The following is a 56,211-nucleotide window of genomic DNA, read 5'->3' on the forward strand; positions in this document are numbered from 1 at the left end:
AGCTTGCGTGCGATGTCCTTGTTGAACAACGCGCTGATTGCATTGGAAATGCGGGGCGATTTGTCCATCAACGCTTTGAGTTTTGCGCGATCCCAACGAACATATTCGGTTCCCTTTTGTGCGATCACGTCCGCCGTTGCGGGACCGTCGATCAGGAATGAGATCTCGCCAATGAAATTTCCAGGTCCGATCCACGCATCTGTCCCGTCCCGAAAAAGGTGCATTTGTCCTGCTGAGACGAGGTAAAGACTGTCGGGTCGCACACCTCGCGTACAAATCCGGGTCTCGGCTTCGGCCGTCACCCAATCTGCGTGCTTCATGATCCGCCGGAACTGTCCCGGATTGAGCGTCGGGAAGGAAGCGTAGAGTGCCAGCATCGTCGCATTCATGCCCAGGGTTGAACGCTCGTGAAGGATCACACCGATCATGAACAGGTTGGTGACGCCGATCACCGAGCTGGCCCAAATGGCATCCCAAAGCGGCGCCTCGGAGACATAGTAGTAGTAAACGATGTAGCAAAACGTACCTGCGAGAATGAGAAGTCGCAGCCATAGCTCATTGCGGGCAAGCAGACCCCATACGTAGAAGAACAACGCGACGTGTACGAAAAACTCTGCTGAGAAGAATTGAGAGGGGTCCACTGGCATCCTCGCGGTAAAGGCCTTGGATGTGCTAGCAAGGCAGGGTCACCTTGGCAAAGCATTCCTTCACGGCGAACCGTGATCGGATTTCTCAATCTGGGCGGCACCTTAGAGAGCACCGCATATACCTGACGACAGCCTCAGCCCTCATGCGGACCAGTGGGATTGGTCGCGTGTATCCTGACTGCGTGGGTGATGCCCGGCAGAACGATATCCCCGATGGGCTGCAGATCGCGTTGTGCCAATTCTGCCGCCTGCGGGCCGACAAGAACATCGACCGACCGCGTTTTTGCCACCTTCTCCAACCGGGACACGACGTTCATAGCGCCACCAACGGCCGTGTAGTCCATCCGCTGGTCGGTCCCGTGGTTGCCAACGCTGCATTCCCCGCTTTCGACAATAGCGACAGCTTCCATCGGTTCGGCCAACTGTCGTAGGCGTGTTTGAATCGCCAAGGCCGTGTCAATCGCCAGATCGGCATGATCTTCCTGCAGGAGTGGTGCGTTCCAGAAGGCCAGCACGGCGTCGCCCAGATATTTGTCGATTGTGCCGTTGCGGTTCATGATTTCTTCCGTAGCCACGGCAAGGAAACGGTTCACATGTGCTGATGCGGCATCCGACCCATGCACTTGCGCATAGGTCGTGAAACCGCGCAAATCGACCAGGAGGACGGAGATCGTGCGGGTCTGAACCGCCAGATCTCGTCCCTCCGACGCCATGAGGGTCTCCACCACCGAGGGCGAGAGAAACTTCGAGAACTGCTCTTCGACCTGTCGCACGCGCCGCACGCCATCATCGGTCAGCATGCGCATCACCTGAAGCCCATAATGCGCGAATAACAAAACCGCGACCGCAAGTGCCGACATCGCGGTTGTCAGTTGCAGCGTCCAAGAGACAGCCGAGGTTGCGTAGGTCTGTTCTGACAGGGTTTCGGCTTCTGCCATCAGGGTCAGCACGGTTCGCACAATGGCCAAAACGGCACTCAAAGCGAGGGCCCAGAGTATCGCGCGTTTCAAACCTGCCGGTGCGTGCGGCAGGACGCGGAACACGGCATAGAGCAAGATGGCCGATACGCCGAAGGTCATCACAACCGTCCGCATGATCAGGTCGGGTTGCACATGCCGAAACCAAAGAACGCCGAGAAACACCGCCAGCCCAGCACCGGTAATCGACCGCCACGGGACATCCCGGTCGTTGACCTGAAACAGCCCGGCCGCAAAGAACACGGCGGTCGACAGATACGGAATGTTCGTCAGGTATGTGGCCACCACTGGGTCAAAACTGACCCGCAACCAGTCGAGCGTTAGTGCACAGGCAAGGCTGGCATAGCTCGCGGCGAAGTAAATCGCCGACCGCAAATGCGGAAAGCGACGCTGCACCAAAAGGAAACTGATAGAAAACGTGGCCAGCAAAAACGGGCCGAGCAACTGAAAATAGGTCAAACGAAGCCGTCCATGAAACGATGGCTCCGTTATACGTGGTTTGGTCAGCGACGCCAGCCGTCGTGCGAGGCTGCACGCGGGTGGGTTTGGGACAGTCGCAGACATGATGCCAAGGCGCTAGGTTGAGGCGTCCTTCACGCGCCAGTGTTTTCCGGCCCGGAACCCGAATGGCGCGTCGGGGATCCTTCAAAATCACCCCACAGGGCTTCCGGTGAGGCTGTAAATGCGGGCCAGATACCCTACGTTCACCGGCATGATGCGACGACGTACTTTCAACCGATACCTCATGGCCTGCGGTCTTGCCGCGCCGTCCCTTGTGCGGGCGGAAAGATCGGACACGCTCAGAGCCGCGATTGCGGGTTTGCCTCAACTGCATTCGCTACAAGTGCAGCGCAATGCCGACCTGCTGTTCGCCGAGGCCCCGCGCGGGCCCGGTCTGAATGCACTGGCGAATATCAAGTCCTGTTCCAAGAGCATCGTTGCGTTGCTCCTTGGCGTGGCCATCGACCGGGGGGCCATACCATCCGTCGACGCCACCCTTACCGAAGTTGCGCCGCGGCTTTTGGGGAGTAGCGCCACGGAGGGGGCAGGCCGGATCACCATGGAGGACCTCGTTACACTGCGCGCTGGCTTGGAACGGATGTCGGGCCCGAATTATGGCGCTTGGGTGAGTTCAAGCAACTGGATCGCGCACGCACTCAGTCGGCCGATGGTGGCCGAGCCGGGCACGCAGATGCTCTATTCCACGGCAAGCACACATATCCTCGGCGCTGCGCTGACCGAGGCCACCGGAGACAGCCTCCTCGGGCTTGCGCGGACGCATCTGGGACGCCCGATGGAGATCGAAATCCCCGCCTGGACCCGGGATCCACAGGGATATTATCTCGGCGGCAACCAGATGGCGTTGCGTCCCACCGCGATGCTCAAGATCGCGGCAATGGTGCGCGACGGCGGCGTGTTCGATGGGCGGCAGATTGTGCCGGAAGCGTGGATCGACGCATCAGTCGAACCACGCACGCGCTCGCGATGGTCCGGCCTTTCCTATGGCTATGGCTGGTTCCTGTCACGCTCGGGCTATGTTCTGGCACGCGGGTATGGCGGGCAGATCATTGCAGCCCATCGCGCGCGTGGTCTGGCCGTTGCGATCACTTCAGACCCGACTCAACCTGCACGGTCCGGTGGGTACTTCGGCGACCTGATGCAACTTCTCGACGGCCCGGTACTTGAGATGGCCTAGGACGGACGCGCAATTGCGACCTTTTAGCCCTCCAACTCCACCAAAAGATCCTTCGCGTCGATCTGTGCAGCTACCTGAACGTGGACCGCTTTCACCACCGCGTCGCGTTCGGCGTGCAGGCCGGTTTCCATTTTCATCGCCTCGATGGTCAAAAGCAGATCGCCTTGTTTGACCTTTTGCCCCGCTGACACGGCTATGGAGGCGACAACGCCCGGCATCGGTGCGCCGATGTGGTTGTCATTGCCGACCTCCGCCTTCGGTCGGGCCGCGGTCACCGCCTTCGCCTTTCGGTCAGGCACGCGGATCGTGCGGGGTTGGCCGTTCAACTCAAAAAACACGCGCACTTCGCCGTCGTCCTGGGTCTCTCCGACCGCGATCAGCCGGATTTCGAGCGTCTTACCGGGGTCGATTTCGGGGCTGATTTCCTCGCCCTGTGTCATGCCGTAAAAGAACGTCTTCGTCGGCAGCACCCGCACGGGGCCATAGGTGCGGTGACGGCCCATGTAATCGAGGAACACCTTGGGATACATGAGGTACCCGTTCAGATCCTCGTCATCGACCAGCTTTCCCTCAAGTTCCGCGATCAGCTTGGCGCGGGTCTCTTCGATATCCACGGGTTCGGCGTGTTTGCCGGGACGGTCAGTGAAGGCTTTTTCGCCCTTGAGGATCTTCTTTTGCAGCTTCTTCGGCCAACCGCCCGTCGGCTGACCAAGGTTGCCTTTCATCATGTCGACGACGGAGTCGGGGAAACTGACATCGGTGTCCGCATCTTCAACATCCGCCCGGGTCAGGCCCTGGCTGACCATCATCAGCGCCATGTCACCCACGACTTTGGAGGACGGCGTGACCTTCACGATGTCGCCGAACATCTGGTTCACATCGGCATAGGTCTGCGCGACCTCGTGCCAGCGTTCCTCCAGCCCCAGCGACCGCGCCTGCGCCTTGAGGTTGGTGAACTGCCCGCCAGGCATTTCGTGCAGGTAAACCTCTGATGCCGGGGCCTGCTGGCCGGTCTCGAACGCCGCGTATTGGCCGCGCACCGCTTCCCAGTAGTTCGAGATCTCGCGAATGGCCGAGATGTCGAGATCGGTCGCGCGGTCGGTATGGCGCAGCGCCTCTACCACGGAACCCAGCGTCGGCTGCGAGGTGTTTCCCGAGAGTGCATCCATCGCTGCGTCGACCGCATCCACGCCCGCCTCTGCCGCCGCCATGATAGAGGCAATCGCGGCACCGGACGTGTCATGCGTGTGGTAGTGGACTGGAAGCCCAAGCTCTGCCTTGAGCGTCTTGACCAGTGCTGTCGCGGCGGCTGGTTTCATCAGCCCCGCCATGTCCTTCAACCCGAGCACATGCGCGCCAGCGGCCTTCAAATCCTTACCCATCTGCACGTAGTATTTCAGGTCATACTTGCTGCGGTCTGGATCGTTCAGATCGCCGGTGTAGCAGATCGTGCCTTCGAGAATACGGCCCGTATCCAGAACCGCATCCATGGCGACACGCATGTTTTCAACCCAGTTCAGGCTGTCGAAGACGCGGAAGACATCGACGCCTGTCTCGGCCGCCTGTTTCACAAAGAACTGCACCACGTTGTCGGGGTAGTTGGTGTAGCCGACCCCGTTCGCCCCGCGCAAAAGCATCTGCGTCATGATGTTGGGCATGCGCGCGCGCAGGTCGCGCAGGCGCTGCCACGGGCATTCCTGCAGGAACCGGTAGGCCACATCAAAGGTCGCACCGCCCCAGCACTCGACGCTGAACAGTTGCGGCAAGTTCGCGGCATAGGCGGGTGCCACCTTGATCATGTCGATGGATCGCATCCGCGTGGCAAGTAGCGACTGGTGCCCGTCGCGCATGGTGGTGTCGGTGATCAGCACACCCTTCTGCGCCAGCATCCAGTCCGCGACCGCTTGCGGACCTTTCTCTTCCAGCAGCGTCTTGGTGCCGGGCGGCGGTGTTTCGACCCGCAGCTTTGGCGCGCGGGCCGGTTTCAGATCCTCGGCGGGTTTCGGACGCCCTGCGACCTCGGGATGCCCGTTCACGGTGATATCCGCGATATAGGTCAGCACCTTCGTCCCTCGGTCCCGGCGCTTGGAGAACTGGAAGAGCTCGGGCGTCTCGTCGATGAATTTGGTCGTGTACTGGTTCGACAGGAAGGTCGGATGCTTGAGCAGGTTCTCCACAAACGCGATGTTGGTCGACACACCCCGCACCCGGAACTCGCGCAGGGCGCGATCCATCCGGGCAATCGCTTTTTCGGGTGTCGGTGCCCAGGCGGTGACCTTGGTGAGAAGCGAGTCGTAGTACCGCGTGATGACCCCGCCCGCGTAGGCCGTGCCGCCATCCAAACGGATGCCCATGCCCGTGGCCGACCGGTAGGCGGTGATGCGGCCATAGTCTGGGATAAAGTTGTTCTGCGGGTCCTCGGTGGTCACACGCGTCTGCAACGCATGGCCATTCAGACGGATATCGTATTGCGAGGCTTTGCCGGTGGCCTCCGCCAGTGATTTCCCCTCGGCGATCATGATTTGCGCCTGCACGATGTCGATGCCGGTGACCTCTTCCGTCACCGTGTGTTCGACCTGCACGCGTGGGTTCACTTCGATGAAGTAAAACTTGCCCGACTCCATATCCATCAGGAACTCGACCGTGCCCGCGCATTCGTAATTCACATGCGCGCAGATCTTGCGGCCCAGTTCGCAAAGCTCTTCGCGCTGGGCTTCTGACAGATACGGGGCAGGGGCGCGTTCCACCACCTTTTGGTTGCGGCGCTGGACCGAGCAATCGCGTTCGTAAAGGTGGTAGATGTTGCCGTGGCTGTCGCCAAGGATCTGCACCTCCACATGCCGCGCGCGGATGATCATCTTTTCGAGGTAGCCTTCGCCGTTGCCAAAGGCAGCTTCGGCCTCGCGGCGGCCTTCCAGCACCTTTTCCTTCAACTCGTCCGGCCCGTTGATCGGGCGCATGCCCCGACCACCGCCGCCCCAGGACGCCTTGAGCATCAGCGGATAGCCGATCTCGGCGGCCTCTTTCGCAATCGCCTTGAAATCGTCGCCCAGAACTTCGGTCGCGGGGATGACCGGTACGCCCGCCTCAATCGCGACCTTCCGCGCCGACGCCTTGTCACCAAGCGACCGCATGGTTTCCGCCCTGGGACCGATAAAGGTGATCCCATTGGCCGCGCAGGCATCCACGAGATCGGGGTTTTCCGACAGAAGCCCGTAGCCCGGATGCACCGCATCCGCGCCGCTTTGCTTGGCCACGCGGATGATCTCGTCAATCGACAGATACGCCGCAACCGGTCCCATCCCCTCACCGATCCGGTAGGCCTCGTCGGCCTTGAAGCGGTGCAGGCCCAGCTTGTCTTCCTCGGCATAGACGGCGACCGTCTTTTTGCCCATCTCGTTGGCGGCTCGCATGATGCGGATGGCGATCTCGCCGCGGTTGGCAATGAGGATTTTCTGGAAATCGGGCATGGCAGCGGTCCTGACCTTTGTGTCTTCGGTCTGCTTATTCAGTATTCAGTGCGTTCTCAACTCGTAGAACTGGGTATGCGCCGATTAAACCGGCGACACGAACGCCTTGCCGCGCAATTCAGCAGGCCGCGTGACGCCCAGCTGGCCCATATTGGCTTCCATGTCCTTGCGAAGGATATCCACCATATGGGGCGGGCCGTCCGTGTCGAGTGCGCCAAGCGCATAATGCCACGCACGACCCAGCATCACGAAATCCGCGCCAAGCGCAATGGCGCGCAGAATGTCCAGACCGCCCTCTACGCCGCTGTCCATGATCAGGGGCACCTTGGTCGCCTCGCGCATGGCGGGCAACGCCTCGATGGGGGCGGGGGAGGCGTCGAACTGGCGGCCCGCATGGTTCGACAACCAGATCGCATCGACGCCCATTGCCTCAAGCCGCGGCGCGTCCTCGGCGTTCAGCACGCCCTTGACGAAGAACGTGCCGTCCCAGGCATCGCGAAGCCATGTCACGTAATCCCAATCCGGAGAGGTCCGCAGCAGGTAGCCCGCGTGTTGTGTCGAACTCAGTCCCGTCACCTTGCCCGCGTAATCGTCAATCAGCTTCATGCGCGGCATCGCACCCATGGCGGAGGTCTTCATCGCCCAAGTCGGACACATCGCGATCTGCGCCAACAAGCGCGGCGTCAGCTTCGGCGGCGTCGTCAGGCCTGACCGAACCTGCCGTTCCCGCCGGGACGGAACCGGCACATCGACGGTCAGGATGAGGGTCGAAAAGCCTGCATCCTTCGCCCGCTTCAGCATGTCCGACCGAATGCCCTCATCACGCGGCGGGTACATCTGGAACCAGCCATTTCCGTCCAGACGCGGCGCGACCTCTTCAGGTGTCCGTGTCGCAACGGTCGAGATGCTGTAGGGGATCTTGGCATTGGTCGCCGCCCGCGCCAGTTTGCGCTCCGCATCGGGCCAGATCAGGCCCGACATGCCCACGGGGCTGATCCCGAACGGCGCACTATAGGTCTGACCGCACAGCGTGGTGCTCAGATCGTACGAGATTTCACCATGCAAAACGGACGGCGTGAACAGCACCCGATCCAAAGCGTCCCTGTTGCGCTGCAGCGTCGCTTCCTTGCCCGTCGCGCTGTCGAGATACTCCCAGACGAATTTCGGGATCCGCCGTCTGGCACGGGCCTTGAGATCGCTGATCGCGGGATAACGGGCATGCAAATCCATAGCGGGCATTTGGAGCAAAGCCGCGGTATTTGTCCAGCGGCGGATTTTTCCGGGAGTCCGCGCGTTTCCGGGTACGAAAAAGTGCCTGTGGATATGTGAACATTATCAGAACATCTTTATCTCTTGTTGCGGCGGCGCTATCTTCGCGCGCATGAGCAGTTTCGATGAAATGGAGGCGTTCGAAAGCGCCTCTCTGTCCGCCCGCGCCATGGCCGCGCGCCCGCAGCCCTATCTGGACGATCTCAACCCCGCGCAGCGCGAGGCAGTCGAGTTGCTGGATGGCCCGATTCTGATGCTCGCTGGCGCAGGCACCGGCAAGACCAAGGCGCTGACCACGCGGATCGTGCATCTTCTGAACACCGGCCGCGCCCGTCAGAACGAAATTCTGGCGGTCACCTTTACCAACAAGGCCGCGCGCGAGATGAAAGAGCGGGTCGGGCGGCTTCTGGGCCAAACGGTTGAAGGCATGCCGTGGCTTGGCACGTTTCACTCGATCTGCGTCAAACTCCTGCGCCGTCACGCCGAACTGGCGGGGTTGAAGTCGAACTTCACGATCCTCGACACCGACGACCAGCTTCGGCTTTTGAAGCAACTGGTGCAGGCGGCTGGAATCGACGATAAACGCTGGCCCGCGCGACAGCTTTCCGGGATCATCGACAACTGGAAAAACCGCGCGATCACGCCTGACAAGGTGCCGGCCGCCGATGCGGGCGCGTTCAACCACGAAGGGCCGAAGCTCTACGCGCAATATCAGGCGCGATTGAAAGAGCTGAATGCCGTCGATTTCGGTGACCTGCTCTTGCACATGGTCACGATCTTTCAGGCGCATCCGGATGTGCTCGACCAATACCAGCGCTGGTTCAAATACATCCTCGTTGACGAGTATCAGGACACCAACGTCGCGCAGTATCTCTGGCTGCGACTGTTGGCCGGTGGTCACAAGAACATCTGCTGCGTCGGCGACGATGACCAGTCCATTTATGGCTGGCGCGGGGCCGAGGTGGGCAACATCCTGCGGTTCGAAAAGGATTTCGAGGGCGCGCATGTGGTGCGGCTGGAACAGAATTACCGCTCCACCCCGCATATCCTTGCCGCGGCAAGCTCGGTCATTCGCGGCAACGCCGCGCGTCTGGGTAAAGAGCTTTGGACTGACAAGAACGAGGGCGAGAAGGTGCGCCTGATCGGTCACTGGGACGGCGAGGAAGAGGCCCGCTGGATCGGTGAAGAGATCGAAGCGATGCAGGGTGGGACGCGGGGCATGCGCGGCATGTCCCTTGACGAAATGGCCATTCTCGTCCGCGCCAGCCACCAGATGCGCGCCTTTGAAGATCGGTTCCTAACGATCGGTCTGCCCTATCGCGTGATCGGCGGCCCGCGCTTCTACGAGCGGATGGAGATCCGCGATGCGATGGCCTACTTCCGGCTGGTTGTGTCGCCTGACGACGATCTGGCGTTTGAGCGGATCGTCAACACGCCCAAGCGCGGTCTTGGCGACAAGGCCCAGCAAACCATTCAGACCGTTGCGCGCGCCAATGGCGTATCGCTGGTCGACGGCGCGGCGCTGGCGGTGGAGCAGGGTCTGATCAAAGGCAAAGGTGCAACCGAGCTGAAACTGCTTGTCGAGAACCTCGCGCGTTGGTCGAGCATGACAAAAGGCCAAGCAATCATTGAAGACAGTGACGAGTTGCTTGACGATGGATCACAGGTTCTGAACACTGTCCGTTTTGGAGAGCCAGAAGTATCGCATGTGGAGCTTGCGCAAATTGTCCTCGACGAATCCGGTTACACCGCGATGTGGCAGAACGACAAGACACCCGAAGCGCCGGGGCGGTTGGAAAACCTCAAAGAACTGGTCAAGGCACTGGAAGAATTCGACAATCTCCAGGGTTTCTTAGAACATGTCAGCCTGATCATGGACAACGACAAGGGCGGTGACGGCGAGAAAGTCTCGATCATGACGCTACACGCCGCAAAGGGACTCGAATTCCCCGCCGTGTTCCTTCCGGGATGGGAGGACGGACTGTTCCCATCGCAGCGGTCAATGGACGAGTCGGGTCTCAAGGGCCTCGAAGAGGAACGCCGTCTGGCCTATGTCGGCATCACCCGCGCGGAAGAAATTTGCACCATCTCTTTCGCAGCCAATCGGCGCGTGTTCGGCCAGTGGCAGTCGTCCTTGCCGTCACGGTTCATCGACGAATTGGACGAGGCGCATGTGGATGTTCTGACGCCGCCTGGCCTATACGGTGGCGGCTACGGCGCGGCCGGAATGGCTTCACCGGTCACGCAGGCGATGGCCGGGTCGGACCTTCACGAAAAGGCGGCGGAAGCGAATGTCTACAACTCTCCCGGCTGGCGGCGTTTGCAGGCGCGTTCGGCCGAACGCCCGCTCAGCCAACCGCGCGAGACCCGCAACACGGTGATCGACGCCTCCGCAATCTCGGCCTACACGCTGGGTGAACGAGTGTTTCACCAGAAATTCGGCTACGGCGCGGTAGTCGGGATCGAGGGCGACAAGCTCGAGATCGAGTTCGAAAAAGCGGGCGTGAAGAAGGTTGTGGCCAAATTCATCTGCAGCGCGGATGACGTCCCGTTCTGACAAACTGCTGAAGGTCGGCGAAACCCGTCGTTGTGGACGAGTTGCTTCGCGGTTCGCCGTCGCACACGGCCAATCCACCGTTTGGTCAGGTGCACTCCATGGTGCTGACGACCTTGTCGAACCGCGCATGGGCCAAATCGTCTTCGGTGATCCACATCTGCAGAACCCCGTCGACCATCTCCACCCCGCAGGCACAGGCAAGCTGGAACAGCATCACCTTGTCCTCGTGCAGAATGGCGGCATGCTGCATCAGGTACCCGGCCCCGAACATTTGAACCTGACGCGCGGCTACATCGGCGTCGCCGAAATCGTGCTTCGGTTCCGCTGACCGATCGGGGTGAAGATGCTTGAGATCCCGCGCTGCGGCGTGAAACCCGTTCCTGACCATAAATTGGAGGAAGGACCGCCGCGCCTCATGGTGCTTGAAGATGCCCATGATCTTGAGGTCGGCGGGTTCCTCATCCTGTGCCATTGAGTCCACAAAGCGCAGAAGCGCAACGAAGGCTTCCTTATCTGCCTCTGTCATCTCGCGCTTTTGACTGACCCGGGCATACCCCATCCATCGGCGCAGTTGCACATCGAAGCGAATGTTGACGGACGGCGCGTGATCGCAGGAAAAGGGTTCCCACCAGCCCGGGCGGTCTTCCATCCTTTCGGCCATGATCGCGTTCTGTTTGGCGCGAAACTTGGCGATCATCTTGTGGTATCGTGGATGATCATTTCAATTGTCGATCTCGTAGGCCAACTCCTCGATCGGGAAGTCGTGGCAGCCGGCAAGGGCTTCCTTGGCAACCGCAAAGACGTAGCGCCAGTCCCACTGGAAGACGCCGCGCTTGAAATAGGATTGGAAGTATTCCGGAATGGTTTCAAAAAGTGGCTCACGCGCCGCTTGCGGGGTGGGCAAAGGCACCTCGTAGTCGAACCCTAGCGCATTCAACTGATCGGCGAAGGCCTTGTCGCGGCGATAGATTTCGTCCTCCGACACGCTGTTCCGGTCGAGGTTGCGCCAGAGAGAATTCTCGGCGCGCGCCGACAGAAACGCCGATGCCGCCATATGGCCCGGTTTGAGCGTCACCTGATTAGCGGCAAGAGCGTCGGGCTGAAACGCGTAAGCATCTTCGGGATCAAGACGGGGCAGCGGTTTTGGCGGCTGGCGCATTGGGGTTTCGGCCGTGGCCTCAGGGGCGTAAAGGACGACCGGATCGACCTCGTAGACCATGTCGCCGTCGAGACGCAGAAAGATGTAGATGAAGCCCGTCTCGGGGAATTGCGGCATCTTGTAGTGATGCCCGGCCTGATCCATCTCGCGCGGGAGTGCGGCCAGGTCGATCTCTGCCACGAAATGAAACGGCTCGCCATCGCTGTGGAGGGGCCAGTCAAGTGATACGGGCAAGCGCGGATACCCGCCATAGCGCAACGCGCCGGTTTCGTTGTCGACCAGCGAAATCGCGGGCAGGGCAATGGGCGGAGCGTCTCTTGGCACTGTGCAATCCTCGTTTTTCGACAGTTTGCAGTGGAAATAGGCCCATTTGCGACGTCATGTCGGCCATACGGTGTCTTGCGCGTGATTCACCCGATAGGCTGCTGCGCGCTACCGGAGCGATTTGCGTGACCCTTACGCGGGTCGAACCAGGCATGTTCTTGACGCAGGGGCCCTGCGCGGTCTATTGCGACGACGTGGCGATTTGTTACCGGATTGCGGGCCACGTTAAACATGCCGCTAAAAGGCCCGACGAAAGCCCCTTTCGCCTTGGCCGAACGGGGCTTTTTTGTTGGGCTGGAGGCCCGGAGAGACGGTGATGAAAGACAAAAAACCGCGCACCCGGCTGGTGCATGGTGGGACAAAGCGGTCCCAATGGAACGAGGTGAGCGAGGCGATCTTCCTCACCCAAGGATTCGTCTACGACAGCGCGGAACAGGCGGAACAGCGCTTTATCAAGGCAGGCCCGGACGAATACATCTACGCGCGTTACGGGAACCCCACGGTCGCGATGTTCGAAGAACGCATCGCGCTTCTGGAAGGGGCCGAGGACGCCTTTGCCACGGCAAGCGGCATGGCCGCCGTGAACGGTGCGCTGATGTCGATGCTCAAGGCGGGCGACCACCTTGTGTCTGCGCGCGCCTTGTTCGGGTCCTGCCTCTACATCGTCGAGGATATCCTGCCGCGCTTCGGCGTCGAGGTGACGCTCGTGGATGGCGCGGATCTCGACCAGTGGCGCGACGCTGTGCGGCCTGACACCAAGGCGGTCTTCTTCGAGTCCATGTCGAATCCCACGCTGGAACTGGTTGATATCGAAGCGGTTTCCAGGATCGCACATGCGCAAGGTGCGACGGTGATCGTGGACAACGTGTTCTCCACACCGATCTTTTCGGACGCCTTTGGTCAGGGCGCTGATGTGATCATCTATTCCTCGACCAAGCACATCGACGGGCAGGGCCGGACGCTGGGCGGCGTGATCCTCGGCACGCAGGAGTTCATCCGCAAGACGGTCGAGCCGTACATGAAGCACACTGGCGGCTCCATGTCCCCCTTTACCGCCTGGGTGCAGGTGAAGGGGCTGGAAACGCTCGATCTGCGCGTCCGGGCACAGGCCCATTCGGCGCAGGCCATCGCCGAGGCGCTGGAAGGGCACGCGGCCTTGACCAAGGTGATCTACCCCGGTCTCGCCTCGCACCCGCAGGCAGAGCTTGCCGAGCGGCAAATGGGGTCGGGCGGTACGATGCTGTCGATCGAACTTGCGGGCGGGAAAGAGGCGGCGTTCCGGTTCCTGAACGCGCTTGAGGTCGTGGTCATCTCGAACAACCTTGGCGACGCCAAAAGCATCGCCACCCATCCTGCCACCACGACCCATCAGCGGTTAAGCGAAGATCAGCGCAAGATGCTGGGGATCAGCGATGGATTGGTGCGGTTGTCGGTCGGCATCGAAGATTCCGGCGATTTGATCGAAGACCTGCAAAACGCCTTAAATGCAGCGTAATCCCTGATTTTCCCCTTATAATTGATCCGTACTCCCGGATAAATCGTACTCAGACTGAGTGGACATCACCGGTCTGGTACCTATCTGTTGGGTCCGACCCACAGGCGAGGGGGCCTGATTATGAATATCCATACACCTGAGTTCGACCGCAAACCGAGTCTCGATGAGGCCGAACAGGCGCTGGCCGTCTTGCGCCAGTGGGCGAACAAGGCCCATGACGCCGAAATCGACCTTGTCGATCCGGTCCTGCGGAAGCTCGTCGACGGCGTGAAAGATGACGGCTACCCGGTGCTGTCGCGCGATTACCCCGATGGCTTTGCCGTGGACGCGGCCTACAAGGCGACGCTGCCGGACCTGCAAAACGGTCCATCTGCGCTCATCCGTGGGGCAAATCGCGGCATTCAGCATGTGGGCATCTCGAATTTCCGCCTGCCGATCAGCTATCACACGCGGGATAACGGAGACCTGACGCTGGAAACCAGTGTGACCGGTACGGTGAGCCTTGATGCCGACAAGAAGGGCATCAACATGAGCCGTATCATGCGGTCGTTCTACGTCCATGCTGAGAAGACGTTCAGCTTCAACGTGATCGAGGCGGCTTTGGACGATTACAAGTCCGATCTGGAATCCTTCGACGCCCGCATCAACATGCGTCTGTCCTTCCCGATGAAGATGGACAGCCTGCGGTCGGGATTGTCAGGGTATCAGTATTACGACATCGCGCTGGAACTGGTCGAGATTGACGGCGTGCGCCGTCAGATCATGCATCTTGACTACGTCTACAGCTCGACTTGCCCTTGTTCGCTGGAATTGAGCGAACACGCGCGCCGCGAGCGTGGACAGCTTGCCACGCCGCACTCGCAACGCTCAGTCGCGAGGATTTCGGTCGAGGTGAAGGACGGAAAGTGCCTCTGGTTCGAAGACCTGATCGACATGTGCCGCAAAGCGGTGCCGACAGAGACGCAGGTCATGGTGAAGCGCGAGGATGAACAGGCGTTTGCGGAGCTGAACGCGGCGAACCCGATCTTCGTCGAAGACGCGGCACGCCTCTTTGCGGAGCAGTTGCAGAAAGACCCGCGCGTTGGTGATTACCGCGTTCTGGCCAGCCATCAGGAAAGCCTGCACAGCCACGATGCGGTGTCGGTCCTGACCGAAGGCACGCTATTCGCAGCGGAGAGCCTTGATCCAAAGCTCTTTTCGACACTCTTCCACGTCGGCTGATTTGAAATTGCAGCCACGCCCATCCCAGGGTGTGGCTGTTTTCCGTTTGAAGACCGACATCAGGTCACATCGGGCCCCTGAGAAATCGCTGCAAGTTCGTGGCACTTCCAATTCTTCGGCAGACACGCCCAAGAATGCGTCACCCCGGCGGAGTATCGCGGCAAGGATGCCACGGTGACGGTATTCCTTCGCCGCATCGGGGCGTTCACTCAAAGAATTAACCAGTCCGCCACGTTCAAAGTGTAATCTCAAAGGTGGGAGGAAACCGAACCGTACAGTCACGAGGTTTCCAATGTCGTATCACCACCCCCAGATTTCGTTCATCCGGCCCGGTCTGCGCAGCCGAATTGATCTGTTCTTCGCTGAACTCGGACAGGGCTTCAATTCCGCCATTCTAGTCAAACAGCGTTTACCGGACATTCTGATGCTCGAAGCCATGAGTGATGCCGATCTATTGGCCTGCGGGCTCGCACGCGACGATATCCTGTCCTTTGTCTTTGCGGATTGCCTGGCCGATACGTCAGAAACCGGCCGCTGATCCGGCGCTTGACACTCTGATCGTCCGGGTTCAACGCTTGGCCCCATGTTCGACCTGCGCCCCGTTGCCTACGTGATCGGCCTCCTTGTGACCGTGCTTGGCGCAACGATGCTGTTCCCCTTTCTCGTGGATTTGGCCGAAGGCCGTGGCGAGTGGCCGGTCTTCCTGCAAAGCGCTGTTCTGACGATGTTTTCCGGCGGCCTGATCGCGCTCGCCTGTTCCAACGGGGTGAAAGAGGGTCTGTCGATCCAGCAGACCTTTCTTCTGACCACGGGCGTCTGGGTGGCGCTACCGATTTTCGGGGCAATTCCCTTTTTGCTGGGCGCGACCGATGCGCGTTTCGTCGATGCGTTTTTCGAAGCGATGTCCGGTCTCACGACCACGGGGTCCACCGTGTTCTCCGGTCTGGAAGAGCTGCCCAAGGGTCTGCTCTTGTGGCGCGGGTTGCTGCAATGGCTGGGCGGCATCGGCATCATCGTGGTCGCCATGGTGTTCCTGCCGGAACTGCGTGTCGGCGGGATGCAGATCTTCCGCTCCGAAGGGTTCGATACGATGGGCAAGATCCTGCCACGCGCGACCGAGATCTCGGCGTCGATCTCGACCATCTATGTCAGCCTCACGCTGGCGTGTGCGTTTTCCTATGTGCTTGCCGGCATGTCGGTCTTCGATGCCACCGTGCATTCCATGACCACGGTCGCGACGGGCGGCTTTGCGAATTACGACGCCTCATTCGAGGCGTTCGGCGCGCCGGTCGAATACGTGGCAACGGTCTTCATGCTGCTCGCCGCGCTGCCGTTTGTGCGCTACGTGCAACTGACCACCAGCCGCAGCGTCAGACCGCTGCTCTTTGACAGCCAGATCCGGGTGTTTTTCGTCACCGTTACCATCCTTGTTCTGCTGCTTTTGGCGTGGCGCATGGTGGTTACCGAAGCGCAGGGCGAAGAGGCGGTGCGCAAGACGCTCTTTAACGTGGTGTCGATCATCACCGGCACCGGTTATGCGTCACAGGATTACGGGCTCTGGGGGCCGATGGCCGTCGCGGTGTTCTTTTTCATTGGCCTCATCGGCGGGTGCGCGGGCTCGACCGCCTGTTCGATCAAGGTCTTCCGCTACCAGCTTTTGTTTGCGTCGGTCTGGGTGCAACTGCGCAAGGTCCGATCGCCCCACGGGGTCTTCATGCCCCGCTACGAGGGCCGCCCGGTCAGCGACGAGGTGCTGAACTCCGTCATCTCGTTCTTCGTGTTCTTCATTGTGACGCTCGGTGTACTGTCGGTGGCTCTGGGCATGACCGGGCTTGACCTGACCACATCCGTCTCCGGCGCGGCTGCAGCACTGGCCAATATCGGACCGGGGCTGGGTCCGGAAATCGGACCGTCCGGCAACTTCGCCGGTCTCAACGACACGGCCAAATGGATGCTGTCATTGGGCATGCTGCTCGGGCGGCTCGAGCTGCTTGCCGTCTACGCGATCTTCACCGTGGCCTTTTGGAGAGCGTGATGACACAGCAGCCGCTTGGCGTGCAGATCTCTAAGATGCTGAAGGATCGGGGCGTCGGCACGGTTTTCGGCATCCCCGGTGTGCACAATGTGGAACTCTACCGCGGCATCGAACAGGCGGGCATCACCCATATTCTGGCGCGGCACGAGCAGGGTGCGGGCTTCATGGCCGACGGCTATGCGCGGGCGACCGGGAAACCGGGCGTGGCATACGTGATCTCGGGGCCAGGGCTCACCAATATCCTGACACCGATGGGACAGGCCTATTCGGATTCCGTGCCAATGCTGGTGGTGTCGTCCTGCCTTGACGAAACCGCGGCAACGCGCGGTCAGCTGCACCAGATGCGCGACCAGCGCGCGGCAGCAGAGACGGTCTGTGCATGGTCCGAAGAAGCGCGGAGTGCAAGCGCCGCATACGCGCTGATTGACCGCGCATTGGATCAATTCGCCAGCGCCCGCAATCGCCCGTGCCATGTGCAGGTTCCGATCGATCTTTTGGGCACGCAGGCCGATCCGGCACCGGCGGCACCCGAAGACAGGCCGACCCGGCCCGCCGCGCGGCACGATGACGTCTACACGGTCGCGGATCGGGTGCTCGCCGCACGAAAGCCCATTTTCGTTTTCGGGGGAGGCGCTGTTGCAGGCGCGGACGCTGTCCCGGCTGTTCTGCGCCAAACCGGGGCGGCATCTTTCGTCACCTATGCGGCGCGCGGGCTGGTTCCACCGGACACGCAACTCTACTTCGGCAGCTACCTCGCCCGCCCCGACAGCGCGCGTGTCCTGGCCGAAGCCGATCTGGTCGTCGCTGTCGGAACAACCCTGTCCGAGGTCGATCTGTGGCGGTCGGAGCTGGGCCACATGGCCCCGATGATCCGCGTCGATATCGATCCCGAATGCTTTGCGGGCCTGGGTCCAGAAGACCACGCGATATTGGCCGATGCGGGCGAGCTGTTGCGCGCCATGTCCATCGCCATCCCCGCCCGAACCGACGATCGGCCCGCAAAATGGGACACTGCGACGGTGGTCCGGCAGCGTAATGTGTGGCGGGCCGAGGTGAATGCAGAGCGCCCCGGCATTGTGCTTGTCTGCGACGCGCTGCGCGCGGTCCTGCCCGATGACACGATGATCTATTCAGACATGACCCAGTTCGCCTATGCCGCGAAAGAGGTCTGGGATATGCCGCGCCCTTGTCACTGGCACCATCCGTACGGGTTCGGCACGCTGGGCTACGCTTTGCCAGCGGCAATTGGCGGTGCGGTCGCGCGGCCGGGTCTTCCGACGCTTGCCGTCGCCGGAGACTACGGTCTGCAATACACCATTCAGGAATTGGGCACCGCGGTCGAGCTGGGTCTGCCACTGCCGATCCTTGTCTGGGACAATGGCAAGCTGGGCGAGATCGAGGACAGCATGGTGCGAAGCCAGATCGCCCCGAATGCGGTCGTCGCGCGCAATCCGGATTTCCTGGCGCTGGCGCGCGCCTACGGAGCCGACGCGACACAGCCCGACACGCTGGAGGACGTGCAATCCGCGGTTCTTGCGGCGTTCGAGGCGAACCGTCCGACCCTGATCCGATTGAAGCCTGACCTTACCGCCTGAGGGTGAAAAGCCCGTCCGTGCGCCCTATTTCAAAATCTTTAATGGGGACCCGGCAAAACCTCTCGCACGATGCGCATCGAGCGGAGAGGGTCACTCCCACACCGCGACACCAGCTGACGATTGCTTTCACGCCCCATCAGGGGACACCCGTGAAAGACCGGTCAAAGGGCCTCTCAGATGGCCACAGGGTTCGGGCAGATACGCCCGAGAGCAAAAAGCAGATGTCAGACCTTCGGGGCGGCGCCGCTTCTTCATAAAGCCATAGGGTTTCAGCCTGATCGGGATATCCCGGACGGGCCATACCCACATGCGCAAAAACCTGCGCGCAATACGATCAAAGTTCATTAGGCGGATTCGAAAACCCGTTTTAACCTTCCTTTGCGTCACGCACACAACGTGCGGGCGTCGCAAGGGAGGATTTCACATGAACAACCGTATGCGTTTTGGCATATTTCTGGCCCCGTTCCACAAGCCGGGCATCAACCCGACGCTCGCTTTGGAGCAGGACCTTGAACTGGTGCAATGGCTTGATCGCTGTGATTACGACGAGGTCTGGTTCGGCGAGCATCATTCCGCCGGATCCGAGATCTCGGCCAGCCCGGAAATCATGATCGCCACCGCAGCGGAGCGCACGAAGCACATCAAACTGGGCACAGGCGTGGTGTCCGTCAGCTATCACAACCCGCTTTGGGTCGCCGAACGCATGGTGCAGCTCGATCACCTGACACGCGGACGTGTCATGCTGGGGCTCGGGCCGGGATCGCTGCCGACGGACGCGACGATGATTGGTTTGTCGCAGAAGGACACGCGCGGGCTCTTGGCAGACGGGCTTGACGTCATCACGCGGCTGTTGCGCTCGGATGAGCCGGTGAATTTCGAAAACGACCGTTGGACGCTCAAGGATGCGCGTCTGCACCTGCGCCCCTATTCCAACTTCGATCTGGCCACCGCCGCCGTTGCCTCGCCCACCGGGCCGAAACTGGCGGGCAAGTACGGGACCGGGCTCATCTCCATCGGTGCGACCACTGCCGCGGGCTTTGACGCGCTCGCGCTGCATTGGGACGTGATCGAGGAAGAGGCCAAGCACCACAACCAGCAGGTCGACCGCTCCAAGTGGCGGCTTGTGGGCCTCTGTCACATCGCCGAGACCGCCGAACAGGCGCGCCGTGACGTGGAATACGGGATCGAACACTGGTTCAACTATTTCCAGGAAATCGCCGCCTTCCCGCAAATGTCGATGCCGGGGCAGAACGCGAAAGAGATGATCGACTTCATCAATGACAGTGGCTTCGGCGCCATCGGCACGCCCGAGATGTGCCGGGCGCAGATCGACCGGCTCTGGAAGCAGTCAAACGGTGGCTTTGGCGCGTATCTCATGCTCGCGCACAATTGGGCGAATTTCGACGCGACTAAGCGCAGCTATGACCTGATCGCGCGCGAAGTGTTCCCGCACTTCCAGGGTCAGCACATGTCGACAATGAACGCGGCCGTCCGCGCGCAGAAGATGCGACCGGAGCTGGCGGAAATTCACGCCAAGGCTGTCGAGACGGCGCAGCAGACCTATGCGGCCGAGAAGGAGGGCCGGGGGAGCGTCACTGAACCTGCAGAGTGACCGTTTGAAATCGAAAGACCGTGCCCGGCGGCAACGCCGGGCTGCGCCGACCCGCCCCCAAGGGGCGGCGCATTTGCGCCACCCTGCGGGTCTTCACAGCCCTTCGTGAATTGAAACGGGTTCTGCGCGCATCCCAAGGTCACATATCAATGGACGCTTTGGGTGTGCTGTGTCACCCGATTTCCGCCAACCGCGCCATCGCCTCTTCCAGCTTCGCCGCTTCGCCTTCGCGCTCGGCCAGATTGGCGCGGGTTTCCTCAACCACGTCTTCCGGCGCGCTTTCAACGAATTTCGGGTTGCTCAGACGCCCCTTCATCCCGCCGATTTCCTTGGCGAGCTTCTGGAGCGACTTCTCCAGCCGCGCCTTTTCTTCACCCACGTCGATGATGTCGGCCAGCGGCAGGCCAAAGGTCGCCCCCTGCGCTGGGACCGTGGCGCAGCCTTTCGGGAAGCTGTCCACCTCGGTCAACGCCTCGATCCGCGCGAGCCGCTTGATCAGCGTCTCGTTGCGCCTCCACGCGCCGCGCGCGGCCTCGCCCATGTCCTTGACCACCAGCGGCAGGTAAAGGCCCACCGGCACGTGCATCTGCTGGCGGGCGGAGCGGATGCCCTCGATCAGTGCGATGACCCAGTTCATCTCTGTATCCGCCTCGGCGTCGATGAGGTCGTTTCCATAGGTTGGCCAGTCGGCATGGACGATCATTGTCTCGCGCTGACCGGTCACAGACCACAGTTCCTCGGTGATGAACGGCATGATCGGGTGCAAAAGGATCAGGCACTGGTCGATGACCCAGCCCATAACCGCCTGCGTCTCCGCGCGTTCGGGCGCGTCTTCGGCCAACAGCGGTTTGGCGAATTCCACGTACCAGTCGCAGACCTTGCCCCAGACAAACCGGTAGAGCGCCGCCGCCGCGTCGTCGAAGCGGTAGGCGGCCAGCGCGGCATCCACTTCAGAGCGCACGCGGGCGGTTTCGCCGATGATCCAGCGGTTCACCGTGGCGGTCGTCTGCGGCACGTCGGCGGAAGGCACGCGGTTCTCGAACACGCCGTTCATCTCGGCAAAGCGCGTCGCGTTCCAGAGCTTCGTGCCAAAGTTCCGATACCCCGCAATCCGCTGCATATCGAGCTTCAGCACCCCACCGAGCGAGGCCATCGCCGCATTCGTGAAGCGCAGCGCGTCGGCGCCGTATTCGTCAATGATCTCAAGCGGGTCAACCACGTTGCCCAGCGACTTGGACATCTTCTTGCCCTTGGCGTCGCGTACGAGGCCGTGCAGGTAGACGTCCTTGAACGGGATCTGGTCGACCACCGCCAGTTGCATCATCATCATTCGGGCAACCCAGAAGAAAAGGATGTCCTGCCCGGTTACCAGCACGCTGGTCGGGAAGTAGCGCTTCAGCTCGTCAGTGTCCTCGGGCCAGCCGAGCGTGCCGATCGGCCAAAGTCCGGACGAGAACCATGTGTCAAGCACATCGGGGTCGCGCCAGACCGGGTAGACCAGTTTCGTCGGGTCCTGGTCGTGCATTTCGTATTGCGCAAGGCTTTCAGCCAAGGCATGCGCCGCTGCCGCGCGGTCTTCGACCTCAACCACCCGCGCGTGGTTGAGCGGGGTCGGCAGGCCTGACATTACATCTGCGAATTGCGCCTGCACCGCATCGTACTCCGCCGCCGCGTGGTGGCGTTCGTTGCCTTTCAACAGGCTCTGTGCGTCCAGCAGACGCCCCATCTCGACCAGATCGAGCGCACCGTCGCCTTCGTCATCGCGGAACCCCTCGCGGGCAAGGTCGAACCCGTACCACACAGGGATCTGATGCCCCCACCACAACTGGCGCGAGATGCACCAAGGCTCGATGTTTTCGAGCCAATGGTAATAGGTTTTCTCGCCCGATTCCGGGACAATGGTCACATCGCCATTGCGCACGGCATCCAGCGCCGGGCCGACGATCTTTTCGGCGTCCACGAACCACTGGTCCGTCAGCATCGGCTCGATCACGACCTTGGAGCGGTCGCCGAAGGGCTGCATGATCGCCTTGGCTTCGACCAGTGGCACCAGCTCTGACGGGTCGTCATTTTCGCCCAGCTTGCGCCCCAGCACCGGGTTGTCGGCACGGGTCATCACCGCAAGGCCGTCTGCCGTGATCTCTTCGACCACGCGCTTGCGCGCCTCGAACCGGTCCAGCCCCCGCAGATGATCGGGAACGAGGTTCAAGGTATCCGTTTCGGCCTCGTTCAAGTCACGTTCGCCCCGCGCAACGGCGCCGGCGATCTCGGCCGCTTCGGCGTAAGGCACACCGTCGTCACGCATGTGACCCTTGGTGTCCATCAGGCGGTACATCGGGATGTTGCCGCGCTTGGCGACGAGGTAATCGTTGAAATCATGCGCGCCGGTGATCTTCACAGCACCCGAACCGAAATCGGGATCGGGATAGTCATCTGTGATGATCGGGATCAGGCGGCGGTGTTCCTTCGGCCCAACCGGGATCTCGCAGAGTTTCCCGACGATTGGCGCGTAACGCTCATCCGACGGATGAACCGCAACCGCACCATCGCCCAGCATGGTTTCAGGGCGCGTCGTGGCAATGGAAATGTAGTCGCGCTCTTCTTCAAGAACGACATTCCCGTCCTCGTCGCGCTCCACATAAGTATAGGTCGCGCCGCCCGCGAGGGGGTATTTGAAGTGCCACATATGGCCCGCAACTTCGACATTCTCGACCTCAAGATCGGAAATCGCCGTTTCGAAATGCGGGTCCCAGTTCACCAATCGCTTGCCGCGATAGATCAGGCCCTTGTTGTACATGTCCACAAAGACCTTGATCACGGCATCGTGGAAATTCGGCCCGTTGCCACGGTCCGGGTCGCCCGCCGCGCCGCCCATGGTAAAGGCCTCGCGCGACCAGTCACAGGAGGCCCCGAGCCGCTTCAACTGCCCGATGATCGTGCCGCGCGATTTGACCTTCTGCTGCCAGACACGATCCAGAAACGCCTCGCGCCCCATCTCTCGGCGGGACGGCTCGCCATTCGCAGCCATCTCGCGTTCGGTCACCATCTGCGTGGCGATCCCCGCATGGTCGGTGCCCGGCTGCCAGAGCGTGTCGAAACCGCGCATCCGGTGCCAGCGCACGAGGATGTCCTGCAGGGTATTGTTGAAGGCGTGGCCCATGTGCAGCGATCCGGTCACGTTCGGCGGCGGGATCATGATGCAGAACGTTTCATTGCGCTTGGCGTTGGCTCCGGCTTCAAAACAGCCAGTCTCTTCCCACGCCTTATAGATTCGGTCCTCGGCCTCGGCCGCGTTGAACGTCTTTTCCATCGCCATGGGTCAAATCCCGATCTTCGAGGGACTGGCATCCAGCCCCGTGTGTCTGTCGCGCTTCATCTAGCGAATGGGCGGGGAAAGGAAAACCCAAGCGGGCCGGGAAAATGCGGTGGAGGTCGGTCCTGTCAGTGGAGCGCTCTCAAAGCGGATATGATCTCATCAGCCAGAAGATCGATGTCCGTCCAATCAGTGGCGTGATTGATGATGGATGCCCGGATGATCTTGCGCCCCTGCCAGACCCCGTGGCTGGGATACACTTTTCCCCGCGCTTGCACTGTTTCGAGCACCGCTTCGGTTGTGGCGTCATCCTTGCACGCGATGGCAACCTGGTTCGATACGACCTCGTTCAAGATATCGATCCCGGGTTCTTGCGAAAGCCGGTCGGCGAGATGCGCCGCCAAAGCGCAGTGCCGGGCGATCATGTCGCGCACGCCCGCAGCCCCGAGATGGCGCAGGATGGCATAGCTCGGCACGCCACGCGCCCGGCGGCTGAGTTCAAGCGTGGTGTCTCCCGGCTCCCACGTATTTCCGGTCGCCGGCAAATAGGCCCCCCGCGCCGACATGGCGCGGACCAGCGCCTCTCTGTCCCGCACAATGCACAGCCCCGCGTCATAGGGTGCATTGAGCCATTTGTGCAGATCGACCGCCCAACTGTCCGCCAAATCGACACCGGCAAGGCGCTGTTTCAGCTCCGGAACCGCGTGCAGCCAGAGCCCGAACGCACCATCCACGTGCACCCATCCACCCATGTCGTGGACAAGCGGAATGATCTTGGCAAAGGCATCGCTCGCCCCGGTGTTGATCTGCCCGGCCTGGAGGATGACCAGAGGCGGTTGAGCGCAGTGCGCAAGGGCGTCTTTCACGGCGTCAACGCGCATACGGCCCTGGTTGTCCGTGTCGACACGGATGGCCCGACCTGCACCCAGGCCAGCATAGCTTAACCCTGCAAGCGGTGCGGAATGTGCATCGGCGCCGACAAAAACCGGGATCTCGGGCGCGCCAAAAAGGCCCTGTTTCGCAACGCTCCAGCCTTGCCGCGCGAGTAACGCATCGCGGGCGGCCATGATCGCTTGCGTGTTTGCAACGGTGGCCCCGGTGACAATGCCTACGCCGGACGTGCCGGGAAGCCCCAGCAGATCAAGGCACCAGTGACAGACCGTCTGTTCGATTTGGGCGACGGATGGGCTTTCCCACGAGGACGCGGAGTTTTGGCCCCAAGCGGTGACAAGAAAATCCGCTGCCGCGCCGACAGGCATGGACCCGCCGCAGACATAACCGAAAAACCGAGGGGAGGTGTGCGCGTGAAGCCCGTCTGACGCGTCGGCAACAAGCTGTTCGATCACGTCCTCTGCAGAGGCACCCGCCTCGGGCAACCCGATCGAAAACCGCGCCTCCACCCCCTCGGGGCGCAGATGTGGACGCGCCGGCGCATCGGCGAGGTCCGCGCGGTAAGCGACGGCGTGTTGAGCCGCGCTTTCCATGGCGCGCCGGTCGTCGTCGGACAACGGCGTGCGGCGCTCAACTGCGCCCTCGTTTGAATGTGACATGGGGTCTCCCGATGATCGAGCCGGTCTGCGCGCAATCCCTGACCGATATCAGCCCGGAACGCAAAAGCTCGGACTCCGCCGGGGATAGGTTTGGACAAGAAAAAACGGTGATCCCAAGGGAGGAGAGGGATCACCGTTCCAGTTCACGACACCCAGGGAGGAGGAGAGGGTGCCGATCTCGATCGGGCCGGGTGGCCCGGAATTTTCAGCTCCGGCACGAGGGAGGAGGAGTGTGCCGTCGCTGTGTTCGGAACGCCTAAAGGGAGGAGACGGCGTCCGATCTGATGTGCGGGGGCGCGATGTCGCGCCATACCCGCGAAAACTTACGTCTCGTACGCGGCCTGGTAGGCAATGCGCTTGAGCATGGATGGGTTCAGACCAAGGTCTGCCAATTCGCGCGCATCCAACGTCCGGAGTTCGCGCAAGGTTTCACGATAGACCTTCCGCCGCGCCAGTTTCGCCCGCAAGTCAGCAACAAAACCGGCAATCCGGTCGGACAGTCCGCGGTACGATGCGGTATGTGTCAGGTTGAGATGTGTCATTGGTCTGCTCGGTTCAAGGCCGTGTGGTTGCTGTGTTGGCTGTAAGATAAGTGAATGCTGCAATTGCACAATGCCTCGCGTGCTCAATGCTGCTATGCAGCAACTGCATAGGCTAAATGGTGCATTTTTGAGCAATCTTTTCGCGCGAGGCCGCTTATTCGGGCGCGCGGTTGCAGGTCCTTCACGCGATTGCCACTTAATGGCAACACCAAACGGGAGGCGACATGACGGTAAAACCCGATGAGATTCGCGCGGCGCTGGCGCGCGTGGCGTTGCCGGACGGGAAAAACCTGATCTCTGCGGATATGGTCCGGGCGATTCAGGTGGCGGATGGCGCGGTGCGCTTCGTGATCGAAGCTCCGTCCCCCGAGATTGCGAAACTGATGGAGCCCGTGCGCAAGGCGGCAGAGGCCGTGGTGGCGGAGCTGCCGGGGGTCACAACCGTTTCTGTCGCGCTGACGGCGCATGGTCCGGCGGCGGACCCACCCAAAGGATTGAAGATCGGCGGTCATCCCAAGGCGCAGGCGGGGTCACTCAAACCCGCGAGTGTGCAGCGCATTCTGGCCATCGGGTCGGGGAAGGGCGGGGTTGGCAAATCCACGGTGTCGTCGAACCTCGCCGTGGCGCTGGCGCGCGCGGGGCGGCGGGTCGGATTGCTCGACGCCGATATCTACGGTCCAAGCCAGCCGCGCATGATGGGGGTGTCGCAGAAGCCAAAAAGCCCGGATGGCAAAATCATCGAGCCGCTCATCGCGCATGGCGTGACGATGATGTCCATTGGCCTGATGCTGCCCGAGGAAAAGGCGGTTGTCTGGCGCGGGCCGATGCTCATGGGGGCGTTGCAACAGATGCTGAGCCAGGTGGCGTGGGGTGCGCTTGACGTTCTGCTGGTCGATCTGCCGCCCGGCACCGGAGATGTTGCGATGACGCTTTGTCAAAAGGCGCAGGTGTCAGGCGCGATTGTCGTGTCCACGCCGCAGGATGTGGCGCTGCTCGATGCGCGCAAGGCGCTCGACATGTTCGAAACGCTGAAGACGCCGGTGCTGGGCCTGATCGAAAACATGGCCGTCTTCACCTGTCCGCATTGTGGCGGCGAAAGCCACGTCTTCGGGTCGGGCGGCGTTGCAGAGGAAGCGGCGGCGCGGGGCATTCCGCTTTTGGCGCAATTGCCGCTTGATCTCGACACCCGATTGGCCGGGGATGGCGGCACACCGGTGGCGACGGCGGACGGACCGATGAGCACGGCCTACGCGCGGTTGGCAGACCGATTGATCCAGGGCGGCATGGCGTGACTCAGCGCCGTGGGGCCAAGGCAAGTGTGACGGCGAACTGGTAGCTGCCTTGCGTCAGCACCGATGGGGCACGCGGCAGCCTTGCGCGTTTGACCGCCGTAAGCGCCGCCTGATCCAGTTTGCGATCCCCCGATGACCGCAGCAGTGACACGCCGGACAGACGCCCGGACGGGCTGACGGCAAGTTGCAACTTCACCTCTCCTACCGCGCGTGTCCCGCTTGGATAGCGCGCGGCGCGGGTGACCGCGGTGCGAATACGCGCGCCCCATTGCTGCTGGGCCTTGGTGATCTGTGCCTTCGAGGGTCCGCTGGCTACCGGCGCAGGGGCTGCTTGGGCGGCGCTGGCGGCAGGGCGCGTGCCGGATCCTCGCGCCGTTTGTGCCGGGCGCTGCGCGGTTTGCGTCCTTTGAGGTGACGGTGCCGCCGCTGGTCGGGCAGGGCGCTCGACCGGGCGGGCCGAGACTGTCGGGGCGTGCCGTTCTGGGGCGGGTTCCGTGTCCACGGTCGGCGGTGCCATCGCCGTCGGAGTGTCCGGGCGCGAGAGGGACGGCGTGCGGGTCGGCGGCGTGGCGCGTGATGGCGTGGGCAAGGCGGTCCTTTGCGGTTCCGCGGGCGGGAGTAGAGCGTTTGGGGCCTGATCTGTCAGGGGCATCTGCGGGGCGGGAAGCCGCGTCTCAACTGTTGGAGGCGTTGGTAGATCGTTTGGTGCCGACAGCGCGTCGGGCTGTACCGTCGATGCGACCGGGGTGTCGCCAGTCGGGCGGGTCGGCGCGGGGTGCGCGACCGGTTGGGCCAATTCCGACACGGTCCCGATCTCGGGCGGGCGCGACCAGTCCGCGACCATGGCGGCAAGCGTGGGTGTCGCCGCCTGAAGCGTGACGTCGGCGTCTCCTCTCTGACCACTGCCCGCGCCACCGCCGGTCAGGGGGGCGAGCGTCAGGGCGGCCACGTGAAGTGCGCCCGACAGGCTGAGGAACGCCGCGACCTCCAGTACACGCACCTAACGGCCCTCCGTCACGATCTCGACCCCGGTTGCGCCGAGGGCAGCGAGCTGTGCCAGCACCTGCGCAAGCGTCGCTGCGGTCTGGGATGCATCCACGTTAAGGCGCACCACATCCGTGCCCGCGACACGGACGCTTTCCGCCAGAGCGGCCTCGCCGCGCAGGGTGTCGAAGGCGATCAGGCCTTCGGCGCTGATGAAGAGGTTGGATGTGCCCGTCTCTTCCTCGCCTTCAGCGCTGGGCAGCGACACGTCGAATGGGACGGGGGGCGCGATCTGCGCGGTCATCAGGAAGAAGATGAGCAACAGGAAGACGATGTTGATCATCGGCACGACGGGTTCCCGCGTGCTGCGCCGGGCCTGTGGCGCGAGGCGCAACCGGCGTCTCATTCGAGTACCACGAGGTTGGACCAACCTGCGGCACGCAGGGTCGTCATTGCGTCCAGAAGGTGCTGAACGGATGCGTCTTCGCTTGGGCGCAGAATGATGATGTCGCTGTCTTGGGTCATCAGCGGAGACAGCGCGTTCACCGGGTTCGAGACCTCGATGCCGTTCACTCTTATGCTATCGGTCAACACGGTCACGAGTCGGGGTGGGCCTTGGTAGTCTGCCGTGCCGCCCGCTGTCAGGGTGACCGGAATGGCATCGGTCGTGCCGAAACGTGCGGCCAGCATGAAGAAGACAAGCAGCAGAAACACGACGTCGATCATCGGGGTCAACCCGATGCGGCGTCGGCGTGTCTCGGGCGCGAGGTCAAGCATGCGGGTCTTTTGTTGTCAGAACACGGATGGCGAGATCTTCGAAATCATGCGCGAGGCGCGCATTGACGCTGTCGAACCAGCTCAGCGCCATGGAGGCCGGGATCGCGACGGCCATGCCAGCGGCGGTGGTCAGGAGCGCTTCCCAGATGCCACCGGCCAGCGCTGCCGGGTCCGCCCGTGCGCCGCTTTCCTGCAATGTCTGAAACGCCTCGATCATGCCAAGCACCGTGCCCAGCAAGCCGACCAGAGGCGCAATGGTGGCAATCAGATCAAGCGCGCGCAGACCGCTGCCCGCGTCCATCAGCGCGCCGCGCGCGACGCGGGCGGTTTCCTCGCGTGCGTCGTCCTGCGGTAAGCTGTGCGCCGCCTGCATCGCGGACCGGGCGACGCGCGCTCGTAAACCAGTGCGGGTCTGCAACGCCGAGGTTGCCGCGTCATGCTGACCCTGCCGCCACAACTCCACCGCGTTTTCCGTCGGATCGCGGCGCCATGCCCCCATCCGGGAGAGGCGCCAGAGTTTCCAAAGAATGAGGCCCAGTGTGATGACGCTCAGGGCGGCGATGACCCACAAAGCGGGGCCGCCGCGATTGAGAAAGGCGATGATGTCGGTCATCCGTGGGCTCCGGTCTGGGGGGCGGTTGATGCATGCAGCACACCGAGCGGTTGCACAATCGGACCTTCGGCGGTGTCAAGAACTTCGGCCCTGAGGTCGAAGACGTCGGCCAGCATCTCTTTCGTCAGGATGTCGTCCCGCGGGCCATCGGCGACGACACGGCCTTGATGCATGACGATCAGGCGAGTGCAGTAGCGGGCGGCAAGGCTGAGGTCGTGCAGGGACGTAAGCACCGCGCGGCCTTCCCCGGCGAGGGACCGGAACACGTCAAGCGTCGCGATCTGCGCGGCGGGATCGAGGCCGGCGATGGGTTCGTCGGCAAGTAGAAGCGGCGTGTCCTGCGCCAGCGTTCGGGCGATCAGGACACGGGCCTGTTCACCGCCCGAGAGCTGCGTCGCGATCCGCTGCCGGAAACCGTCAAGCCCCATGCGGTGCAAGGCGGCGTCGACGGCAGATTGATCCTGCGCCGAGAGTGTCGCACCACGGGCAAGGTAGGGCAGGCGGCCAAGCGCCACGACCCGTTCAACGCTCATCGGCCAGGCAATTTCGCGCTTTTGTGGGAGCCAGGCCGCTTGCGCGGCGCGGTGCCGGGGGGGCAGGTCGGCCAGAGAGCTTTGGCCTTCGATCGGCAAAAGCCCCAGCGCGCCGCGCAGGAGGGACGTCTTGCCCGCACCGTTCGGGCCGATGAGGCCGACGCATTCCCCCTCGGCAATCGTCAGGCTGGCCTGATCCACCACGGGGCACGCGCCACGGCGCACAGTAAGGCTGTCCAGCGTAAGGAAGGTCACGCGATTTCCCTCCGTGTCTTGTAGATCAGGTGCAGAAAAAGCGGCGCGCCGATCAAGGCCATGACCACGCCAAGCTTGAGGTCACGGTCGGGCAGGATCACTCGCACCGCCAGATCTGCTGCAAGCACCATCGCAGCCCCGCCAAGGGCGGAGGCCCAAAGAAGTGTTGACGGGCGACCTTCGGCAAAGCGCCGCAGGATGTGCGGCACCACGAGGCCGACAAAACCCACGGCTCCGGCGACGGCGGTCGCGGCCCCAACAGCGGCGGCGGTGCCCAGCAGCAATTGCAACCGCAGGGACGAGAGCGACACGCCCAGGGCCTCTGCCGCGTCTTCGCCAAGCGTCAGGGCGTCAAGCCCGTGGCCCAGCGTGATCAACGCCAGCCATCCAAGGGCCATGACCGGTAGAGCCAGCCAGACATGTGTCATGGCCCGGTCCGCGACAGAGCCCATCAGCCAGAACACGATCTCGGACGCGGCATAGGGGTTGGGCGACAGGTTCAGCGCCAGAGAGGTTAGAGCGGCGGCAAAGGCCGAGACCGCGATGCCCGTCAGGATCAGGGTCAGCGACGATCCACGTGGTCCGGCAAGCAGGAGGATCAGCCCCACAGCTCCGGCGGCGAAGACCAGCGCGGACACCGGCAACGCCAGCAGGAAGGCCGACGCAAAGCCCGTCTGCAGCGCGATCACAGCACCGAGCGCGGCTGAACCGGAGACGCCGATCAGGCCGGGTTCGGCGAGGGGATTGCGCAAGAAGCCTTGCATCGCGGCACCGGCAAGGCCAAGCGACAGCCCGACCATCGCGGCCAGAAGCGTCCGGGGCAGGCGGATCTCCTGCATGACCGTCACGATCAGCGGATCGCCCGAGCCGAAGAGCGCGGCCAACCCATCGGGCAGGGAGATCGCTGCATAGCCCACGAAAAGCGATGCGGTGAACATCGCCACAGTCAGGACCATCAGCGCACCAAAGAGCTTCACTGCTCCATCCCCCGCGCGTGTCTTCAACATGTCTTTGTGCCGAAGCGCAAAAACGGTGAACGCCACCACGCCGGAGAACCGTTACACATCGCGCACCCCGCGCGGGTGTAGGGTGAACCGTCACGGCAGGTCTCCTGACTTGCGGGTCTTCACGTGGCTCGGGCCTTCCCGGTTTCCCAGTGGCATGTGCCGAACACGCTCGCCGTTAACAGTTGCGGGGGCAGTCGCGGATTTGCACCGCGTTCCCTTTTCACCGGGGGTTGCCCGGACCGTGACAGGATTGGCGTAACCGGGTGCGGGCAGCGTTGCAAGCTTTGTGCGCGCGGCTCAGGTGGAACGGGTGGCCTTGAGTGTGAAAAGACCGGCAACGCACAGGCAACTTGCCCCGATCCGGTTCAACAGGCGCATCGCATGAGGTTTCGTGAATTGTCTGCGCAGGCTGCTTGCGAAGATCAGCCAGAACAGGCTGTTGAGGGTCGCCACGACTAGGAAGGTCGCGATGAGGATTGCAAATTGCTGGAACACCGGGCCGCCGGGCGTCACGAATTGTGGGACGAAGGCCACGTAGAAGGCCGGGCCCTTGGGGTTGAGAACGCTGATCAGCATTGACTGCCAAAAGAGCTGCGACAATGGCTTGGCGGGTGTGTCGTTGTTCAGGGACACAGTCGCGACGGGTGCGGTCCAGAGCGTGTAGGCCAACCATAGTAAGTAAAACGCGCCTGCGAGTTTCAGGAGTGTGAATAGAAAGACAGACGTGGCCAGCACCGCACCCGCGCCCAGAAGCGATAGCGACATTGCAATGAATGCGCCTGTGACGACGCCGGGGATGGTTGCAAGACCCGAGCGTTTGCCGTCGCGGATGGCGTAGTTCACCGTCAGAACAATGTTCGGGCCGGGGATGAGAACGACAATCGCGCTTGCGAGAGTGAAGGCCAGCCAGGTCTCGTAGGTCATGCGTCCGTCTTTCCTGCTTTGCTGATCGCAGAAGACCGGAAAGTCGCGCCGTTTGAAAGGCACTTTCGACGGCCAGCTTTTGCGGTGCCGCTTATCTCATGGGAAATGATGGGATCGAGTTGGGAATGTGTGGTGCCTGAGTCGAATCAAATGCAAAAAGCACCGAGATATTGTGGTTATTGCGATGAATTTTGCGACTGACATGATTGCTCCAAGCCAATGTTCCACTTTTGTACCAAGGTCTTTCGGGAAATTATGGGCATATACGGAAAGACGCGTGGGCCACAACATATAGTGTTTGAGATTGTCATTTGTGGCCGATGTTCCGATTTTTGGCTGAGATTGCATGCTAGATGCTGTGTTTTGAGGGTTTGAAAACCAAATCTTGTATAGATTTCCCATAAAAAACTGTTGCGACCCACGTTTTCCCATGTCATCCCTTTCATCACGAGATGAGAGCAGGAACGGCAAACGAGGCACCAAGACCTCACAGCGGTATCCGAACAATAATAAACGCAGGTTTCATACAGGCACCCGCTTTCATCAAACACAGAGATCCGGCGCGCGGGCGAGCAGACATCCCCCCAGGTGGCGCGCGCAGTCGGACTTCCCGGAGACGGGACTCGGACGGCGGGTTGATCAGTGGCAGCAGATCGACTCGCCGTTTCCGTTTCCAGGGACTTGAGGACAGAAAGGACCAGTCGGGACGTGGCCCGGAAGCTGAGGTTCAGAGGTGAAAGCCATCACAAGGTTGATGGCAAGGGTCGGGTGTCCATCCCGGCCTCGTTTCGCCGTGTGCTGGAGGCGGGAGACCCGAACTATACCGAGGGTCTGAACCCCGAGCTGGTCATTGTCTACGGCGACAAGCGCCGGAAATACCTTGAATGCTATACGGTCGAGGCCATCGAAGAGGTGGACGAGAAGATCGAGGCGCTCCCGCGTGGGTCGGTTGAGCGCAAGATGCTGCAACGCCTGTTCAATGGTCAGTCCCTGTCCACCAGCGTGGACGAGACGGGGCGGTTGGTGCTGCCCGCGAAGTTACGGCAGAAGATCGGGTTGTCTTCCGAGGCGTTTTTCATCGGCGCCGGCGACACCTTCCAGATCTGGGAGCCCGACACCTACGAGGCCGAGGAAATGGCGGCCACCGAAGAGTGGCTGGACGAGTTGCCCGACGATGTGGATCCGCTCATCTTCCTCGATGGGCCGGCGGGGGGCTGAACCAAGATGTCCGCTGCCGCTGCCACGACAGTCCCTGACCCGCATATTCCCGTCCTGCTTGGCCCGCTCTTGCGGGCCGTCGCGCCGGTGTCCGGTGTCTGGATCGATGGGACCTTTGGCGCGGGCGGCTATGCGCGCGGATTGATCGCGGCGGGCGCGGAGAAGGTCATTGGCATCGACCGCGATCCGCTGGCGCATGAGATGGCGGCGGATTGGCTTGGCGACTACGCGGGTCGGATCGAACTGCATCAGGCGAATTTTGCCGAGATGGACGAAATCGCGTCCGACGTGGATGGTGTGGTTCTTGATCTGGGCGTGTCGTCAATGCAGCTGGATCGGGCGGAGCGCGGGTTTTCCTTTATGAAAGACGGCCCGCTCGACATGCGGATGGGGCAGGACGGGCCGTCTGCGGCGGATATCGTCAATGAAGCCGCTGAGGTGGATTTGGCCGATATCCTTTACACTTACGGCGAAGAGCGGGCCTCGCGACGGATCGCGAAGGCGATTGTCGCGGCGCGCAAGATCACGCCGATCACGCGGACTTTGGAACTGGCTGGCATCATCGAGACCTGCCTACCGCGTCCGAAGCCGAACCAGTCACATCCTGCGACGCGCAGCTTTCAGGCGCTCCGCATTGCGGTGAACGATGAATACGGCGCACTGATGCGCGGGCTGATGGCGGCGGAGCGGGTGCTCAAGGCCGGTGGATTGCTGGCTGTCGTGAGTTTCCATTCGGTCGAGGACCGGATGGTCAAGCGCTTCATGCAGTCGCGCGCCGGGCAGACCGGGCGCGCGAATCGCTACGCGCCCGAGGTCGAAGCTGTTGCACCCGCGTTCGAGATCGTCACCCGGAAGGCAGTGGGTCCCGATCCCGAAGAGGTCGCCGCGAATCCGCGCGCGCGATCGGCCAAACTGCGCGTGGCGCGGCGCACGGACGCGCCTGCCGGAGATATCGACGCAGGACAAATCGCTCTGCCGCAACTGAAGGAGGCACGCTGATGCGGTCGCTCATGTATGTTCTGACCTTTCTCACGGTGATTGGCGCCGCGTTCTGGGCCTATCACGAGAACTACAAGACTCAGGCGGCGCTGGGCGAGGCGCAGGCGGTGCGGGCAGAGATTCGCGACGCACGGGCGCGGCTGGCCGTGCTCAAGGCGGAATGGGCCTATCTGAACCGTCCCGACCGGCTGCGCGATCTGGCCGAGGTGAATTTCGACCGGTTGCGTCTGATGCCGTTGCAGCCGGATCAGTTCGGGCGGGTCGACCAAGTCGCCTATCCCAAGCCGCCCGAAGTGCCGATCACTGATCCGATTGAGGTTTCCAGCGCCGGAGCGAACGAATGATCCGCACGCCGCTTCGTCCCCTGGCCCGCATCCTTGACGCCCGCCGCAAGGGCGAGAACCCGGATGCCATTGAGCGTGAAAATCTGCGGATTCGGCACGAGCAGATGCGCGACAAGGCGCGGTTGCGCGCCGAGGGTCGCCTTTTGGTCATGGCGGTGATGTTCTTCTGCGCGTTCGGTGTCGTCGGAGCACGCATGGGAACGCTGGCGGCGTCAGAGCCGATGGAGCCGCGCGCGCAGGCCACGGGAGCCTCGATCATCGCGAATCGCGCCGATATCGTCGACCGCAAGGGTCGCATCATGGCGACCAATATGGAGACGTTTTCGCTCTACGCGCACCCCCAGCAGATGATCGATCCGGAACGCGCTGCAACCGAACTTGTGAAGATTTTTCCAGAGCTTGATCACGACCGTTTGCGCAAAGATTTCACTGGCAATCGCAAGTTTATGTGGGTGCGCAAGAAATTGAGCCCAGAGCAGAAGCAAAGCGTGCATGATATCGGGGAGCCCGGACTCTTGTTCGGCCCGCGCGAGATGCGGCTTTATCCCAACGGCGCCCTGGCAGCGCATATCCTGGGCGGCGCGAGCTTTGGCCGCGAAGGTGTTCATTCTGCCGAAGTTATCGGCACCGCCGGGATCGAGAAGTTCTTTGACAAGGAATTGCGCGATCCCGCGCGCGAGGGTGCGCCGCTGCAATTGTCGATTGATCTGACGATCCAGTCGGCGGCAGAACGGGTCCTTCTGGGCGGGATGAAACTTTTGAACGCGAAGGGCGCGGCGAGTGTGCTGATGGATGTGCACACCGGTGAAGTGATCTCTATCGCGTCGCTGCCCGATTTCGACCCGAACGACCGTCCGCGACCTTTGACCGAGGGCGATGCCTCGGACAGCCCCTTGTTCAACCGGGCTGTGCAGGGGGTTTATGAGCTTGGTTCGACCTTCAAGATTTTTGCTTCGGCGCAGGCGCTTGAGCTTGGGCTGGTGAACCCTGGGACTGTGATCGACACCTCCGGCCCGATGAAAGTGGGCGGGTTCAAGATCGGTGAATTCAACAACAAGAATTACGGGCCGTTGTCAGTGTCCGACATCATCGTCAAAAGCTCGAACCGGGGTACCGGTCGAATGGCGCTGTCGATCGGGTCAAAGCGTCAGAAAGAGTTCCTCGAGGACCTCGGGTTCTTCGAGCCCACACCGCTTGAGATCGTGGAAGCGAAAGGCGGTCAGCCGCTTTTGCCACAGAAGTGGACGGAACTGTCGAGCGTGACGATTTCTTACGGTCACGGTCTGAGTTCCAGCCCGCTGCACCTCGCAGCTGGGTACGCGGCGATTGCGAATGGCGGGCACTATGTGGCGCCCACCCTGTTGCGGCAGGATGGGCCGCGGCTTGGTCCGCGGGTCATGTCAGAGCGCACCGCCGCGCAATCCCTTGAAATGCTGCGAAAAGTTGTGACCGAGGGCACGGCCAGCTTTGGCGAGGTGCCGGGCTACCATGTCGGCGGCAAGACCGGCACGGCGGACAAGCCGAAGCGGCGCGGTGGCGGGTACTACAAGGACAAGGTAATCAACACCTTTGCCTCGGTCTTTCCGACGACCGACCCGAAATACGTGCTTATCGTGACCCTGGACGAGCCGGTTGAGACCAGCGGAACTAAGCCGCGTCGCACCGCCGGGTGGACGGCTGTACCCGTTGCAGCGGAGATGATCCGCCGGGTTGCGCCGCTTCTGGGCTTGCGGCCCGATGTCGAAACAAGGCATTTGACGGGCATCATCAACACCTCGAACTGAGGGCACGCCCTTGGTCGAGCAACGACAAGAGGGGCGCGTCATGGGGGCAGACGCCAAAAGCCTGAGCGAACTGGGCCTGACCGCGCGCGGCGGGGCAGATGCGTTTGTCACCGGTCTGGCGGTGGACAGCCGGGACGTGAAGGACGGCTATCTTTTTGCCGCCTTGCCGGGCACACGCATGCATGGCGGAGAATTCATCCAGTATGCCTTGCGCATGGGCGCGGCCGCGGTTCTGACGGATACCGAAGGAGCCGAGATCGCGCGCGACGTTTTGGATGGGTCCACAGCGGCCGTGATCATCGCCGCCGATCCGCGCCAGACGCTGGCCTTCACCGCAGCGCTTTGGTTCGGTGCGCAGCCGGACACCGTCGTCGCGGTGACCGGCACCAACGGCAAGACCAGCGTGGCGAGCTTTGTGCGGCGCATCTGGCAGTTGCTGGGCCATCAGGCGGTCAATCTGGGCACGACTGGTGTTGAGGGCGATTGGGAAGCGCCCTTGGCGCACACAACGCCCGAGCCGATCACGCTGCACCGGGCCTTGGCGGGCGCGACCGAGGCCGGGATCACTCACGCGGCGATGGAGGCGTCTTCGCACGGATTGGCGCAGCGGCGGCTTGACGGGGTGAACCTGCGCGCGGCGGGGTTCACCAATTTCACGCAGGACCATCTGGATTACCACGAGAGCTTTGAGGCGTATTTCGACGCCAAGGCGGGATTGTTTGCACGGGTGCTGCCCGAGGACGGGATCGCTGTCATCAATATCGACGACGCGCGCGGCGTGGATATGGTGGCCATCGCCCGGGCGCGCGGGCAGGAAGTCATGACCGTGGGCCGGGATGGCGGGGCAGATATGACCCTGCTGGGCCAGCGGTTTGATGGCACCGGGCAGGACGTGCGCATCCGGTTCGGCGGCGAGACGTTCCAGACACGACTGAACCTCGTCGGCGGGTTTCAGGCTGAAAACGTCATGATCGCGGCGGGGCTGGTGATCGCCAGCGGCGCAGAGCCGGATCGCGTGTTCGCGGTTCTGCCCGAGTTGGAGACCGTGCGCGGACGTATGCAGCTTGCCGCGACACGAACCAATGGCGCGGCGGTTTACGTCGATTACGCGCACACGCCTGACGCTGTGGCGACCGCCTGTCAGGCGCTGCGGCCTCATGTGATGGGTCGGCTGGTGGCCATCGTCGGTGCCGGGGGGGACCGGGATGCGGGCAAGCGGCCGTTAATGGGCGCGGCTGCGGCAGAACATGCAGATCAGGTGATCGTGACGGATGACAATCCGCGCTCGGAGGACCCGGCGTCCATCCGCGCGGCGGTGCTGGACGGTGCGCCGGAGGCGACCGAGGTTGGCGACCGGGCAGAGGCGATCCTGCGCGGCGTCGATGCGCTCGGCCCCGGTGATGCGCTGCTCATCTGCGGGAAGGGTCATGAGACCGGGCAGATCGTGGGTGACACCGTCTATCCGTTTGACGATGTGGAACAGGCCAGCGTCGCTGTGGCCGCGCTGGACGGGAAACTCGCATGACCCTTTGGACCAGCGCAGAAGCGGCGGAGGCCACAGGCGGACAGGTGACAACCGACTGGACCGCGACCGGGGTATCGATTGACACACGCACGTTGCAGCCGGGCGACCTGTTCATTGCGCTGAAAGCCGCGCGGGACGGGCATGATTTCGTGGCGCAGGCGCTCGATAAGGGTGCTGCGGCGGCCTTGGTGTCGCGCGTGCCGGAAGGCGTGGCCGACGATGCGCCGCTGCTGATCGTGGACGATGTGCAGACCGGGTTGGAGGCTCTGGGCCGCGCGGGTCGGGCGCGGACGGAAGCGCGGGTCGTCGGCGTGACGGGGTCGGTCGGCAAGACCTCGACGAAAGAGATGTTGCGCACGGTTCTGGGCGCACACGGGCGCGTCCATGCGGCGGAAGCGAGCTACAACAACCATTGGGGCGTGCCTCTGACGCTGGCCCGGATGCCGAAAGACACCGAGTTCGCGGTGATCGAGATCGGTATGAACCACCCCGGTGAGATCGCACCGCTCAGCCGGTTGGCACGGCCGCATGTTGCGATGGTCACGATTGTCGCGCCCGCGCATCTGGAAGCCTTCGAGAGCATCGACGGGATCGCGCATGAGAAGGCGTCGATCTATGAGGGGCTGGAACCGGGCGGCGTGGCGATCTGGAACGGTGATCTGCCGACGTCGGGCATCCTGTCCGAGTGGGCAAAGCGGTGTGGTGGCGTCAGCGTGTCGTTCGGGGAAAGCCAGGGGTGCGACATGCAGGTGACCGATCTGCGTGTGAGTGACACCGGTAGCGTCGTGCAGGCGCGGACGAACGGCGCAGAATTGCTGTACAAGATCGACGCGCCGGGACGGCATTTCGCGGTCAACGGTGCCGCGGTTCTCGCGGTGTGCGAAGCCTTGGGTCTGGACCGGGCGCTGTCACTCGCCGCCATCGGGCGGTGGCAGCCGGGGGCAGGACGCGGGCAGACGGTGACCGTTGCGCTTGACCCGGCGGATCGCAACACGACGCTGTCCCTGATCGACGATGCCTATAACGCCAACCCGGCCTCGGTCGGGGCATCGCTGGCGGTGTTGGCATCGGCCCCGGTCCAGCATGACATCGGCCGTGTGAGCCGGGGACGGCGCATTGCGGTGCTGGGTGACATGAAGGAGTTGGGCCCCACCGGCCCCGATCTTCACGCCGGTCTGGCGCAGCTTCCGGCGACGCAAGACCTTGACCGGGTGCATTGTGTCGGGCCGCTGATGCGGCATCTCTACGACGCGCTGCCGGATCGCCAGCGCGGTCTGTGGCGCGAGACATCGGCCGAGATGGCGGCAGACCTGCCCAGACTGTTGGATGCAGGCGATGTGATCCTTGTGAAGGGATCGCTCTCCATGGCGCTGGCCCGCGTGGTTGACGCGATCCGGGATATGGGCGAAAGCGAGCCGCGATCTGAGGGCAGAGGATAAGAGTTCATGCTGTATTGGTTGACCCTGCTGTCCGATGGAGGCGATTTCTTCAACCTCTTCCGCTACATCACCTTCCGAGCGGGTGGGGCGTTTTTGACTGCGTTGCTGTTCGGGTTTCTGTTCGGCAAACCGCTCATCAACGTGTTGCGCAAACGTCAGGGCAAGGGGCAACCGATCCGCGAGGATGGGCCGGAAGGGCATTTCTCGAAGGCAGGGACGCCGACGATGGGCGGGCTTCTCATCGTTGGGGCGCTTCTGACGTCGACCTTGCTCTGGGCGCGATGGGACAACCCGTTTGTCTGGATGGTTCTCTTTGTCACGATGAGTTTCGCGCTGATCGGGTTTGCCGATGACTATGCCAAGGTGAAGAAACAAAATACTGCAGGTGTGTCCGGTAAGCTGCGATTGCTGCTGGGTTTTCTGATCGCCGCGGTGGCTGCGTACTGGGCTGCGCAGTACCATCCGGATGATCTGACCTACAAACTGGCCTTCCCGGTGTTCAAGGACACGCTGTTGAACCTGGGTCTGCTCTTCATCCCGTTTTCGGTGATCGTCATCGTCGGTGCGGCGAATGCGGTGAACCTGACGGATGGGCTGGACGGTCTGGCCATCATGCCCGTGATGATCGCCGCCGGAACGCTGGGCGTGATCGCCTACGCGGTGGGACGGGTCGACTTCACCGAGTATCTCGACGTGCATTACGTGCCGGGGACAGGGGAGATCCTGATCTTTACCGCTGGCATCTTCGGCGGGGGCCTTGGCTTTCTGTGGTACAACGCGCCGCCTGCGGCGGTCTTCATGGGCGATACCGGATCGCTTGCCCTGGGAGGCGCCTTGGGGGCGATTGCGGTGGCGACGAAGCACGAGATCGTTCTGGCCATCGTCGGCGGCTTGTTCGTGGTCGAGGCGCTCTCGGTGATCATTCAGGTGCTCTACTTCAAGCGGACCGGGAAGCGCGTCTTCCTGATGGCGCCGATCCACCACCACTACGAGAAGAAGGGCTGGGCCGAGCCGCAGATCGTCATCCGGTTCTGGATCATTTCGCTGATCCTCGCGCTCATCGGTCTGGCGACGCTGAAGGTGCGCTGACGCGCTCTGGTTTCTGGCGCTTTTGGATACGCAACGCATTTGAGGAGCAAGTGTGCGTGTCGGTGTCTCGTTTGCATATTTGGAAAAAGAAGAAGGGACTGGCGCTGCGCGAAAGTGTCAACTAGGGTTGACACATTGCTGTGAGCGGAGTCGGACATGGACGGTGGTCGCATCGGGTTGAGCGTGCCGGAAATCGGGGGCGCGCCGCGTGCGGGGCTGTGTACCGACTGCGGTGTGTCACGCATGGGCGATGGCCGTGCCTGCGGGCGGGCCTGCCAGTTCATCCAGCCGGATTACGAGGGTTTTGAGCGCGCGGTGCACGGACGGACCGCTGGCGGTGGTGACGAAGCGTTCTTCGGCGTGACGCAGGCCATGCATCGCGCCCGGCTGGAGCCCGCCGCGGAGGGGGCGCAATGGACGGGTTTGACAACGGCGCTGGCGGCGGAGTTGTTGCGTGCAGGGGCGGTCGATGCGGTTCTGGCAACCGCGCCCGATCCGGAGGACCGTTGGAAACCCTTGCCGGTGATCGTGACCGACCCCGGCGACATGGCGCAATGCCGGGGCATGCGCATGGGCTACGGGCCTTTGCTGGCGCTTCTGGAACCGGCGCGGGCGGCGGGGTATCGGCGCCTGGCCCTGGTTGGCGTGCCGTGTCAGGTCTACGCGCTGCGCGCGCTGGAGGCCGAGCTTGGGTTTGACGAGATCACGGTGATCGGAACGCCCTGTTCGGACAACACGACGACCGCGAATTTCCACGCGTTTCTGAAGCTACTGGACGACAAGCCCGACACGGTCTCTTATCTGGAGTTTCGCGCCGACTATCGGGTCGAGTTGCGGTTTGACGATGGCCGCAAGCCGCGTTTCGTTCCGTTTCTGAAGCTGCCGCTGTCGAACCTGCCGTCCGATTTCTTTCCCATGACCTGCAAGACCTGCGTTGATTACACCAATCGTCTCGCGGACATCACGGTCGGCTATATGGGCGGCGATGGCGATCAGTGGCTGATTGTGCGCAATGCTCGTGGAGCGGAGGTGCTGGCGCGCCTGGGCGATAAGGTTGTGACCGCGCCGCTGACCGACAAGGGCAAGCGGGATGCGGCGGTCAAAGGTTTCATGGCCAATACCGAGCGCGCGGCGGGCGGATTGCCATTGCGGCGGATGCCGGATTGGGTGCGGCCCATCGTTGCGTGGTTGCAGCCGCGCACCGGGCCAAGGGGCCTCGAATTTGCGCGGGCGCGGGTCGAGATGAAGGCGATTGAGACAATTTTGCACCTGCGCCGTGCGCATCCGGCGAAAATCAAGAACATGGTACCGCGTCATGTTTGGGATGTCGCCGCAAGATATGGTTTACTGCCCGGTGAGGACGAAACGCGGCGTTAGACGAACGGCGCGTTGCGAGACCAGACACCGCGCGTTAGGGAGGTGCGCAGATTAAGGAACACCGCCCATGACCCGCATTGCCCATATCGAGCTCGACGACGCCAACCTGCCGCCGCCGACCCCCGAGATCGAACAGGAACGCCGCGTGGCAATGTTCGATTTGATGGAGCACAACACGTTCGAACTGCCCGACCGCGACGGACGGCCCGTACCGCCGGGGCCCTATCATGTGGGTCTGTCGATCCGCGACAAGCGGCTGGTGTTCGATGTCACCACGGAAGCGCATGAAAAAGCGGCGGAGTTTCATCTGTCGCTGACGCCGTTCCGGCAGGTGGTGAAGGACTATTTCCAGATCTGCAAAAGCTACTTCGACGCGGTGAAGACACTGCCGCCCAGCCAGATCGAGACCATCGACATGGCGCGGCGCGGCATCCACAACGAAGGCGCGCGCATCTTGCAGGAGAGGCTGGAGGGCAAGGTCACGGTTGATGATGACACTGCCCGGCGGCTGTTCACGCTGGTCTGCGTTCTGCACTTCGGGGGTTAAGCGTGGGGGCGCTGCCGCAGTCGATCCTGTTTTGCTGTGACCACAACGCCGTCAGGTCCCCCATGGCCGAAGGCATCATGAAAAAGCTCTACGGCTTTGAAACCTACGTGCAATCCGTGGGCGTGATGAATGATCTTGAGATCGACGGGTTTGCCATTTCCGTCTGCGAAGAGATCGGGGTCGAGTTGCAGCGTCACCGGTCCCGGAGTTTCGATGAGCTTGAGGAAAACGGCGAGGCCCTGTCCGGCTTCGACCTGATCGTTGCCCTGTCGCCCGCGTCGCAGCGCAGGGCGCTCGATCTGACACGATTCTATCACCTGACGGTGGAATACTGGCCGATCATGGACCCGACCGGTCTGGGGGAAACGCGCGAGCAGAAATTGAACGCGTATCGGCAGACACGCGATCAGTTGGTTGATCAGCTCAGCCGGAAATGGGGAGGCCACATATGAGCAGACTGACGTTGGAACGGTATTTCGATGCCTTCAACCGCAAGGATATCGTGGGCATGGTGGACTGTCTGTCGGATGACGTCGCGCACCATGTCAACGAAGGTGATGTGCGGATTGGCAAGGACAGTTTCGAGGCCTTCTGCCATCATATGGCGCGGTGCTATGATGAGACTCTGACCGAACTTGTGATCTTTACGGCCGAAGACGGAATGCGCGGCGCTGCCGAATACATGGTCAACGGCACCTATCTTGAGACCGACACGGGGCTACCGGAGGCGCAGGGGCAGGGATACCGTCTTCCTGCCGGATCGTTCTTCTCGATGGCGGACGGCAAGATCACGCGGGTGGTGACATATTACAATCTCAGTGACTGGATCCGTCAGGTGTCGTGATGCGCGTTCAGGCTCTGACAGGCGCTGCGCTGGACGCGGCGCTGGAGGATGTGGCCGCGTTGCGGATCGCGGTGTTTCGCGAGTGGCCGTATCTTTACGACGGCGATCTGGACTACGAGCGGCGCTACCTTGAGACCTACCGAAAGAGCGAAGCGGCGATCCTCGTGGGCGCGTTCGATGGCGATCGCCTCGTCGGTGCGGCGACGGGAACGCCGATGGCTGATCATGCCGATGATTTCGCGGCGGCCTTTGACGGAACCGGCATCGCGTTGGAGGATGTGTTCTACTGCGCCGAGTCGGTGCTTTTGCCGGAGTATCGCGGGCAAGGCGTCGGGCATCGGTTTTTCGATCTTCGGGAGACACATGCGCGTTCGCTGGGCGCGTCGATTTCGGCTTTCTGCGCCGTGATGCGCCCGGAAGACCACCCGATGCGGCCGAGCGACTATCGATCGCTAGAGCCGTTCTGGCGCAAACGCGGGTATCGGCCGCTGGAGGGAGCGGTGGCGCAGTTCAGATGGAAGGACGTGGATCAGGTTGCAGAGACGATGAAGCCATTGCAGGTCTGGATGCGTACCTTCAGGGGAGATGAGCAGTGAAAGTGGCAACCGCAGCGTATTCAATGGATTTCCTTTCAGGCTTAGATGCTTACGCTGACAAGCTGAAGCGATGGGTGAGTGACGCGGCGGCGCGCGGCGCTGACCTGCTGGTGTTCCCGGAATATGGAGCGATGGAGCTGGCCACGCTTGCGGGGCGCGAGGCGGCGTTGGATCTGGAGGCGTCTCTGCGCGCTGTCTCAGATCGTGTTCCCGAGGCGGACGCGATACATCGCGCGCTGGCACAGGAGTTCGGCGTGTACATCCTTGCGGCCTCTGCACCGGTCTTCGATTGCGCCCTCGGGGATCGCCCGGTGAACCGGGCGCGGTTCTTCGCGCCGGACGGGAGCGTGGGCCATCAGGACAAGCAGATTATGACCCGCTTCGAGCGCGAGGAATGGGGCGTGGTCCCGGGCGGACCATTGCAGCTTTTCGAGACGACACTGGGCAGGATCGGCATCCTGATCTGTTATGACGCCGAATTCCCGCTACTGGGTCGCGCGATGGCCGAGGCGGACCTTATCCTCGTGCCCTCCTGCACCGAAGCCTTGACCGGGTATTCGCGGGTCAGGATCGGCGCCATGGCGCGGGCTCTGGAAAATCAGTGTGTGACCGTCATGGCCTCGACCGTCGGATCTTGCGACTGGTCGCAATCGGTGGATGAAAACACCGGGATGGGCGGTGTTTTCGGGCCTCCGGACACCGGTTTTCCTGCCACGGGTGTCCTTGCGGAGGGTGTTCTAAACACGCCCGGCTGGACCTATGCAGAGGTCGATCTGGACAAGATCGCGCATGTGCGGGCGGATGGCGTGGTGCTCAATCGGCGGCACTGGGACGAACAGACGGGGCGTGATTTCATTGCCGCAACGCGGAAACTCGGCTGAATTGCCCTTGATAATCTGGCGATTTGGCCCCATTTAGTAGCGCGCCCTGCACTATGGCGGGGCTCTTACGAAGGAGAAACCATGGCCAAGGAAGATACGCTCGAATTTCCCGGTGTCGTGAAGGAACTCCTGCCTAACGCGACGTTTCGGGTCGAGCTGGAAAACGGCCATGAGATCATCGCACATACGGCAGGCAAGATGCGGAAAAACCGCATCCGCGTTCTGGCTGGCGACAAGGTTCAAGTCGAGATGACGCCGTATGATCTGACCAAGGGTCGGATCAACTACCGCTTCAAATAACGCATGTTCGCATCCCGAAGACCGGGTTCCGAGGTTCGGACGGGGTGCGGAGTTTCATGACTAAACCCAGATTGATCCTCGGCTCCGGCAGTCCGCGGCGCAGAGAGCTTTTGGCGCAGATCGGGGTCGAGGCGGATGACATCCGTCCCCCGGACATCAATGAAGACCCGTTGCCCGGTGAGTTGCCACGTCCCTACTGCGTGCGGCTTGCGCGCGAAAAGGCGTTGGCGATCCCGGCTGACGCAAACGAGATCGTGCTTTCGGCAGATACGACGGTTGCCCTCGGTCGGCGCATCTTGGGCAAGCCCGCCGATGCGGCGGAAGCGGCGGAGTTTCTTTACATGTTGTCCGGTCGTCGCCATCGCGTCGTCACGGCCATTGCAGTTCGCCGCGGTGACAACCTTTGGGAGCGCGATGTGGTCACCCAAGTGAAGCTCAAATCCCTCAATGACGCAGAGATAAACGCCTACCTCGCCAGCGACGATTGGCGCGGAAAGGCGGGCGGCTATGCGATCCAGGGACCTGCTGGCGCGTTCGTCCCGTGGATCAACGGCAGTTTCAGCGCAGTTGTGGGCTTGCCACTGGCAGAGACAGCGAACCTTCTGGTTGCCGCGGGCTATCCGCTCTACGAGGCCGGCGCATGAAGGGACAGTTGATTGCGTTGGACCATGTGAACGGGGTTGAGGCCGCTGCCCTGATGGTGGACGGACGGGTCGAGGACCTGTTTGTCGCCAGCGACCTGCCCGCGCCGGGCACGATCTACCGCGCGATTGTCGAGCGCCCGATGAAGGGTCAGGGCGGCATGTTTCTGCGGACGCCGGATGGGTCGGCCTTTGTGCGGCAGGTCAAAGGGTTGTCCCCTGGCCAACCGCTTTTGGTACAGGTCACCGGCTACGCGGAACCGGGCAAGGCGATTCCGGTGACAGCGAAGGTCCTGTTCAAGAGCCGCTACGCAATTGTCACGCCGGACGCGCCGGGCATCAACGTGTCGCGCCGGATCAAGGACGACGATGCCCGGGAAACTTTGCTTGAGATTGCGCATGAGGCCATGCACGACGGCGGCTTCGGTCTGATCCTGCGCTCGTCTTGCGATGGCGCGGATGCGGACGAGATCGCTGGCGATGTTACTGCCATGGCGAATCTGGCGGCGCAGGTCACGGCGGACGCGCAGGGCGACGCCGAGACGCTTGTCGAAGGCGACGGTCCGCACCTGCTGGCCTGGCGCGAATGGACCGACAAGGCAGAGATCGATACGGCGGAGGGCAGTTTCGAACGCCACGGGGTTCTGGACGTGTTGGATGCGCTGCGGACGCGGGACGTGCCGTTGGGCGCGCGGGCCTCCATGGCAGTTGAGCCGACACGCGCACTGGTGGCGGTAGATGTGAATACGGGTGGCGACACCAGCCCCGCGGCGGGTCTCAAGGCCAATCTGGCGGCGGTGAAGGACTTGCCGCGCCAGTTGCGGCTGCGCGGGCTGGGCGGCCAGGTGGTCATCGACCCCGCCCCAACCGCGAAGAAAGATCGCCGCAAGATCGAATCCGCCCTGCGCGCCGCATTGAAGCGCGACAGTGTCGAGACGACATTTGTTGGCTGGACGCCGCTGGGCCATATAGAGCTGCAACGCAAACGCGATCGCCTGCCACTAGATGAGGTGCTGAGATGAGCTGCCCGATTTGCGGGAAAGAGACATCGCAACAGCTGCGCCCGTTTTGTTCGAAACGCTGCGCTGACTTGGACCTGGGCCGATGGCTCAACGGGCAATATGCCGTTCCGTCCGAAGATCCGGAAGACATCGAGGCCGCGCTTGAAGCGGCCGAGGCCGAGCGACCGAGAGAGGACAAGTTGCACTAGCGACTTGCCTCATCGGCTTTGCGTGGTACGCCTGAGGCATGAACGACCAAGCCACCGCTCCATTTGTACCGACAATTCGGCCCGCCGGTCTGTGCGGGATGCTTGTGACGTTCGGCGACAGCCTGACAGAGCCGGCAAACCGTGCCGCGCTGGCGTTCTCTGCGGCGGTCGAACGCGCCGGTCTGGACGGCGTCGAGGAGTGCGCGCCATCGCTTGTGTCCGCATTCGTGCGGTTCGATCCACTACACCAGAGCCACGCGGACCTGACCGCAAAACTCACCGCGTTGCTGGAAGATCAGGACTGGCACGCAGCACCGATGCCCACCGGGCGCAGGTTCATCCGGGTTCCGACCGTTTATGGTGGCACCCATGCGCCACAGCTTGAGGAAGCGGCGCAGGCGGCGGGTGTCTCGGTCGACGTGGCCAAGGCAGACCTGGCCGAAGCACGTGTTCGGGTGCAGACCATCGGGTTTGCACCGGGCCAGCCTTATCTTGGCCTTTTGCCCGAACACTGGAACATCCCGCGCCAGACGGCTTTGACTAAGGCGGTGCCGGAAGGCGCGCTGGTGGTGGCGATCCGTCAGCTCGTCCTGTTTTCCGTCAGCAACCCGACCGGATGGCGGCATGTTGGGCAGACGGCGCTCAAACTCTTTCGAGCCGACAGCGACGATCCGTTCTTCCTGCGCCCCGGAGACGAGGTGCAGTTCGTGCCCGTCGAGGCGGATGCGCTGGACCGCTTCGCCTCTGATCCCGACGGCGGCGCAGAGATCGAGGCGATCACATGACCGCGCTGCAGGTCCACCGCATCGCGCCCGGCGTCACGGTGCAGGACATGGGCCGCACCGGGTATCTTGCCTACGGGCTATCGCGGGGTGGCGCGCTCGACCGTGTGGCGCTTGCGGAAGGGGCGGCGCTGCTGGGGCAGTCGGCAGGGCTTGCCGCGCTCGAAATGCCTGGCGCGGGTGGCGTGTTCGAAGCGCGCGATGACATCCGGATTGCACTCACCGGCGCTCCAATGCGCGCGCAGATCGACGAAACAACCCTTGTCTGGAACGCCTCGCATCGTCTGCCAAAAGGCGCGCGGCTGACGATTGGGCCGGTGACGGCGGGCAGTGTCGGGTATCTTCATGTGGGCGGCGGAATCGCGACGCCAGAGATGTTGTACGCCCGGTCGGCGCATCTTGCGGCAAAGGTGGGTGCTGCGATTTCAGACGGTCAGGTTTTGCCGATTGGACCGGACAACGGCGCAGAGACCGGTTTGTCCCTGCCGACCGACGCGCGCTTCGACGGCGGTGCGATCCGGATGGTCGCCAGCTTCCAGACCGACTTGTTCGATGCCGAAACGCGCGGCCGGTTCGAGGCCACGACCTTTACCCGCGACGCGCGTGCCAACCGGATGGGGATGCGGCTCAACTCGGATGGTGCGGGGTTTCAGGCCAAAGGTGGGCTGAACATCCTGTCCGAGACGGTTGTACCGGGCGACATCCAGATGACCGGCGACGGGGTTCCGTTCCTGTTGATGGCGGAAAGCCAGACCACCGGGGGGTATCCACGGATCGGGACCGTGATTCCGGCGGACCTCGCCAAAGCCGCGCAGGTGCCGGCGGGCAAAACCCTGTCGTTTCGTTTTGTCAGCCGGGACGAAGCGCTTGATGCCGAAAGGCGGCATCGCGCGTATCTGGCGTCGCTGCCCAAACTCTGCAAACCGCTGGTGCGCGACCCATCGCAGATCCGCGATCTTCTGAGCTACCAGCTGATCAGTGGGGCGACATCCGGTGATCCGAAATAAGGTAAGGGAAACATGGAAATGCATGTCGATCTGAATGCAGATATGGGGGAAAGCTTTGGGCCGTGGCCGATGGGATCGGATGCCGAATTGCTGGATGTGATCACCTCGGCCAACGTGGCTTGCGGGTTTCACGCGGGCGACTGGGATGTTATGGCCGACACGATGGCTCTTGCCGTGGAAAAAGACGTGGGCATTGGCGCGCATCCCGGGTTTCCGGACCTGCAGGGCTTTGGACGTCGCAAGATGCAGATACCGCAGGATAGCTTGCGCAATCTTGTGCGCTACCAGCTTGGTGCGGCACAGGCGATGGCGCGATCCGTTGGCGGGATGGTGCGGCATCTGAAGCTGCACGGTGCGCTGGCCAACATGGCATCCGAGGACGCGGAGATGGCGCAAGCCTGTTACGAGGGCGCGCTGTCGGTTGATCCCGATATCATCATCATGGTCCTCGCCGCGACACAGCAGCAGGCGGCGGTCGAAGCGCTGGGCTGCCGCTGGGCGGGCGAGATCTTTGCAGACCGGGCTTATAACGACGACGCGACGCTGGTCGACCGGAGTCTGTCGGGGGCCGTGATCCACGATGCGGATCTTGCCGGGCGCAGGATGGTCGAGATGGTGAAGGCGGGCGCGATCATCACCGAAAGTGGCAAACATATCCCAGCGGCGGTAGACACGATCTGCCTGCACGGCGATGGCAAGACGGCGGTTCAGATCGCGCAAACGGTGCGTTCCGCGCTCTCTGACGCGGGCGTATCGTTGCGGCGGTTCGAGGGGCGTCAGGGCGCGATCAACAAGACCTGAACATCGGCGACATTGGTGCCCGTGGCCTGCGTGATGAGCAGGTCTCCGGCAGCTTTCAGCGCGGCGTGACTGTCATTGTTAGCAAGGAGTGCTTGCGCATTTTCGCCTGCATCCTCAATGCGTTGCGATGTATTTGCGTCGACAAGACCACCCGCTGCGTCGGTTGGCCCGTCGCGGCCATCGGTGCCGCCTGAGAGAAACACCCATTGGCCGTCGAGCTTCGGCGCGGCCATGGCGACCCGCAGCGCAAGTTCCTGATTGCGACCGCCAAGACCGGTGCCTGTCAACTTGACCGTGGTTTCGCCACCGAACAGGAGCGCGGCCGGGGCGGGAACGTCCTTGATCTGACCGACGATCTTGTCGGCGGCGTCGGCTACATCGCCGGTCAGGTGGTCGGAGACGATGGTCGCGGGCAATCCCATGGAGCGCGCGGCGTCGCGCATCGCCTCAAGCGACAGGCGGTTTGATCCGCAGAGCGTATTTTGTGATTTTGATTCAACGGCTCCCGCAGGTTGCGCTGTCTCAAGATGGACCTGAATTGAAGGCGGCACGCGGTCCCAGAGGTGAGCGTTCTTGAGGCTATTGATCGCGGTTTCTGGCGTACCGATTGGGCTGACCGTGGGTCCGGACGCGATGGCGCGCAGATCGTCGCCGATCACGTCGGACAGGAGGTATGCATAGACCGGGGCGGGCGCGGCGAGGCGCGAGAAGCCACCACCCTTAAGGCGGCTGACCTGTTGGCGGATCATGTTCATCTCGACGATGTCGAGACCGCCCGCGAGCAGGTGGTCATTGAGCGTCGCTTTCTCCGCGAGGCTCACACCTTCGGGAGGCGCGGGCAACAGGGCCGATCCACCGCCAGAGATGAGCGCGACGACCACGTCGTTTTCTGTCGCAGTTTCAAGGAGTTCGATGACGCAATCGGCCGCTGCTGCCCCAGCTTCGTCCGGCACGGGATGTCCTGCGCGCAATACTTCGGCGCCCGGAACAAGCGCCATGTTCTCGTGATGTGTGACGGCAAGCGCCACATCGACCTTCGGCAGCCGCTCCATCGCCGCCCGAAGCATGGCCGGGGCTGCCTTGCCAACCGCGATGACGATGGTGCGTCCGCCGGTTTTGGGACTGGGCGGGGGAGTTTCCGCAAACCCGCGCTGCACGGCCGCCGCCGGATCGGCGGCCTTTACGGCGGCATCGAACAGCAGCCGGGCGGTGGTTCGGAGGTCATCTACAGTGCGCATGCGCGCATTGGACGCTTCAATGATGCGAGAGTCAAATCGAACAAAATCAGGAGGATAGTGGTGGGCGACCTTGGAATCGAACCAAGCGTGCGTCTCCGCGAGGGAGTTACAGTCCCCTGCCACACCTTGCGGCCTGTCGCCCACTGGCCGGGCTGACCCCGGCGTGAGCGGGTGATTACAATTGGCCCCTTGCGGCGTCAACAGGAAAATCCGATGTAGTCTGGGTGCAATCGAAGGGGCTGGGATGGCCAAAAAACCGAAATGGGTGGTGGCCAAGGAGCAGTCGAAGAAAGCGGCGGCTGCCGAGACGGTGTGGCTCTTTGGGTTACACGCGGTCCGGGATGCGCTGATGAACCCGAGCCGCGAGAAGCTGCGGTTGATCGTGACCCAGAACGCGCAGCAGAAACTTGCGGAAGCGATTGAAACCGCTGGGATTTCTCCGGAGCTCAGCGATCCACGCAAGTTTGCGGCACCGATCGATCCGCAGTCCGTGCACCAGGGCGCCGCATTGGAAGTGAAGCCGCTCAATTGGGGGCGGTTGGAGGATGTGGCGCTTGGCGGGCCGGATGGTCCTCCGCGGATGATCTTGCTGGACCGGGTGACCGATCCGCATAACGTGGGCGCGATCCTTCGGTCGGCGGAGGTGTTCGGGGCTTCGGCGGTTGTGGGCACTTTGCACCATTCGGCGCCCGAGACGGGGGCGCTGGCGAAGACGGCGTCAGGGGCGTTGGAGCGGCAGCCCTACCTGAGGGAGCGCAACCTCGCCGACGCGATGGAGCGTTTGCGATCAATGGGTTACGTGATCTTCGGGCTCGACGGGGAAGCGGAGCAGACGCTGGAAGAGGCGGTTTCGCCGGTTCGGGATCGCCCGATTGCGCTGGTGCTCGGGGCTGAGGGGCCAGGGCTACGGCCGAAGACGAAAGACACCTGTGACGCGTTGCTTAAGATTCCGTTTGCGCGGGCGTTTGGGTCTTTGAACGTGTCGAATGCCGCAGCGGTCGCGCTTTATGCGACACGGGTGTGACTTGTAAGTTTTGGACGAGATACCAATATCTTAGCCGAAGGAGAAACCATGCCGCACGGGACGAAAATCGCGACATGCTGTTATTGCGGAACCCGGGCGGCCTTGGTGTTGCGCGGGCAAGATCGGCATGAATTGAGCTGTGCGGCCTGTGGTGCGCCGTTGCACGACATGAAGATGCTGCCGTCGGCCAAGGTGCAAACGCCTGTTTCTACAACAGAATTCAATCCCGCGCGCCCTGTGAAAAAGGAGCGGACTGCGGGTGTTACGCCGCTGCCGTCGTGGGAGCGGAAGCTGGGCACTTTGAAGAAGAAAAAGAAGAAGAAGCGCAAAACGCTGGCGAAGCGGTTTTTTGAAGAGGCCTTTGACGTTCTGGAAGACATTTTCGATTGATCTTGTACGGAATCCTTGGGTCTGTCGTACGGACAGACCGCGAACGTCCACCCCACAACAGCAGTTTCCGCTGAAAATCCCTGTCGACCCCGTCTTCCGTACGGATCGTCCGGAGTTTCCGTACGGGACGTTCCACTGGTCAATTCGCACTGCGTGATCTAAGTCCGCTGTGGCAAAGACGGAGGCCCTGCGTGACGACATTTGAAAATCCCGGACCGGTCGAAGAGAACTGGCGCGACGCGATTTCCTCGGTCGAGGAAATCATCGAGGACGCGCGCAACGGCAAAATGTTCATTCTGGTCGATCACGAGGATCGGGAGAACGAAGGCGACCTGGTGATCCCGGCGCAGTGGGCGACACCGGATGCGATCAACTTCATGGCGATGCACGGGCGGGGCCTGATCTGTCTTGCGATGACGTCGGGCCGGATTTCGGAGCTTGGGCTTGAACTCATGTCGACGAACAATTCGTCGCGGCATGAGACAGCGTTCACGATTTCCATTGAAGCGCGCGAAGGCGTGACGACGGGGATCTCGGCGGCGGACCGGGCGCGGACGGTGGCCGTGGCGATCGACGGCACGAAAGGGGCGCAGGACATCGCGACGCCGGGGCATGTGTTCCCGCTGCGCGCGAAAGACGGTGGCGTTCTGGTGCGGGCCGGGCATACCGAGGCGGCGGTGGATGTGAGCCGTCTGGCGGGGCTGAACCCGGCCGGTGTGATCTGTGAGATCATGAATGAAGACGGCACCATGGCGCGACTGCCGGAGCTGGTGGCGTTTGCGCAGTTGCACGGGCTCAAGATCGGAACGATCAGCGATCTGATTTCCTACCGTCGCCGCAATGACAACCTTGTCCGCGTGCGGCAGCAGGAGACCATCACCTCGGAATTCGGAGGCGAGTGGGACATGCGGATCTATACCGACGAGACGCATGGGGATGAGCATGTCGTGCTGACCAAGGGTGATCTGTCGGGCGACGATCCCGTTCTGGTGCGGATGCACGCGATGGATCCGATGCTGGATGTGATCGGCACCGGACCGAAGGGGCGTGCGCATGAGTTCCAGCACGCGATGGAGGCGGTCGCCGCCGAGGGACGTGGCGTTGTGGTTCTTTTGCGCGATACGTCGATGAAGATGGATGTGGGCGACGAGGTGTCGCCGAAGACCCTGCGCCAGTACGGGTTGGGCGCGCAGATCCTGTCGTCCCTGGGCCTGTCCAAGCTGACGCTTTTGACCAATTCACCGACACCGAAGGTGGTTGGGCTGGAGGCCTACGGGCTTGAAATCGTTGGAACACGCAGAATTTCGGAGTTGGGCTGATGGCGTCGATTGAGCATTACACCCTTGAGCGGCCGAGCTTTGACCGGCCCGTGAAGATCCTGATCGTGGTCGCGCCGTATTACAAGGACATCGCGGATCAGTTGATCGCGGGGGCCAAGGCCGAGATCGAAGCCTGTGGCGGTACGCATGAGTTGGTCGAAGTGCCCGGTGCCCTTGAGGTGCCGACAGCCATCGGGATCGCGGAGCGCATGTCGAACTTCGACGGCTATGTTGCCTTGGGCTGCGTCATTCGGGGGGAGACCACCCATTACGAGACCGTGTGCAATGACAGTTCGCGCGGGATCACGCTGCTTGGCCTGCAGGGGTTGTGTATCGGCAATGGTATCCTCACCGTTGAAAACATGGGTCAGGCGCAGGCGCGGGCCGAGGTCGACGGCCAGAACAAAGGCGGCGGTGCGGCGGCAGCGGCCTTGCACCTGATCGCGCTCAGCCGTAAGTGGGGCGCGGCCCGCAAAGGTGTCGGATTTGTCCCGAGCACCGATGAGTTGAAGATCGCGGGTGATGCGAAAGGTCCGAAAACCGCATGAGCCGCCCTGCCAAATCCCGAAAGTCAGATGAAAAGCGCCGCATGCGGTCTGCCTCGCGGCTCTATGCCGTTCAGGCGCTGTTCCAGATGGAGCAGTCCGGCCAGTCGGTGGATCGCGTGGCGTCGGAATTTGTCGATCATCGTTTCGGGTTGGCGCAGGAAGACGACGCGGAGGCGTTGGTCGAAGGCGATGTCGATCTGTTCCGCGAGATCACCGAAGAGGCTGTGAACTGGCAGGCGAAGATCGACCAGATGACGGATCGCGGGCTTGTGGCGAAATGGCCGATTGCGCGGATCGATCCGACCTTGCGTGCGCTGTTTCGGGCGGCGGGCGCGGAGCTGGTGAGCACCGATACGCCCCCCAAGGTGGTCATCACCGAATATGTCGACGTGGCGCGGGCGTTTTTCCCCGAGGGCAAAGAGCCGAAATTCGTGAATGCCGTGCTGGATCATATGGCACGCGAGGCGAAACCAGAGGCCTTCTAGCGGTTTTGCGCCGAAGCGCGCTTTGACCCGGGCGGCTTGGGCGCTATCCTGTCAAAGGTGACGCAAGGAAAGACCATGCCCGATCTCATCAAGCTTTATATTCGCCACTGTGCCATCGGTTTTGGCATTGCCGCCGGGTTTGTGGCGATGGTGCTGTACTTCAACGTGGCGAACCTCTGGTATCTGGTCACCCACACGGACGTGGGTCCGCTGGCGGTTTTCCTGCTGTGGGTGTTCAATGGGATCGTGTTTGCAGGGGTGCAGTTCGGGATCGCCATCATGATGCTGAAACCCGAAGAGGCTTCGCGCGGTGGGACGCCGTCGGGGCTGGAGTCGATCCGCGTGGAAGCGGCGCCGAGCAGAATTCTCGGTATTTCAAGGAAGTAAGCGGCGGGACCACACCAACCGTGCGGTTCTCTCATTCCCGAGGACCTGTATATACAGGTGGGCGTCGGGTAACCGGACCAGGGCCCGGACAGAGCCAACTCCCTCGGAATTGCTTAAGGCCACCGGAATGCAACCAGTCACGAGAAGGGCAGTGCCCGCCTCACGCAGACCTAAGGCGCCCAGTGGTGCGCGGCAAGGGTAACTGAGCGTTTCTTTTTGTGTCACGCTTGATTTTTGTTCACACTTTGTTCATCTTTCCCCACATGCGTGACGATCTTCAACCCGGACAGTTTCTGGCGCGCGGCGTGTGCCGCCATCTGGCGAGCCACGGCTTCTCGGTCGTGGAGGAGTTCGTGCCGGATCGCGGTTTGCGTGTGGACGTGATGGCGCTTGGCCCGAAGGGTGAGGTCTGGGTCGTCGAATGCAAGTCATCCCGCGCCGATTTTCAGTCGGATCAGAAATGGCAGGGCTATCTGGAGTGGTGCGACCGGTATTTCTGGGCCGTCGATCTGGAGTTCCCGACCGAGTTGCTGCCTGCCGAGACGGGGTTGATCATTGCCGATGCGTATGACGCCGAGATTGTGCGAATGGCTCCGGAGGACAAGCTGGCCGCGGCGCGGCGGAACAAGCTGATCCGCAAGTTCGCGACCCACGCGGCGCGGCGTCTGCACGCGCTGCGGGACCCGGAGGCGCAGCTTAACGCTTGGGCTTGACCTTGCGCGCGGCCTGCGCGGCGAGGCGGATTTCTTCAGCGATTTCCTCGGCCTCTTCGGGGGAAAAGTCCATCGGGATCTCGGCACCATCAGCGGCCACGAAGAGGCGTACCATTCCCTGATCGGTGGGGCCGATTTGCAGGTTGGCTTCGATATCGCGTTCGTCGTTGATGCCCATGACCCATCTCCTTCGCTGGACGGTGCAGTAGCGAAACCGGGGGTTTCTCGCAAGGGCGGGATTTTGCTTGACTGAAGCAAGGATAAATCCTTGACTGCAGCAAGCAATTTGGAGGCCGCCTTGGATCGTATCGACAATTTCCGTGCGCTGACACGCGATATGACCCGCGCGGTCGGCATGTTCGGGTCGCAACTTGCGGGGAGTGACCTGACGCTGACCGAAGTGCGGGTCTTCTATGAGATTGGAGAGCGGGAGTGGACCGGGCGGGCTCTGGCCGAGTACCTGGGGCTGGACGAAGGTTATGTCAGCCGGATCGTCTCGAAATTCGAGCGGCGGCGCTGGGTTGTGCGGAGGGTTTCGGAGTCTGACCGGCGCGTCCGGGTTTTGTCAGTGACACCCGAGGGCCGCGCGGAGCGGGCGGTTCTGGTGGAGCGGATGCGGGTGCGCGCCGGAGCCTTGCTGGGTGATGTACCGGAGGTCAACGCATTGCACACGGATGAAGCGGTCGGCCGGTTGCGGCATCACCTCGCGGGGGACGCGATTGCGGAGACGCCGGTGATCTATCGCGATCTGACCCCCGGGGAATCGGGCTGGTTGATCCAACGCTTTAGCGAATTCGCGCGGTTGACCTACGGGTTCGATGCCGGGTTCGAGGCGTTGGTGGCGGAAATCTTGGTGGGCTATCTGCGCAACCACGA

At 62.4% G+C, this 56,211-nt stretch carries 55 protein-coding genes, 1 tRNA gene, 1 other RNA gene and 2 riboswitches (2 of these 59 only partly in view); of the genes, 37 read left to right on the top strand and 20 right to left on the bottom strand.

Annotated elements, in window-relative coordinates; translation table 11 throughout:
• Both BUA42_RS04880 and BUA42_RS04885 read right to left on the bottom strand, forming a co-directional pair.
• On the bottom strand, positions 1–641 hold the 5' portion of the coding sequence (locus BUA42_RS04880; RefSeq protein WP_178346851.1) for a Crp/Fnr family transcriptional regulator. 58 nt of this gene lie to the left of the window's left edge; the window shows 641 of its 699 coding nt (coding positions 1–641); it begins with the start codon at positions 639–641; its stop codon lies off the left edge, out of view.
• A gap of 140 nt (positions 642–781) precedes the next feature.
• Complete coding sequence (locus BUA42_RS04885; RefSeq protein WP_178346852.1) at positions 782–2,083, bottom strand: adenylate/guanylate cyclase domain-containing protein; 1,302 nt, start codon at positions 2,081–2,083, stop codon at positions 782–784.
• Positions 2,084–2,336: 253 nt separating this feature from the next.
• Between BUA42_RS04885 and BUA42_RS04890 the strand changes: the two genes are divergently transcribed.
• A complete protein-coding gene (locus tag BUA42_RS04890; protein ID WP_072776519.1) occupies positions 2,337–3,320 on the top strand; it encodes a serine hydrolase domain-containing protein in 984 nt (327 codons plus the stop codon).
• A 23-nt stretch (positions 3,321–3,343) separates the two neighbouring features.
• Here BUA42_RS04890 and BUA42_RS04895 read toward each other — a convergent pair whose 3' ends face one another.
• Both BUA42_RS04895 and BUA42_RS04900 read right to left on the bottom strand, forming a co-directional pair.
• On the bottom strand, positions 3,344–6,790 hold the full coding sequence (locus tag BUA42_RS04895; RefSeq protein ID WP_072776520.1) for a pyruvate carboxylase: 3,447 nt from the start codon (positions 6,788–6,790) through the stop codon (positions 3,344–3,346).
• An 84-nt stretch (positions 6,791–6,874) separates the two neighbouring features.
• Positions 6,875–8,020, bottom strand: a complete 1,146-nt coding sequence (locus BUA42_RS04900; RefSeq protein ID WP_178346853.1) for an alpha-hydroxy acid oxidase — start codon at positions 8,018–8,020, stop codon at positions 6,875–6,877.
• Positions 8,021–8,171: 151 nt separating this feature from the next.
• On the opposite strand from BUA42_RS04900, the gene BUA42_RS04905 reads away from it, so the two are divergent.
• On the top strand, positions 8,172–10,616 hold the full coding sequence (locus tag BUA42_RS04905) for an ATP-dependent helicase (protein ID WP_072776522.1): 2,445 nt from the start codon (positions 8,172–8,174) through the stop codon (positions 10,614–10,616).
• 85 nt (positions 10,617–10,701) lie between these two features.
• Here the strand turns inward: BUA42_RS04905 and BUA42_RS04910 are convergent, their stop codons facing one another.
• Both BUA42_RS04910 and BUA42_RS04915 read right to left on the bottom strand, forming a co-directional pair.
• Positions 10,702–11,313 (bottom strand): DUF1963 domain-containing protein, encoded by a 612-nt coding sequence (locus BUA42_RS04910; protein WP_072776523.1) that lies wholly within the window; start codon positions 11,311–11,313, stop codon positions 10,702–10,704.
• 24 nt (positions 11,314–11,337) lie between these two features.
• Positions 11,338–12,099, bottom strand: a complete 762-nt coding sequence (locus BUA42_RS04915; protein ID WP_072776524.1) for a DUF1963 domain-containing protein — start codon at positions 12,097–12,099, stop codon at positions 11,338–11,340.
• Positions 12,100–12,283: 184 nt separating this feature from the next.
• Positions 12,284–12,360: riboswitch (SAM riboswitch) on the top strand.
• A gap of 55 nt (positions 12,361–12,415) precedes the next feature.
• On the opposite strand from BUA42_RS04915, the gene metZ reads away from it, so the two are divergent.
• From metZ to BUA42_RS04945, 6 genes are all read left to right on the top strand, one after another.
• Entirely contained in the window at positions 12,416–13,594 is a 1,179-nt protein-coding gene (metZ, locus tag BUA42_RS04920) for an O-succinylhomoserine sulfhydrylase (RefSeq protein ID WP_072776525.1), read from the top strand.
• 120 nt (positions 13,595–13,714) lie between these two features.
• A complete protein-coding gene (gene folE2, locus BUA42_RS04925) occupies positions 13,715–14,815 on the top strand; it encodes a GTP cyclohydrolase FolE2 (RefSeq protein ID WP_072776526.1) in 1,101 nt (366 codons plus the stop codon).
• Between the two features lie 292 nt (positions 14,816–15,107).
• The gene (locus tag BUA42_RS04930; protein ID WP_072776527.1) at positions 15,108–15,353 is read left to right on the top strand and encodes a hypothetical protein; all 246 of its coding nucleotides are present in this window, start codon (positions 15,108–15,110) and stop codon (positions 15,351–15,353) included.
• 45 nt (positions 15,354–15,398) lie between these two features.
• Complete coding sequence (locus BUA42_RS04935) at positions 15,399–16,850, top strand: TrkH family potassium uptake protein (protein ID WP_072776528.1); 1,452 nt, start codon at positions 15,399–15,401, stop codon at positions 16,848–16,850.
• Positions 16,850–18,445 carry a 5-guanidino-2-oxopentanoate decarboxylase gene (locus BUA42_RS04940; protein ID WP_072776529.1) on the top strand — a complete coding sequence of 532 codons (1,596 nt, stop codon included), beginning with the start codon at positions 16,850–16,852 and terminating at the stop codon, positions 18,443–18,445. The genes BUA42_RS04935 and BUA42_RS04940 overlap by 1 nt, the downstream gene beginning before the upstream one ends.
• 424 nt (positions 18,446–18,869) lie before the next feature.
• Positions 18,870–20,057, top strand: coding sequence for an LLM class flavin-dependent oxidoreductase (locus BUA42_RS04945; protein ID WP_072776530.1), 1,188 nt, complete (start codon positions 18,870–18,872; stop codon positions 20,055–20,057).
• Positions 20,058–20,229: 172 nt separating this feature from the next.
• Here BUA42_RS04945 and BUA42_RS04950 read toward each other — a convergent pair whose 3' ends face one another.
• The 3 genes from BUA42_RS04950 to BUA42_RS04960 all read right to left on the bottom strand — a co-directional run bounded on the left by BUA42_RS04950 (position 20,230) and on the right by BUA42_RS04960 (position 25,462).
• Entirely contained in the window at positions 20,230–23,373 is a 3,144-nt protein-coding gene (locus BUA42_RS04950) for a valine--tRNA ligase (protein WP_072776531.1), read from the bottom strand.
• A 125-nt stretch (positions 23,374–23,498) separates the two neighbouring features.
• Positions 23,499–24,920 (bottom strand): pyridoxal phosphate-dependent decarboxylase family protein, encoded by a 1,422-nt coding sequence (locus BUA42_RS04955; protein WP_084066110.1) that lies wholly within the window; start codon positions 24,918–24,920, stop codon positions 23,499–23,501.
• A 323-nt stretch (positions 24,921–25,243) separates the two neighbouring features.
• Positions 25,244–25,462 (bottom strand): DUF1127 domain-containing protein, encoded by a 219-nt coding sequence (locus BUA42_RS04960; protein ID WP_072776532.1) that lies wholly within the window; start codon positions 25,460–25,462, stop codon positions 25,244–25,246.
• 224 nt (positions 25,463–25,686) lie between these two features.
• Here BUA42_RS04960 and BUA42_RS04965 point away from each other — a divergent pair, with 224 nt between their 5' ends.
• Positions 25,687–26,754: an Mrp/NBP35 family ATP-binding protein gene (locus BUA42_RS04965; RefSeq protein ID WP_072776533.1), complete on the top strand. Its 1,068-nt coding sequence runs from the start codon at positions 25,687–25,689 to the stop codon at positions 26,752–26,754.
• A 1-nt stretch (position 26,755) separates the two neighbouring features.
• On the opposite strand, the gene BUA42_RS04970 is transcribed toward BUA42_RS04965, so the two are convergent.
• The 7 genes from BUA42_RS04970 to BUA42_RS05000 form a co-directional block, all read right to left on the bottom strand.
• Positions 26,756–27,754 carry an energy transducer TonB family protein gene (locus BUA42_RS04970; protein ID WP_072776534.1) on the bottom strand — a complete coding sequence of 333 codons (999 nt, stop codon included), beginning with the start codon at positions 27,752–27,754 and terminating at the stop codon, positions 26,756–26,758.
• The gene (locus BUA42_RS04975) at positions 27,755–28,144 is read right to left on the bottom strand and encodes an ExbD/TolR family protein (RefSeq protein WP_072776535.1); all 390 of its coding nucleotides are present in this window, start codon (positions 28,142–28,144) and stop codon (positions 27,755–27,757) included.
• Positions 28,141–28,515: an ExbD/TolR family protein gene (locus BUA42_RS04980; RefSeq protein ID WP_072776536.1), complete on the bottom strand. Its 375-nt coding sequence runs from the start codon at positions 28,513–28,515 to the stop codon at positions 28,141–28,143. Before BUA42_RS04980 ends, BUA42_RS04975 begins: the two co-directional genes overlap by 4 nt.
• Complete coding sequence (locus BUA42_RS04985; protein ID WP_072776537.1) at positions 28,508–29,128, bottom strand: MotA/TolQ/ExbB proton channel family protein; 621 nt, start codon at positions 29,126–29,128, stop codon at positions 28,508–28,510. The genes BUA42_RS04980 and BUA42_RS04985 overlap by 8 nt, the downstream gene beginning before the upstream one ends.
• Positions 29,125–29,916 carry an ABC transporter ATP-binding protein gene (locus BUA42_RS04990; protein ID WP_072776538.1) on the bottom strand — a complete coding sequence of 264 codons (792 nt, stop codon included), beginning with the start codon at positions 29,914–29,916 and terminating at the stop codon, positions 29,125–29,127. Before BUA42_RS04990 ends, BUA42_RS04985 begins: the two co-directional genes overlap by 4 nt.
• The gene (locus BUA42_RS04995) at positions 29,913–30,923 is read right to left on the bottom strand and encodes a FecCD family ABC transporter permease (RefSeq protein ID WP_143152613.1); all 1,011 of its coding nucleotides are present in this window, start codon (positions 30,921–30,923) and stop codon (positions 29,913–29,915) included. Before BUA42_RS04995 ends, BUA42_RS04990 begins: the two co-directional genes overlap by 4 nt.
• A gap of 77 nt (positions 30,924–31,000) precedes the next feature.
• Positions 31,001–31,182: riboswitch (cobalamin riboswitch) on the bottom strand.
• 38 nt (positions 31,183–31,220) lie between these two features.
• Entirely contained in the window at positions 31,221–31,847 is a 627-nt protein-coding gene (locus BUA42_RS05000; protein WP_072776539.1) for a LysE family translocator, read from the bottom strand.
• A 708-nt stretch (positions 31,848–32,555) separates the two neighbouring features.
• Between BUA42_RS05000 and mraZ the strand changes: the two genes are divergently transcribed.
• The 20 genes from mraZ to BUA42_RS05100 all read left to right on the top strand — a co-directional run bounded on the left by mraZ (position 32,556) and on the right by BUA42_RS05100 (position 49,231).
• Positions 32,556–33,065, top strand: coding sequence for a division/cell wall cluster transcriptional repressor MraZ (gene mraZ, locus BUA42_RS05005; protein WP_143152614.1), 510 nt, complete (start codon positions 32,556–32,558; stop codon positions 33,063–33,065).
• 6 nt (positions 33,066–33,071) lie between these two features.
• Positions 33,072–34,064 (top strand): 16S rRNA (cytosine(1402)-N(4))-methyltransferase RsmH, encoded by a 993-nt coding sequence (rsmH, locus tag BUA42_RS05010; RefSeq protein ID WP_072776541.1) that lies wholly within the window; start codon positions 33,072–33,074, stop codon positions 34,062–34,064.
• The gene (gene ftsL / locus BUA42_RS05015) at positions 34,064–34,408 is read left to right on the top strand and encodes a cell division protein FtsL (protein WP_178346854.1); all 345 of its coding nucleotides are present in this window, start codon (positions 34,064–34,066) and stop codon (positions 34,406–34,408) included. Before rsmH ends, ftsL begins: the two co-directional genes overlap by 1 nt.
• Complete coding sequence (locus BUA42_RS05020) at positions 34,405–36,192, top strand: peptidoglycan D,D-transpeptidase FtsI family protein (RefSeq protein ID WP_072776543.1); 1,788 nt, start codon at positions 34,405–34,407, stop codon at positions 36,190–36,192. The genes ftsL and BUA42_RS05020 overlap by 4 nt, the downstream gene beginning before the upstream one ends.
• A 40-nt stretch (positions 36,193–36,232) precedes the next feature.
• Complete coding sequence (locus BUA42_RS05025) at positions 36,233–37,717, top strand: UDP-N-acetylmuramoyl-L-alanyl-D-glutamate--2,6-diaminopimelate ligase (RefSeq protein WP_072776544.1); 1,485 nt, start codon at positions 36,233–36,235, stop codon at positions 37,715–37,717.
• Positions 37,714–39,156, top strand: a complete 1,443-nt coding sequence (locus BUA42_RS05030; protein ID WP_072776545.1) for a UDP-N-acetylmuramoyl-tripeptide--D-alanyl-D-alanine ligase — start codon at positions 37,714–37,716, stop codon at positions 39,154–39,156. Before BUA42_RS05025 ends, BUA42_RS05030 begins: the two co-directional genes overlap by 4 nt.
• Before the next feature lie 6 nt (positions 39,157–39,162).
• A complete protein-coding gene (gene mraY / locus BUA42_RS05035) occupies positions 39,163–40,245 on the top strand; it encodes a phospho-N-acetylmuramoyl-pentapeptide-transferase (protein ID WP_072776546.1) in 1,083 nt (360 codons plus the stop codon).
• Positions 40,246–40,401: 156 nt separating this feature from the next.
• Positions 40,402–41,622 (top strand): Coenzyme F420 hydrogenase/dehydrogenase, beta subunit C-terminal domain, encoded by a 1,221-nt coding sequence (locus tag BUA42_RS05040; RefSeq protein WP_072776547.1) that lies wholly within the window; start codon positions 40,402–40,404, stop codon positions 41,620–41,622.
• A 67-nt stretch (positions 41,623–41,689) separates the two neighbouring features.
• Positions 41,690–42,169, top strand: a complete 480-nt coding sequence (locus BUA42_RS05045) for a UPF0262 family protein (protein ID WP_072776548.1) — start codon at positions 41,690–41,692, stop codon at positions 42,167–42,169.
• 2 nt (positions 42,170–42,171) lie between these two features.
• On the top strand, positions 42,172–42,621 hold the full coding sequence (locus BUA42_RS05050; RefSeq protein ID WP_072776549.1) for an arsenate-mycothiol transferase ArsC: 450 nt from the start codon (positions 42,172–42,174) through the stop codon (positions 42,619–42,621).
• A complete protein-coding gene (locus BUA42_RS05055) occupies positions 42,618–43,013 on the top strand; it encodes a ketosteroid isomerase-related protein (protein WP_072776550.1) in 396 nt (131 codons plus the stop codon). Before BUA42_RS05050 ends, BUA42_RS05055 begins: the two co-directional genes overlap by 4 nt.
• Positions 43,013–43,609 carry a GNAT family N-acetyltransferase gene (locus BUA42_RS05060; RefSeq protein ID WP_072776551.1) on the top strand — a complete coding sequence of 199 codons (597 nt, stop codon included), beginning with the start codon at positions 43,013–43,015 and terminating at the stop codon, positions 43,607–43,609. The genes BUA42_RS05055 and BUA42_RS05060 overlap by 1 nt, the downstream gene beginning before the upstream one ends.
• Positions 43,606–44,490: a carbon-nitrogen hydrolase family protein gene (locus BUA42_RS05065; protein ID WP_072776552.1), complete on the top strand. Its 885-nt coding sequence runs from the start codon at positions 43,606–43,608 to the stop codon at positions 44,488–44,490. The genes BUA42_RS05060 and BUA42_RS05065 overlap by 4 nt, the downstream gene beginning before the upstream one ends.
• 81 nt (positions 44,491–44,571) lie before the next feature.
• Positions 44,572–44,790, top strand: coding sequence for a translation initiation factor IF-1 (gene infA, locus BUA42_RS05070; protein WP_005978431.1), 219 nt, complete (start codon positions 44,572–44,574; stop codon positions 44,788–44,790).
• 56 nt (positions 44,791–44,846) lie between these two features.
• The gene (locus tag BUA42_RS05075) at positions 44,847–45,434 is read left to right on the top strand and encodes a Maf family protein (protein ID WP_072776553.1); all 588 of its coding nucleotides are present in this window, start codon (positions 44,847–44,849) and stop codon (positions 45,432–45,434) included.
• Complete coding sequence (locus tag BUA42_RS05080) at positions 45,431–46,453, top strand: ribonuclease E/G (protein ID WP_072776554.1); 1,023 nt, start codon at positions 45,431–45,433, stop codon at positions 46,451–46,453. Before BUA42_RS05075 ends, BUA42_RS05080 begins: the two co-directional genes overlap by 4 nt.
• Positions 46,450–46,641 (top strand): DNA gyrase inhibitor YacG, encoded by a 192-nt coding sequence (locus BUA42_RS05085; RefSeq protein ID WP_072776555.1) that lies wholly within the window; start codon positions 46,450–46,452, stop codon positions 46,639–46,641. The genes BUA42_RS05080 and BUA42_RS05085 overlap by 4 nt, the downstream gene beginning before the upstream one ends.
• A gap of 38 nt (positions 46,642–46,679) precedes the next feature.
• The gene (locus BUA42_RS05090; protein WP_072776556.1) at positions 46,680–47,426 is read left to right on the top strand and encodes a 5-oxoprolinase subunit B family protein; all 747 of its coding nucleotides are present in this window, start codon (positions 46,680–46,682) and stop codon (positions 47,424–47,426) included.
• The gene (locus BUA42_RS05095; RefSeq protein WP_072776557.1) at positions 47,423–48,430 is read left to right on the top strand and encodes a 5-oxoprolinase subunit C family protein; all 1,008 of its coding nucleotides are present in this window, start codon (positions 47,423–47,425) and stop codon (positions 48,428–48,430) included. The genes BUA42_RS05090 and BUA42_RS05095 overlap by 4 nt, the downstream gene beginning before the upstream one ends.
• A gap of 12 nt (positions 48,431–48,442) precedes the next feature.
• Positions 48,443–49,231 carry a LamB/YcsF family protein gene (locus BUA42_RS05100; protein WP_072776558.1) on the top strand — a complete coding sequence of 263 codons (789 nt, stop codon included), beginning with the start codon at positions 48,443–48,445 and terminating at the stop codon, positions 49,229–49,231.
• Here the strand turns inward: BUA42_RS05100 and BUA42_RS05105 are convergent.
• Both BUA42_RS05105 and BUA42_RS21105 read right to left on the bottom strand, forming a co-directional pair.
• The gene (locus BUA42_RS05105) at positions 49,207–50,469 is read right to left on the bottom strand and encodes a glycerate kinase type-2 family protein (protein WP_072776559.1); all 1,263 of its coding nucleotides are present in this window, start codon (positions 50,467–50,469) and stop codon (positions 49,207–49,209) included. The genes BUA42_RS05100 and BUA42_RS05105 overlap by 25 nt on opposite strands.
• Positions 50,470–50,527: 58 nt before the next feature.
• Positions 50,528–50,611 (bottom strand) — tRNA-Tyr (locus BUA42_RS21105).
• A gap of 102 nt (positions 50,612–50,713) precedes the next feature.
• Between BUA42_RS21105 and rlmB the strand changes: the two genes are divergently transcribed.
• From rlmB to BUA42_RS05135, 6 genes are all read left to right on the top strand, one after another.
• Complete coding sequence (rlmB, locus tag BUA42_RS05110) at positions 50,714–51,493, top strand: 23S rRNA (guanosine(2251)-2'-O)-methyltransferase RlmB (RefSeq protein ID WP_072776560.1); 780 nt, start codon at positions 50,714–50,716, stop codon at positions 51,491–51,493.
• Between the two features lie 48 nt (positions 51,494–51,541).
• Positions 51,542–51,883 (top strand): hypothetical protein, encoded by a 342-nt coding sequence (locus BUA42_RS05115; protein ID WP_072776561.1) that lies wholly within the window; start codon positions 51,542–51,544, stop codon positions 51,881–51,883.
• A 191-nt stretch (positions 51,884–52,074) separates the two neighbouring features.
• A complete protein-coding gene (gene ribB / locus BUA42_RS05120; RefSeq protein WP_072776562.1) occupies positions 52,075–53,202 on the top strand; it encodes a 3,4-dihydroxy-2-butanone-4-phosphate synthase in 1,128 nt (375 codons plus the stop codon).
• On the top strand, positions 53,202–53,750 hold the full coding sequence (locus BUA42_RS05125) for a 6,7-dimethyl-8-ribityllumazine synthase (protein ID WP_072776563.1): 549 nt from the start codon (positions 53,202–53,204) through the stop codon (positions 53,748–53,750). The genes ribB and BUA42_RS05125 overlap by 1 nt, the downstream gene beginning before the upstream one ends.
• Positions 53,747–54,235, top strand: coding sequence for a transcription antitermination factor NusB (nusB, locus tag BUA42_RS05130; RefSeq protein WP_072776564.1), 489 nt, complete (start codon positions 53,747–53,749; stop codon positions 54,233–54,235). Before BUA42_RS05125 ends, nusB begins: the two co-directional genes overlap by 4 nt.
• A gap of 75 nt (positions 54,236–54,310) precedes the next feature.
• Complete coding sequence (locus BUA42_RS05135; RefSeq protein ID WP_072776565.1) at positions 54,311–54,622, top strand: hypothetical protein; 312 nt, start codon at positions 54,311–54,313, stop codon at positions 54,620–54,622.
• Between the two features lie 2 nt (positions 54,623–54,624).
• Here BUA42_RS05135 and ssrS read toward each other — a convergent pair.
• A non-coding RNA gene (ssrS, locus tag BUA42_RS21500) (6S RNA) lies at positions 54,625–54,780 on the bottom strand.
• Between the two features lie 105 nt (positions 54,781–54,885).
• Between ssrS and BUA42_RS05140 the strand changes: the two genes are divergently transcribed.
• The gene (locus BUA42_RS05140) at positions 54,886–55,335 is read left to right on the top strand and encodes an MmcB family DNA repair protein (RefSeq protein ID WP_072776755.1); all 450 of its coding nucleotides are present in this window, start codon (positions 54,886–54,888) and stop codon (positions 55,333–55,335) included.
• On the opposite strand, the gene BUA42_RS05145 is transcribed toward BUA42_RS05140, so the two are convergent.
• Positions 55,319–55,513, bottom strand: coding sequence for a DUF6324 family protein (locus BUA42_RS05145; protein ID WP_072776566.1), 195 nt, complete (start codon positions 55,511–55,513; stop codon positions 55,319–55,321). The two genes, BUA42_RS05140 and BUA42_RS05145, sit on opposite strands and share 17 nt — an antisense overlap.
• A gap of 120 nt (positions 55,514–55,633) precedes the next feature.
• Here BUA42_RS05145 and BUA42_RS05150 point away from each other — a divergent pair, with 120 nt between their 5' ends.
• Positions 55,634–56,211, top strand: partial view of a bifunctional helix-turn-helix transcriptional regulator/GNAT family N-acetyltransferase gene (locus BUA42_RS05150; protein WP_143152615.1) — the 5' portion only. It continues 334 nt past the right edge of the window; only the first 578 of its 912 coding nucleotides appear in the window; its start codon is at positions 55,634–55,636; the stop codon falls past the right edge of the window.

The sequence above is a fragment of the Marivita hallyeonensis genome (assembly GCF_900129875.1).
GTDB lineage: Bacteria > Pseudomonadota > Alphaproteobacteria > Rhodobacterales > Rhodobacteraceae > Marivita > Marivita hallyeonensis.

Excerpts from the sequence above, each read along its gene's own strand:
- BUA42_RS05090 (WP_072776556.1), top strand. The coding sequence starts at position 46,680 with ATGAACGACCAAGCCACCGCTCCATTTGTACCGACAATTCGGCCCGCC.
- metZ (WP_072776525.1), top strand. The coding sequence starts at position 12,416 with ATGAAAGACAAAAAACCGCGCACCCGGCTGGTGCATGGTGGGACAAAG.
- BUA42_RS04940 (WP_072776529.1), top strand. The coding sequence starts at position 16,850 with ATGACACAGCAGCCGCTTGGCGTGCAGATCTCTAAGATGCTGAAGGAT.
- BUA42_RS05045 (WP_072776548.1), top strand. The coding sequence starts at position 41,690 with ATGACCCGCATTGCCCATATCGAGCTCGACGACGCCAACCTGCCGCCG.
- BUA42_RS04960 (WP_072776532.1), bottom strand. The coding sequence starts at position 25,462 with ATGACACATCTCAACCTGACACATACCGCATCGTACCGCGGACTGTCC.
- BUA42_RS05000 (WP_072776539.1), bottom strand. The coding sequence starts at position 31,847 with ATGACCTACGAGACCTGGCTGGCCTTCACTCTCGCAAGCGCGATTGTC.
- nusB (WP_072776564.1), top strand. The coding sequence starts at position 53,747 with ATGAGCCGCCCTGCCAAATCCCGAAAGTCAGATGAAAAGCGCCGCATG.
- BUA42_RS05145 (WP_072776566.1), bottom strand. The coding sequence starts at position 55,513 with ATGGGCATCAACGACGAACGCGATATCGAAGCCAACCTGCAAATCGGC.
- BUA42_RS05040 (WP_072776547.1), top strand. The coding sequence starts at position 40,402 with ATGGACGGTGGTCGCATCGGGTTGAGCGTGCCGGAAATCGGGGGCGCG.
- BUA42_RS04950 (WP_072776531.1), bottom strand. The coding sequence starts at position 23,373 with ATGGCGATGGAAAAGACGTTCAACGCGGCCGAGGCCGAGGACCGAATC.
- BUA42_RS05085 (WP_072776555.1), top strand. The coding sequence starts at position 46,450 with ATGAGCTGCCCGATTTGCGGGAAAGAGACATCGCAACAGCTGCGCCCG.
- BUA42_RS05140 (WP_072776755.1), top strand. The coding sequence starts at position 54,886 with ATGCGTGACGATCTTCAACCCGGACAGTTTCTGGCGCGCGGCGTGTGC.
- BUA42_RS04985 (WP_072776537.1), bottom strand. The coding sequence starts at position 29,128 with ATGACCGACATCATCGCCTTTCTCAATCGCGGCGGCCCCGCTTTGTGG.
- BUA42_RS04975 (WP_072776535.1), bottom strand. The coding sequence starts at position 28,144 with ATGAGACGCCGGTTGCGCCTCGCGCCACAGGCCCGGCGCAGCACGCGG.
- BUA42_RS04980 (WP_072776536.1), bottom strand. The coding sequence starts at position 28,515 with ATGCTTGACCTCGCGCCCGAGACACGCCGACGCCGCATCGGGTTGACC.
- BUA42_RS04935 (WP_072776528.1), top strand. The coding sequence starts at position 15,399 with ATGTTCGACCTGCGCCCCGTTGCCTACGTGATCGGCCTCCTTGTGACC.
- BUA42_RS05115 (WP_072776561.1), top strand. The coding sequence starts at position 51,542 with ATGCCGCACGGGACGAAAATCGCGACATGCTGTTATTGCGGAACCCGG.
- BUA42_RS05095 (WP_072776557.1), top strand. The coding sequence starts at position 47,423 with ATGACCGCGCTGCAGGTCCACCGCATCGCGCCCGGCGTCACGGTGCAG.
- BUA42_RS04945 (WP_072776530.1), top strand. The coding sequence starts at position 18,870 with ATGAACAACCGTATGCGTTTTGGCATATTTCTGGCCCCGTTCCACAAG.
- BUA42_RS05135 (WP_072776565.1), top strand. The coding sequence starts at position 54,311 with ATGCCCGATCTCATCAAGCTTTATATTCGCCACTGTGCCATCGGTTTT.
- BUA42_RS04905 (WP_072776522.1), top strand. The coding sequence starts at position 8,172 with ATGAGCAGTTTCGATGAAATGGAGGCGTTCGAAAGCGCCTCTCTGTCC.
- rsmH (WP_072776541.1), top strand. The coding sequence starts at position 33,072 with ATGTCCGCTGCCGCTGCCACGACAGTCCCTGACCCGCATATTCCCGTC.
- BUA42_RS04900 (WP_178346853.1), bottom strand. The coding sequence starts at position 8,020 with ATGGATTTGCATGCCCGTTATCCCGCGATCAGCGATCTCAAGGCCCGT.
- ftsL (WP_178346854.1), top strand. The coding sequence starts at position 34,064 with ATGCGGTCGCTCATGTATGTTCTGACCTTTCTCACGGTGATTGGCGCC.
- BUA42_RS04890 (WP_072776519.1), top strand. The coding sequence starts at position 2,337 with ATGATGCGACGACGTACTTTCAACCGATACCTCATGGCCTGCGGTCTT.
- BUA42_RS04995 (WP_143152613.1), bottom strand. The coding sequence starts at position 30,923 with ATGTTGAAGACACGCGCGGGGGATGGAGCAGTGAAGCTCTTTGGTGCG.
- BUA42_RS05060 (WP_072776551.1), top strand. The coding sequence starts at position 43,013 with ATGCGCGTTCAGGCTCTGACAGGCGCTGCGCTGGACGCGGCGCTGGAG.
- BUA42_RS05075 (WP_072776553.1), top strand. The coding sequence starts at position 44,847 with ATGACTAAACCCAGATTGATCCTCGGCTCCGGCAGTCCGCGGCGCAGA.
- rlmB (WP_072776560.1), top strand. The coding sequence starts at position 50,714 with ATGGCCAAAAAACCGAAATGGGTGGTGGCCAAGGAGCAGTCGAAGAAA.
- BUA42_RS04955 (WP_084066110.1), bottom strand. The coding sequence starts at position 24,920 with ATGTCACATTCAAACGAGGGCGCAGTTGAGCGCCGCACGCCGTTGTCC.
- BUA42_RS05030 (WP_072776545.1), top strand. The coding sequence starts at position 37,714 with ATGACCCTTTGGACCAGCGCAGAAGCGGCGGAGGCCACAGGCGGACAG.
- BUA42_RS04930 (WP_072776527.1), top strand. The coding sequence starts at position 15,108 with ATGTCGTATCACCACCCCCAGATTTCGTTCATCCGGCCCGGTCTGCGC.
- BUA42_RS05055 (WP_072776550.1), top strand. The coding sequence starts at position 42,618 with ATGAGCAGACTGACGTTGGAACGGTATTTCGATGCCTTCAACCGCAAG.
- BUA42_RS05025 (WP_072776544.1), top strand. The coding sequence starts at position 36,233 with ATGGGGGCAGACGCCAAAAGCCTGAGCGAACTGGGCCTGACCGCGCGC.
- BUA42_RS04910 (WP_072776523.1), bottom strand. The coding sequence starts at position 11,313 with ATGATCGCCAAGTTTCGCGCCAAACAGAACGCGATCATGGCCGAAAGG.
- infA (WP_005978431.1), top strand. The coding sequence starts at position 44,572 with ATGGCCAAGGAAGATACGCTCGAATTTCCCGGTGTCGTGAAGGAACTC.
- mraY (WP_072776546.1), top strand. The coding sequence starts at position 39,163 with ATGCTGTATTGGTTGACCCTGCTGTCCGATGGAGGCGATTTCTTCAAC.
- BUA42_RS05125 (WP_072776563.1), top strand. The coding sequence starts at position 53,202 with ATGGCGTCGATTGAGCATTACACCCTTGAGCGGCCGAGCTTTGACCGG.
- BUA42_RS04895 (WP_072776520.1), bottom strand. The coding sequence starts at position 6,790 with ATGCCCGATTTCCAGAAAATCCTCATTGCCAACCGCGGCGAGATCGCC.
- BUA42_RS05100 (WP_072776558.1), top strand. The coding sequence starts at position 48,443 with ATGGAAATGCATGTCGATCTGAATGCAGATATGGGGGAAAGCTTTGGG.
- folE2 (WP_072776526.1), top strand. The coding sequence starts at position 13,715 with ATGAATATCCATACACCTGAGTTCGACCGCAAACCGAGTCTCGATGAG.
- BUA42_RS05105 (WP_072776559.1), bottom strand. The coding sequence starts at position 50,469 with ATGCGCACTGTAGATGACCTCCGAACCACCGCCCGGCTGCTGTTCGAT.
- BUA42_RS05080 (WP_072776554.1), top strand. The coding sequence starts at position 45,431 with ATGAAGGGACAGTTGATTGCGTTGGACCATGTGAACGGGGTTGAGGCC.
- BUA42_RS05020 (WP_072776543.1), top strand. The coding sequence starts at position 34,405 with ATGATCCGCACGCCGCTTCGTCCCCTGGCCCGCATCCTTGACGCCCGC.
- BUA42_RS04965 (WP_072776533.1), top strand. The coding sequence starts at position 25,687 with ATGACGGTAAAACCCGATGAGATTCGCGCGGCGCTGGCGCGCGTGGCG.